Below are 57671 nucleotides of genomic sequence, written 5' to 3'. Positions count from 1 at the left end.
AGCAAACTATCCAGGTCGCTGGCATAGCGAGTTGCTTTGCCAGCTTGTTGCATACTTGCACCCGTTGGAGTTTGTTGAATCGTTGCAATCACCTGGCCTAGCGGTGACAGCAAAGTAATGTTGGTACTGGTCGCAGTCTGTTGCCATTCAAAGCTGCCGGGTAAGGTTTGCTCCTTGTCATTTTGCTGATACTGCACCGATATCCTGCCAGTGATTTGCAGGTTTTCTTGATATTGACGGTCTGGCGACGCGTTGGTCTGACGTGGTGTGCTAGCGCAGCCGGATAAAGTCAGGCTTAAAAAAAAGCTGAATAAGATCAATAAAAAATGGGAGTATCTGATTGATAGTGCTGATTGTCCAGACTTTATTTGGAGCATATAAGTAATTTATAGTGTACTCACTGGGAGTATATTGTTTGATGCGGTGAGCTGAACTATATTTAAAGTTCGCGCATTCATACATTTAAGCCTGCTTAAGTAAGGCTTTACTTTAAAGCTTTACTTCAGAGCTTCACAGACAGGCGTTGCAATGTTGATTTAAGAGCTTCGTTATCGGCATCTTTTGTTTTGGCTTCGTGCCAGAACTTGCGGGCTTCGTCTTTTAAGCCTTTTGCCCAGAGCACTTCGCCCAGATGTACGGCAATCTCAGCGTCAGGGCGCAATTTGTAGGCGCGACGTAAGGCTTCTTCTGCTTCATCTAATCTTGCCAGACGGAATTTTACCCAGCCCAGGCTATCCAGAATGAAGGCGTCATCAGGCGCAAGCTGTGCCGCTTTTTCGATGAGCGTCAAGGCTTCATCCAGGCGAATATTGCGGTCTGCCAACGAATAACCTAGTGCGTTGTAGGCATTTTGGTTGTTCGGCGCCAAAACCATCACACGTTTAAGGGCGACTTCCATTTCTTCCGTTTTTTGCTGGGATTCAGCCAACATGGCGTAGTCGTATAATAAATCTGTGTTGTCAGGAAAACGTTTTAGCGCGTCCTCTAACACAGTAGTCGCCTCTGCTGGCATGCGGGCATCCCGCAACAATTGCGCATCTACTTGCGCCAATTGTGCTTCCTCGACCTCATTGCCAGCTTTGTAATCGCGCAAAAACTGGCGTGCCTCGCTTAATTTGCCTTGCTTCGCCATCAATTGCGCGCGTCTTATCTGGGTGCCAAAATAGGCACTGTTTTTGCCGTCGTAAGAATCTACTTTGGCTAGCCATGTTTCTGCGGCTACGTAGTCTTCACGGTCTATTGCGATTTGTGCCAGATTGATTAAAGCGGGGGTTGGGTCCCGTTCCTCGCTTGGGTTGGCTTCCAGCTCGTTGAGGTAGCGTGTCAGATAACGTTCTGCCATTTGATTATGACCGGGTTTTTTGCTATCCATGGCGAGCACGCCTAAGGTGTATAGCACGGTCACATCATTCGGTTTATCTCTCAGCAATTCCTCAAATTCCAACGTGGCTTTGTCTAACTGGTGTAGGTCAATCAAGATGCTGGCATGCGCAAGACGCACATCTCTGGCTTGCGGATTTTTTTCTAGAAAGGCAGCCATCGCCTTAATTGCATCAGTTTGTTTAGACGCTTGCGCGATGGTCAGGATGGCGAGTTGTGAGTCTGGCTTTGCCTGCAAAACCAGCTCTGCCTCAGCCACTGCACGCTTGTTGTCGCCATGGGCATATGCACCTTGCGCCAGCGCCAAATGGGCTTCTGGTCGGTCTTTGTAAGGCGCGAGGATTTCTTCCAGTGTATCGAAAGCGGCATTTTTATCTCTTGCACGCAGGAGCAAACGCTGTGCTTGCAGCATTAATACGGCATATTGTTTAGGATCGGCAGCGCGCAGTTTTTCCGTGAAAACGTTCTGGATTTCAGCCAGATTATTATTCATCACCATAAAGCCGAGGTAATACTGAGTTGCCTCGCTAGAGTTCGGTGATAATTCCCGCCACAGCCGGATCGCGGTCAATGACTCGCCAGGTTGTTTTACGGTGAGCGCAATCTCAGTTGCGCGTCGTGCCAGACGTGGATCGCGGGTTTGCTGCGCGACGCTGAGTATGGTGACGTAAGCAGCTTGCCAGTTGCCCCGCTGGAAGGCGATTTCAGCGGTCAAAATTTTGTACAGCAATTCATCGGTTAAGGCGACTGTGGGCAAGTTCTCCTGAATTGCAGGCATAGAATTGCCATCGTCGGTATTTTCTGCCGCCAAGGCGGCTTGCGCCGCAGCACTTGCGCCAGCGGCCTGATGTGCGTCGTCCGTGGCACTATTTAAGGGAGAAAAACCAGAACATGCAGAAAGCAAACTCGCCGTCACAATGGCAGCAGTAACTATGCGCAGAGCCGTTACAATACGAGACTTAATTAAGTTCGCTGAATTAGCCAAATCAGTTAAATTCGTCGCAGTTGAAAAAACCGCTGGAGCAGTAAGTGAGGTAAGTGAGTCAGCAGATTTGACGTTGTCAGATTCAGCCACAGATGCAAAAATAGTTTTCAAAGCATTATCCAAGATTGACTGATGATGCTCGATTTTACGCTCAAGCCGTTATTGCGTGGTAAAGCTTCTCGTGTCAAATTGTAATGGCGCGGACTCTTGGGGGCAGGATTGCTTACTTAACCATCTCGATTCCATTGCGCACCATCGCACTGCATTGCAATGTAAAGTGCACTCCTAAATCATCAAAACACGCAAACAGTTATCTATGCCAGAACTCCCAGAAGTAGAAGTCACCCGACGCGGTGTCGCACCCCATTTAGAAGGGAAGCAAGTAACGCAAGTGCTAATGCGACGTGCGGGTTTGCGCTGGCCTTTTCCGGTAAATTTACCAGCGCTGCTGCAAGGCCAAACTATTCTGGCTGCTGGCCGTCGGGGTAAATATCTGCTGCTGCATTTTAAGCACGGCACTTTATTGATTCACTTAGGAATGTCAGGACATTTACGGGTTATCCCCACGCAAACACCACCGCAAAAGCATGATCACATCGATATTGTGGTTGGTGCGCAAGCCTTGCGCATGACGGATCCCCGACGTTTTGGAGCGGTGCTTTGGCATGATGCAGCCGATGGCGATGTTAACCAGCATTTGTTGTTGCGGGCTTTGGGCGTGGAGCCGCTGGAAGAGCAGTTCAGCGCAGAATTGCTTTACCGGCAGACGCGCCAGCGCCCCGCGGCGATTAAACAAGTGTTGCTGGCAGGCGATATTGTGGTCGGCGTAGGTAATATTTATGCATCTGAAAGCCTGTTTCGCGCCAGAATTAACCCTAAGACGGCAGCCAACCGCATTAGCCTTAAACGATATCAGTTACTAGCTGAGGAAATTCGGCTCACTTTGGCCGCTGCGATTGCGCAAGGTGGCAGTAGTTTGCGGGATTTCATTGGTGTTGATGGTCAAACAGGCTATTTTCAGCAGACATATTTCGTATATGATCGTGCTGAAGACGCTTGTCGTGTATGTAAGTCGCCAATACGACAGATTAAGCAAGGTCAACGCAGTACTTTTTACTGCACAAATTGTCAAAAATAGGTCAAAGTGCTAGATTCTAGGCAACCATAATAATTATTTGAGGGCAACATGAGCAATCTGGTTCAAAAATTCCAGGAATACAGTGACTGGCGCAAAGGTGTCGTGAGTGCGTTAGAGCAGTATCGCGCATGGATACATGGATCGGATATGGCCGATGCCGCCAGTGATCAGCGCATCTCGCGTTTGCTGGAAAGATTGGTCGATGACAAACTAACCATCGCTTTTGTTGCAGAATTTTCACGCGGCAAATCAGAATTAATTAACGCGATTTTTTTCGCGGATTACGGACAGCGCATTTTGCCATCGTCCGCCGGTCGTACCACGATGTGTCCGACTGAGCTGTTGTATGACGAGACTATTCCACCATGCATCCGCCTGTTGCCGATAGAAACCCGCAAAGAAGCACAATCCACTAGCGACTACAAAGGCCAGCACCATGTCTGGACCGTATTGCCGCTAAATATCAGCTCTGGGGATGGCATGCTAGAGGCTTTTAAACAAGTGAGCCTGACCAAACGGGTATCGATAGAAGAAGCCAAATCCTACGGTTTGTTTGATGAAGACGATCCTGATGCTGCTTTAGAAATTGATGAAAATGGCCTGGTCGAGATTTCTCAATGGCGTCATGCGATTGTGAATTTCCCGCATCCATTGCTCAAAGAAGGTTTGATCATTGTCGATACTCCAGGCCTAAACGCAATCGGTACCGAGCCTGAGCTGACACTGAATTTAATCCCCAACGCGCATGCCGTATTGTTTATTCTGGCTGCCGATACCGGCGTTACTAAAAGCGATATTGACGTCTGGCGCAATCATATTGGCGGCGGTCCTGGCCGTATGGTCGTGCTCAATAAGATTGATAGCATGTGGGATGAGCTGCGCACTGCAGACGAGATAGAAGCCCAAATCAAACATCAGATCAGTACTGTTGCACATAATTTATCGCTGGACGAAAAACAAATTTTCCCGGTGTCAGCGCAAAAAGGCCTGGTCGCTAAAATCAACAAAGATGCGCCATTATTAGCCAAGAGTCGCCTGCCGACCTTGGAATATGCACTCTCTAAAGAACTGATCCCCTCCAAGCAAGACATCATCCGCGCCCAGATGACGACGGACATCAATGAAATCACCGGTGCGCAGCAAGCGATTATTTCTGCCCGTACTCGCAGCGTGGTAGAGCAAATGATGGAGCTGAAAAGTTTGCGCGGCAAGAACATCAACGTGATTGAACACATGATGCGCCGGATCGATGCAGAGAAAAAAGAATTCGATGCCAGCCTGATCAAGATGCAAGGAACACGTGCCGTATTCACCCGCTTATCGACCGAGGTATACACCAGTTTGGGTATGGATATTTTGCGTGAAGAAATTCGTAAATCCAGAGAAGCCATGCAGAAGAGTAAATTTTCTACTGGCCTGAAAGATGCAGTCAGACAGTTCTTTAGTAATATCAAATTTAACCTGCAAGCATCGAATAAAAAGACGGATGAGATTTCTGAAATGATGACCATCATGTACAGAAAATTTTCGACCGAGCATGGCCTTGCCTTGTCCGCGCCGATGTCATTCTCTTTAGACAAATACATCCAGGAAGTCGCTTCAGTCGAGGCCGTATTCCAGAAGCAATTCAGTACTATGACCTTGCTGACGACGTCACAGGTTGCGCTGATGCAGAAATTTTTTGATTCTATTGCAGCGCGCGTGAAGCAAAGTTTTTTACAGGCGAACCGGGATGTAGAGGCGTGGCAAAAAGTCGTCATGGCACCGCTAGAAGCGCAAATCCGCGAGCACAAAGGTCAGCTCAAAAATCGTATGCAGTCGATACAGCGCATTCATGTGGCGACCGATAGTCTGGAAGAAAAAATTAGTTCTTTTGAAGCGATGCAAGCCGAGATGGACGCTAAAAAGAAAGCCTTGAGCGCCTTAGAATTGAATTTGAAAAATGCGCTTTTAGCAGAATTGAGCGCACTCAAGGTTGCTTAACTTAATATCGCTGATTGCCGCTGAGGGATTTAAGTTAAGCGCTTTAAAACATCTTAAAACGTTTTAAAGCGCAGTATATGTTTTAGCCCCTTCCTTCTTACTAACTTAACACGAGCTTTAATGATGTTTGGTACTCAAGATCTCGCGTTATTTATTGTCTCTGGCCTGTTGCTTAATCTTGTCCCAGGCCCCGATTCTTTGTTGATCATGACGCGCAGTGCCAGCCAGGGCTGGCGTGCTGGTTCTGCTGCGGCTTTAGGAATTGGCACCGGTACTTTTGTACATATTTTTGCCGCAGCAATGGGTTTGTCGGCAGTATTGGCAAGCTCTGCTGCGGCTTTTACGATCGTCAAGTTATTCGGCGCAGCGTATTTGTTGTACGTCGGAGTCGGGCTTCTGCTGGCAAAAAGCGCAACTGCCAGCGAGCTTGACACACCCGTAACAAAGTCGCCAGATCTGAGTTACAAGACCATATTCCAGCAAGGTTTTTTGACCAACGTACTGAACCCAAAAGTAGCGGTATTTTTTTTGGCTTTTGTACCGCAATTTATCGCAGCATCTGCATCGAATAAAGCGCTGGCGTTTATTGTGCTGGGCTGTATTTTTAATTTCAACGGCATGCTGTGGTGTCACTTTTTAGCAGTCTCGACTGCAGTAGCCAGCAAGCGTGTGCGCGTGAATAAGACGGTCTCAGCCTGGCTCAATCGCCTGATCGGCGCGATGTTTGTTTCTTTTGGAATCAAGCTTGCATTAAGTAGCAAATAAGCAGCAATCAATCATCAACTGCCAAATCCCGTGATATAGATCTGTTTTTGAATATACTCTTAGTGAGTATATTTAATCGTCCAGGGTTTAACTGGACGATAGGGCATATTTATGAAAAATGCGGGGGAGTATGCTCAATAAGTCCTTGTTTGACCTTGAGTTAGCCTAGTGATCTTGATTGCGGGAACTCAGGATTGCAGACCCTAAAGTGTAAGAAAAACTCAACCGCAATTTCAAGCTCTGTTTCAACATCAGTCGCAAGCCGATCAATGATTCTCCAGCAAACTCTTTAATTGATCCGAGCGGGAAGGGTGGCGTAATTTTTTCATCGCCTTGGCTTCGATCTGGCGGATGCGCTCACGCGTGACTTCAAATTGTTTGCCGACCTCTTCCAAAGTGTAATCCGTTGCCATCTCCAGACCAAAGCGCATCCGCAAGACCTTGGCTTCGCGCGGGCTGAGTGAGTCTAAGACTTCTTTGAGTTTTTCTTGTACCGAGGCTTGCATGGCGGCGGCCATGGGTGACAGCGTATTGTTATCCTGAATAAAGTCGCCTAATTGTGAGTCGCCATCGTCACCGATCGGTGTATCCATGGATACCGGTTCTTTGGCGATCTTCATGATCTCGCGTACTTTGCTTTCGGACATTTCCATCTTCTCGGCAATGATTGCCGGATCAGGTTCCAGGCCATTTTCTTGCATCAATTGACGTTTGATGCGATTCATTTTATTGATGGTTTCTATCATGTGAACCGGTACGCGGATAGTGCGCGCCTGATCCGCAATCGCTCTGGAAATCGCTTGCCGTATCCACCAGGTTGCATAGGTAGAGAACTTATAGCCGCGACGATATTCAAACTTATCGACCGCTTTGAGCAAACCGATATTGCCTTCCTGGATCAGATCAAGGAATTGCAAACCACGGTTAACATATTTCTTGGCGATAGAAATAACTAGACGCAAATTCGCCTCTGTCATCGCACGCTTGGCATCGGCTGCGCGCTTCTCACCTGCGATCATTTGCTTATTAATTTTGCGCAGATCGCTTAGAGGCAATGCGACTTTTTCTTCCAGCGTGATGAGTTTTTGTTGCAGCTCATTGGCGGCATGGATATGACGACGGATTAGCAGGCTATATGGCTGCTCTGCATCCATTTCATCCTCTAACCATTGGGTATTGGTCTCGTTGCCGAGGAAACTGGTGATAAAGTGCTGGCGCGGCATGCCACATTTGTTGACTAATAAATCCTGAATTTTTTTCTCGATCTGACGCAGTTCCAACATCTGTTTGCGTAAGGTGTCGCATAGTTTTTCTATCGTCTTGACTGAAAAGCGGATACCTAATAATTCTTGCGCGATGCTTTGTTGTGCTTTGACATAGACCGCGTCATTGGTATTCCTGGCGCTGCGCATTTTCTCAAACTGTGCGGCGATCACGGCAAGTTTTAACAAGACGGCATTTTTAAGTTGCAGTAATTGCTCTTCGCTCACCGCGTCATTGCTGACGGCATCATCTTCGTCTTCTTCATCCTGATCATCTTGCTCGTCACTGCTGACGTTGCTGACAATGGCGGACTGAATCAGATCTTCATTCGCGTTGGGGTCCATCAAGCCATCAACGATGTCGTCGATCTTAGTTTCATCCTTAGCGATTTTTTCTGCGATGGCTAGCAGTTCTGCAATCGTGCTTGGGCAGGCAGAAATGGCTTGCAGCATATCTTTCAAGCCATCTTCAATACGCTTGGCGATTTCTATTTCGCCGCTGCGCGTCAGCAATTCAACGCCACCCATTTCACGCATGTACATACGCACAGGGTCGGTGGTGCGACCAAAATCGGCATCGACGGTGGACAGGGCTGCGGCTGCGGTGGCTTCTGCTTCATCATCGCTGACGGCATTATTGACGCTGTCTGTCAGCAGCAATAAGGTCGCATCGGGTGCGCGGTCATACACTGCCACACCCATGTCGTTGAGTGTACTGATGATGCTCTGAACCATTTCTGGATCAGACACATCTTCTGGCAAATGGTCATTGATTTCGGCATGCGTGAGGTAGCCGCGATCTTTGCCGATATTGATGAGCTTGGTGAGTTTTTTACGATAATGCTCTAACTGTTCTGCTGATCTTGCCGCGTTGGCGCTACCAGAGTTGCCGGTGCCGGCTTTTCTGGCCTTGGCTCTGGCAACGGATTTCAGTTCAGCAGACTCAACCGCGTTTAAGGCGCGGATTTCTTCATTCTCGAATTGAAATTCGCTAGGCTTTCGACCACGTTTAGCGGCTTCTTTGACGCTTGGAAAGGTGTAGCTTGAGGTATCTATGCTCTCTAACGCGGACAGTTTGGATGTTGCTGAGGCTGCTGATACTGTCGATACTGCTGATACTGTTGGCGACACAGATGCCACCGGTGTTACTGATATTGCCGAGGTCGGCGAAATGATGGTGACTGGTGCGACGGCTAATTTTTCTCGTTTCGCATCGGGTCTTCCATCTGACATCGACTGCAATACCGGTTTTGGCGGCGTTGTTACTTTTGCTGGGCTAGCTTGGGTCCACACACGCGGCGCACGTTTTTCACTGATACTGACATTGCTCGCGCCCTGTTTTGTTGTCGATCCTGCTATCGCATTGGAGTTGGCAGCGTCTGGCTTAATTTCAGCGCTGGTTTGATCGCTAGGGTTTTCTATATTTTGCCCAGTCGTTACTGATGTATCTAGTGTCTTATCCAGCGTTTTTTTCAATAAACGTGAGGCCGATTTCTTGATCACGACGACAGGTGGTTTGTTGTCTGAAGTCGTGCTGGCTGCGTAGTAATCTGCAAACGGCTCGTCAATGACCGTTACTGCTTTAGCCATCGCTTCTGCTGGTTCTGCCAGCAATGGCGTGGCTGGCGTGGTCTGCGGCAAACTGCTCGCTACTGCAGGCTCAAACATGGCAAGCGCATCGCTAATCTGGGCGATGACTTCTGGTGCAGGGACGATGAGTTGAGCTGACATCTCCATGTTGGCTGGTAACGGCGCATCTTCCGCAGTCGTTGGCTCGATAACGATGATGATGTTTGCATCGGCGTCAGCATTAGCGGCTTTCTCAATCGCGGCACTACGTTCTGCTTCTGCCAATGCCACTTCTGATTCTGCAATTACTTCCGGTAATACTTGTGGCAAGGCCGGCGCTAATTTCGAGCGGCGTTTGGTAATCACAGTCACCGGTGCCGTGATAATGGTTGGTGTGGCATCGCTAAGAATTTGTTCGTGTACCGCAGTTTGTACCGCAATCATCTTGGTCTGCACTTGCGCCGAACCCGGATGTTGCATGGCTGACGCGTCCTTGGCAGGACGGCTTTTAATCCCTAGCGTGAGAGTGGATGCGCTTTTTTGAAGAGTGATACGAGTGGAGTCAGTTGAATTATTTTTCATTGAGCAAAATCTAGTACAGCAACAAATTCTTATTAATCTGCTAAGTCCACGATATTAAAGATGAAAAAAGCCCGCTGATGAAAGCGGGCTTTTTTATTCATCCGAGGACTTGGAGAATCGAAGCGCGGATTATCCTCGGCTTCATCTTTCTTTGCAAGCAGAGATGCTGATTTTTCGACTAAATTTGCCTTTATTTTCAGCATCTGCCATCGCAGGCAGTAATCGGCTGAAATTGACTCGACCATTGCCTCAACTTGATATTGTTTCTACACCAGTTTGATACGGGGAGGGTAGTTGCTCGAGTCTTCCAATTGCTGATTGGATTAGCCCAACTTGTCTGGCCAGTCTTATGCTGACGATTAGTTTTTTTTAATCATTTTATGTTGAGGGTTTTAATATACTCCCCTTAAAAATTAATATAAATACCGTATTGTCCAATTAATATATGGACGATTAATAAATACATATAGGGAGTATGTTTAATATGTCCGCACGAGCTATGTTTAAAAAGCCGCCGGGGAAGTAGCTTAACCGCGATAAGTAAATTGCCCTCAAAAGTGCATCCGCCATCAACTCAAACCCCAATAGAAATTCTCGGTTGAAAATCGTTTTTACATTTGACAGAAAGTTTCCGAAAAAAGCTTTTATACTCATCGCAGATTATTTTTAGAACCAGTTCAATGAAACCTCGCACCACTGCTAAGTCCATTCCGCCCACTTCGCCGGCCATGCTAGATCAGGCGGCATCCAAGTACCACGACCCCAGTTTTTCTCATGCCGTGATTGCTTGGCAAAAACAGCATGGCAGGCATCATTTGCCGTGGCAGCAAAGCCGGGACGCTTATCGCGTCTGGTTGTCTGAGATTATGTTGCAGCAGACCCAGGTGGCGGCGGTGATCCCTTACTATCAGCGATTTTTAGAGAGTTTTCCGACGGTGTTTGCTTTAGCCGCTGCGCCTGCTGAAGAGGTGATGGCGCACTGGAGTGGCTTGGGCTATTACACCCGGGCGCGCAATTTGCACCAATGTGCCAAGGATGTGGTGGCGAATTATGCCGGGCAGTTTCCGTCAGACCCTGCTTTATTGCAGCAATTACCCGGGATTGGTCGCTCCACTGCGGCAGCGGTGGCGGCGTTCTCTTACGGCACCCGTGCGGCGATTATGGATGGCAATGTCAAACGGGTTTTTGCCCGGGTATTCGGGATTACTGGTTATCCGGGGATTAAGACAATAGAAGACGATTTGTGGTTGCGTGCACAAGCCTTGTTGCCAGAAACGGATATCCAGGCCTACACACAAGGTTTGATGGATTTAGGCGCGACGCTGTGTACCCGCAGCAGACCTGATTGCCCTCGCTGTCCTTTGCAAGCATCTTGCGTCGCTTATGCGCAAGGCCGCACCGCTGAATTGCCAACCCGCAAACCGAAAAAAGAACCAAAAGAAAAGCATACTTTGATGCTGGTGCTACGGCATCAGGGACGAGTCTTGCTGGAGCAACGGCCTGACAGCGGCATCTGGGGCGGCTTGTTGTCGCTGCCCGAACTGGACGGCATGCAGGAATTAAATCCCGACAGTCCCATGGGTGATTTGCTGGACTTTAGCAGCACTTTGCCAGAGCAAAGTTTGGCGGCAAAACAAGTAGCAAATCAATTTGGGGAAGTGACAGATATCCGGCAATTGCCAGGATTTTTACATGGGTTTACCCACTTCAAATTACATGCGCAAGTGCTGCAATTTAATCTGGCGCAGCTCGCATCCCAAGTCGCCGAATCGCGTTATGTCTGGCTGGATTTAAGGCAGGTGGGACAAGCCGCTTTACCAGCGCCGGTGAAAAAATATTTAATGGAACTTTGATGCCGGTATTTTGATCCGAGTTTTATGATGTTTCATCGCATTAAAATTGATTTCATCGCAAGCTTGCCGAATTGAATAAGAGCGGCGCAAACTTAGGTCTGTACTACAAGAGTCCTCGATAAAAGTATAAATAAAGACATGAATAGAAGCGCTTCATGTTGTAGCCTTGCTTTTTACAAATGCCGCTACATTTACAGTATTATTTTTAGAAATTTAAAACAGATGAACTTGCTTAACTCCGTCGCTAATATCAGTTGTCGTGTGGGTTTTGGCCTTGCCTTCATGCTGGCGAATTCCGTTGCTGCATCAGCTCAATTGTCAGCGCAAGTGTCAGCTGAAGTATCAGCTGAAGTATCAGCGCAAACTCTTGCTGAAATGACCGCTAGAGTCAAGACCAGCTCTTGCCGTATTGCTGATTATCCGCAAGAGGTGCAATGTGGTCAGATTCAGCGTCCGCTTGACCCTGCTCAGCCCGCAGGTAAAAAAATTACTGTGCATTTCGTTGTGGTGCCCTCGCAAGATAAAAACAAATTAAGTGATGCGGTCTTTGTCCTCGCAGGCGGACCAGGGCAAAGTGCCATCAATGCTGCGGCTTGGGGGCAGACAGTATTAGGGCGTTTAAATCGTCGCCGTGATTTGGTCTTTGTCGATCAGCGCGGGACAGGGCAAAGCGCACCGCTGCAATGTCCAGAGCTAGAGAACGGTGGCGATCTGGCAGATACCAACGGTACCGTAAAGTTAGCACTTGCTTGCATGAAGAAATTGCAGGCCTTGCCCTATGGTGACTTGCGGTTTTTTAGTACCAGCATCGCAGTACAAGATTTGGAGGCAGTGCGGCTTAGCCAGGCTTACGGAAAAATCAATTTGGTTGGTGCATCCTACGGGACGCGAGTCGGCTTAGAATTTTTGCGCCAATATCCACAATCTGTCCGGCGTTTAGTGATTGATGGCGTCGTGCCGCCCGACATGCGCTTGCCTGCTGCAGACGCGCAAAAGGCCCTAGACGGCGTCTTCGCAGATTGTGCTAAAGATGCGCGTTGCAACAAGGCTTATCCTGATCTGGCCGCGTGCTGGAAAAAATTATTAGCGAGTCTGCCGCAATCCGTCACGGTAATACATCCACGTCTGGGCAATAAAATCCCGGTCACGATCAGTCGCGATACCTTGCTGAGTTTGGTGCATAAAACTTTGTATGCGCCTACCAGTGCAGCCGCTTTACCCTACGCGTTGACGCAGGCCGAGCAAACTAATTATGCGCCTCTGATTACCTTAAGCGGCGCACTGGGTTTGCCTTCTCCTTTGGGCATTGCTTATGGTATGCATTTTTCAGTCTGGTGTGGTGAAGCGTATGCTCATCCAATACTGAAACCCGCTAGCGATGATTTTGAAAAACTCATGGACGGCATGTATGGGGCGGTCTGCGCCAACTGGCCGCATGCCGTAATTCCGCCAGCTTTTTACACCATTCCAGTCAGTCCGGCACCGGTGTTGTTACTCAGTGGCGGCATCGATCCGGTAACCCCTACCCGCCATGGCGACAGCGTCGCTAAAGCGCTTGGTGCAAATGCTCGCCACATCACGATAGACAATGCAGGCCATGGTTTGTTATCGCAAGGATGTGTGCGTGATGTGGTGTATCGCTACTTCAATGCCAAAGAAGATCAGGACGCGATTAAGGTCGATGCGAAATGTGTACACCAGATCCCGCGACCGTTAGCGTGGCAAGCTCCGGCTATTACTTTGCCCACCACGCCGATGCCAGAAACAGTAGCGCCGCAAGGAGCCAAGCCATGATCATCGTCCATGATTTACACAAAGCCTTTGTACGTCAGGGTAAGCCAAAATTTGCCTTCAACCTCAATTTTGGTAAGCGTCAGCAAGAAATGGTGAAGGCAGTTGATGGTGTTAGTTTTACCGCAAGCGATGGTGCGATTACTGGCTTGTTAGGTGCTAACGGTGCCGGCAAAACGACAACTCTGCGTATGGTAGCGTCGCTGCTGGAATCTGATCGTGGCGAGATTTCAGTTGACGGTATTAAGGTCAGAGCCGGTCAGCAAGGCACACAATCCAATATGGGTATTTTGTCCGATGCGCGTGGACTGTATCCACGTTTAACCGCACGTGAAAATATTTATTACTACGGCACCTTGCATGGCATGTCGCGTAGTTTGATTGAGCAACGTACTGATCAGCTTGCTCATTGGCTGGAGATGACAGCATTACTGGACCGGCGTACCGATGGATTTAGTCAGGGCGAGAGAATGAAAACTGCTCTAGCGCGGGCTTTAATTCACAACCCTAAAAATATTATTCTGGACGAACCGACCAATGGTCTGGATGTGGTTGCCACCCGTGCACTGCGTGATTTTTTACGTTGGCTAAGATCGCCGGAAGGTGGCGGTAAGTGCATCATTTTTTCTACTCATATCATGCAAGAAGTTGAACGTTTGTGCGATCAGGTGGTAATCGTTGCACAAGGGCGCAATGTGGCGAAAGGCACGGTGGCGGAATTGTTACAGCAAGCGGAGGAACCGAATTTTGAAGACGCGTTTGTCAAGCTAGCTTTTTTAAATCGTGAGACTAATTCAGCAATTAGTTCAGCAACTAAGCCAGCGATTAGTTCAGAAATTAATTCAGCAATAGCGACGGAGAGGACATACTGATGAAAGCCATGCTCGCTATTTTTCGTAAAGAAATGATGGATGCTATGCGCGACCGCCGTGCCTTGCTCATCGTCATTTTTAGCTCGCTATTTTTAGTGCCAATGCTGCTGGTCATTATGTCCGAGGTCTTGTCACAAGTGGAGTCTCAAGAAGAGAAAAGATCGGTGCTGGTAGTTGGTATCAACAATGCGCCCAGCTTAGAAAATTTCATTTTGCGGCAAGGTTATAAAGTCAAGCCTGCGCCGGCAGATTATGTCGCCAAATCCCGTAGTAAAGAATTGGATCAGCCGGTGTTATTGGTCCCGGATGGTTTCGATGAAAAGCTGGCAGCGGGTCAAAAAGTGACTTTAGAAATCGCCTACGACACGTCTAACAAGCAAGCTGAGTTTGGTTTGCGGCCGCTGAAAAGAATTTTAGATGCTTATACCCAGGAAGGTGCGGTGATGAGCTTAATGATGCGGGGTGTATCGCCAGAAATCTTGCAATTGATTGAAGTGAAAGAGCGTTATTTAAGCCGCCCCGAAGAGCGTAAAGACAGCATTACCAGCATGTTGCCGATGGCGATGTTAATGGCAATTTTGATGGGCGGCATGTACGCCGCGATTGACGCCACCGCTGGCGAGCGCGAGCGTGGATCGCTGGAGCCCTTGATGATGAACCCGGTCTCTGGCTGGCAATTGGCGGTTGGCAAATGGGGCGCGGTGGCGACGGTCAGTATGTTAGTTGTGGTGCTGACGGTACTGAGTTTTTTTCCGTCGCAATGGCTGATACGTAATGAGACCTTGCGGGCTTTATTCCAGTTCGGGATCAAAGATGCACTGGGATTCTTATTGGTCTTGTTGCCCTTAGCCGCTAGTCTGGCAGCCGTACAGGTAGCGATTGCGCTAGATTGTAAAAGCTATAAAGAAGCCCAAGTCCGTAATCAAATGTTTATTCTTGTGGTGAACATGGTACCGATGATGATGTTATTTTCAACCGGACCAGAACCGACCTGGTTCCGCTGGGTTCCGGTACTGGCACAAAACCAGATGATGAATAAAGTCTTAAAAGGTGAGGCCTTGAGCATGGTCGTAACCATGATTGCACTTGGAGTTTGTGTTGCCTTGACGATCGCCAGCTTGTCGTATGTGGCGCAGAAAATGCGGCGTGTGGTGATGGCTTAGGGCTGTAGTTTAGATTAATCCAATATACTCCCCCATAAATTTCAATAAAACGGCTTATTGTCCAATGATTATATGGACGATAAATAATACATATGGGGAGTATTTATTATTGGCAGAAAGAATCTGCTGTCGCGTTGCGCTTACATTGCGACGGTATTATTCCTCAACACAACTATGTTATCTGCGTTTTAGGAGTGATCATGGACTAGCAGAAAAGCTGGATTTGATTAACCCAACCGGCGATGTCTTACCAGAACTTGCTCTGCGCTCTTAAAATAATCAGCTAATTTTTCCACCATAAATACCGAGCGATGCTGGCCCCCGGTGCAACCAATCGCTATCGTCAGATAGCTGCGGTTATCGTGTTTAAACGAGGGTAGCCATTTTTCTACAAACTGTCGTATGTCCTCATACAAATCATGCACGACTGCCTGGCCGTTTAAATAGTTGATGACCGGAAGATCGCGGCCGGTTAATGCACGCAGATCCAAGTCGTAATAGGGGTTAGGCAGCATCCGTACGTCAAACACAAAATCAGCATCTAGTGGGACGCCGACCTTGAATGCAAACGACTCAAACATCAGCACTAAGGGTGCATGTTCTATTTGGACGACATGTTTAACCCATTCGCGCAACTTATTGGCGCTGAGATTGGACGTATCAATAACATGCGACAGAAACTGAACTGTTGCCAGGATTTCGCGCTCTTCCTGAATACATTCCATCAGACTAAGGCGATCACCTAAAGCAGGATTTTTTTGCAGACGATGAGAAAGAGGATGGGTGCGGCGAGTTTCAGAAAATCTTGCTACCAGTGATTCGGTGCTGGCAGTTAAAAACAAGATTTTGACTATGTGACCTTCACTACGCAATTTTTGAACCGTATCCGGCAAACTGGTCAGCAGATGGGCACTGCGCGAATCAATCGCCATCGCTGCTGATTGTATGCCTTCGCTAATCAGGGTGCTGACTAACTCTGGTAACAAGCTGGGTGGTAGATTATCGACACAATAAAACCCCGCATCTTCTACAACATTGAGCGCAACTGATTTGCCAGAGCCAGAAATACCAGAGATAAGTATGATGTGCATGATGGTCAGATTGGTGGGGAATCAATGTCTGTATTTTGACACTGATTTCAAATGTTATCTGACATTTAACTACATCTTGTCCCGGGGATGTACTGTGTTCGCACTGAACTTTATGTCGAGCTGATGTCGAACATTGCGGTTTGTTAAGAATGATTCGAATCTTCATTCATGGCACGACGCTGTCGCTCCATAAAATCTTCTAATGTATTGATACCGCGTAATTGCAAGATAGTGTTACGCACCGCGGCTTCCAGCAGTACCGCAATGTTTCGTCCAGCGGCGACTGGGATAACGACTTTGCGTATGGGTAATCCTAAGACTTCCTGGCTAGGAGAATCAATCGGCAGACGTTCGTAATTTTCTTCCAGCGTACTGCGTTTGACCAGATGCACAATCAGCTTGAGGCGCATCTTGCGACGCACGGCGGTTTCACCAAAAATTGCTTTGATATCGAGCAGACCAAGGCCACGTACTTCCAGTAAATTTTGTAATAATTCCGGACAGCGACCTTCTATCATATTGGGAGCGATACGCGAAAATTCCACCGCATCATCTGCCACCAGTCCATGACTGCGGGAGATCAGCTCTAGCCCCAGTTCGCTTTTACCCAGGCCAGATTCGCCTGTGATTAATACGCCAACTCCAAGCACATCCATAAACACGCCATGCATAGTCGTGCGTTGTGCCAGCTTTTTGGACAGATAAACGCGTAAAAAATCGATTACCTGTGCAGAAGGTAAGGGGGTAGAAAACAGGGGAATATTATTGTCGTCGCAGGTGGCCAGAATCGCTTGCGGCGTTTCTAATCCTTGTGCCACGATCAGTGCCGGTGGCGCACCGGCAATCAATTCTTTAATCAAATTACCGCGTGAATGCGATGGTAATCGATGGAAGTAGGCCAGTTCTTGATGCCCTAGCACCTGAATACGGCCGGGATGGATAAAGTTAAGATGACCAACCTGATCCGCAGAAGAGGTGGCGTCGCCCGTAATTTGTTTATCACCGCCAGAGAATCCGGCAAACCAGCCTAACTGCATTGCATCCCGATTGTCATCAAAGATTTTTTGTATAGTCAGTTCGGTCAGTAGTGGCATGGTAGCTTGATTAAAATCAATGGGAGGGACGTGGACAACAACGACAACAAAGCGCAATTACCGCAGGTTGGCGCTTTGATTTGCCAAGCTAGACAAATTCAGACAAATTGTGGATTTGGCTGCCAGGCGATAATTTTTTCATAAATAGCACCGGCGCTGACTTCACTGTTGAGCGTATCCCGAAATGCCTCGTTGGATAACATTTCAGCAACTTCAGACAATATCTCCAGATGTTGCTGCGTCACATTGTCTGGCATCAGCAGAAAAATCAAAATGCTGACTGCTTGTCCATCTGGAGACTCGAAAGGAATTGGCTCTGCCAAGCGCACAAATGCCGCAATCGGCGCTTTTAATCCCTTGATACGACCATGCGGAATAGCAACACCATGACCAAGCCCGGTTGAGCCCAGACGTTCTCTGGCGAACAGGTTATCCGAGACGGTAGAGCGAGCAATACTGCAATTATTTTCAAATAACAGGCCAGCTTGTTCAAAGGCTCTTTTTTTGCTGGACACTTCTAAGTCCAGTAAGACGTTGGAGAGGGGGAGTATTTTCGCAATGTTTGTCATGACGCAAGATCTGTATTTCAGCAAAATGGTGCGATGCACAAGAGGCGCATCTGGCAAATTATAGGCTTCTTTTCTTTGTCTGCCTAATTGACAAAAATACTAACAAAAGCTTTAACAGAAACGCTAAGAGAAATTGTTGAAAAACGGATAAAACTTCTAAAGTAAGCTTAAGACCGCATGACGAAAAGCTTTGGTCGGTTTAGCGCGTATGACTGATCAACAATTGTTCAAACTCGTCTTTTGGCAGCGGCTTACTAAAATAATAGCCTTGCATTTCCTGGCAACCAGATTCTGTCAGGAAAAACATTTGCTCCGCTTTTTCTACACCTTCGGCCGTAACACTCATACCCAGCGCATTCGCCATCGCAATAATGGCGTGCGTCAAAATCACAGAATCCTGATTTTCTGGAATCTCGCGGATAAACGAACGATCAATTTTCAGATTATCAATCGGGAAGCGTTGCAGGTAAGACAGTGACGAGAATCCAGTGCCAAAGTCGTCCAGTGAAATGCTAACACCCAATTTTTTAATCGCTGCAAATACTGGCAACAACAGGTCAATTTCACCCATTAATAAGCCTTCGGTAATCTCTAGTTGCAACGCATTCGCAGGTAAGTTGGTTTCCTCTAACACCTGATGGATAAACTTCACCAGACTAGGATCTTGGAATTGACGTGGCGAAATATTGACGCTGACGACCAGATCTGGGATGAGAGTATCGCGCCATACTTTGGTTTGTTTGCAGGCTTGTTCTAAAACCCAGCGACCAATAGGCAGGATCAAACCAATTTCTTCTGAAATCGGGATAAAGTCCGTTGGCGGGATTAAGCCAGATTCTGGCATTTGCCAGCGTATCAGTGCCTCTGCACCCAGTATGCGTGAGGTGCTCAAGCAGACTTTTGGCTGGTAATATACCAAAAATTCTTCCTCGATCAGGGCGCGACGTAAGTTTTTCTCTAAGGTATAACGATGCTGGGCGCGGACATTCAATTCGGTGGTGAAGAACTGGTAGTTATTCCGTCCTAGTTCCTTGGCGTAATACATGGCGGAATCTGCGCTGCGCAGCAAGGTCGGTGCGTCGTCTGCGTCATGAGGGAAAATGCTAATGCCGATTGATGTACCAAGGTGGTATTCGTTACCATCGATCAAGAACGGCTCACGCATTTGCGCGAGTACGCGCTCAGCCAGCTCTTTTAAATGCAAAGCGGTATCAAAAGCTTCTGCCACAATCACAAATTCATCGCCACCCAAGCGGGTTAGCATGTCGGTAGTGCGGATACACGAGTTAAGTCTGGTCGCTACATCTTTCAATAGATTATCGCCAGCCGCATGTCCGGCAGTGTCATTCACATTTTTAAAGCGATCCAAGTCCAGAAATAATACAGCGACTTTATGCTGGTTATGCCTCGCGTTAAACAAAGCATGCTGCAAACGCTGATGGAGTTGATGCCGGTTCGGCAAGCCCGTCAGTGCATCGTGGGACGCAATATATTGCAACTGGCGCTGAGTTTCTCTGACCTCTGTGGTATCCGTAAATGAGATTAGGACGGCAGTCGTCGCTTTACTACTGATTTGACTGATCGGTAAAACATTCACGACTAACCAGGCAATAGAACGGTCACGCAGTTCCAGCCCTATAGATAAATTCAGGATGGGTATATTGGTACGAAACACCTTGGAGACTAAATCGTCTCCCATTTTTTGTTCTGTGCCATCTTCATTGATAATGCGCTTGAAGTAGCGATGACGACGACCGGCATTTTGCGCATCATTCGAATTGATTTTTAAAATTCGCATGGCGCTGGGATTGCAGGTCAGAATTTGTCCGCCAGGAGCAACCACCATAATACCTTCAGTCAGATTAGTGACGACAGAGCGGTAGCGCTGTTCGCTTTCTTCTAGACTTTGCTCCATGTTTTTTTTGTCGATTGCTAAAGCAATCAGATCGGTCGCATCTTTGATTAATGCTTGCTCATCCTCACTAGGGCTACGTTTGGTGTGGTGGTAAATATCTACCGTTCCAAGTACCACATTAAACGCAGTAGTAATTGGCACTGACCAGCAAGAGCGCAAGCCATGCTTAAGCGCTAGTTTCCGACCGTGCTCCCAAAGCTGATTATGTGCGATATCGTCCACCACAATAATTCTGTTGTGGTGGATTGCCGCCGGGCCCGATCCGTTACGCAAACCAATCGGAAGTGATTCTATGGAGACGCAAAATTCTGCGGGCAGTGATGGCGCTGCGCCCAGCTGCAAGCTTTGATTACGCTCATCAAACATCATGATGGCGCATAGTGCTTCATTATCCAGCAAGCGTTCCATGCGATCACAAACATCTTGCAAAATATGTGCAAGCGGTTTGTCCAGAGCAATCATTTCGAGGATTTCTTTCTCGTGATGTAAAGCTTCATGAACACGACTAGATTTGTGTCTGGTTACATACTTGAGGGTGTTTGAATCAGATGTTGCTAAATCCGATGTGGAGACGTTTTTATTTTCTCGCACCACCAGTTGTATTGCGGCTTTGGATTGATATGAAAAATACGCGCCACGTACATCTATCTGTCGATATTCGCCATCCATTTGTCTACACTGACATATTTGCGTAGCGCAATCTGCTTGTAGTACTAGCTGTTGATCTAGCAAGTGACTTAAAGACTGAGTTTCAGAGGAGGACGCAGACAGAGATGCACCGCTGAGTTCAACTGGTAGCAATAAAAACTCGCTTGCCTTTTTACCCAGAACTTGCGTAGCGGATTCTGCTTTCAATAAAGTGATACCAGCGATGTTGGTATAGACCAATATCTCATCAATAAACACGTAAATCGCGTCTGGATGATGTTCTAACAGCGCAGCTTGCCAATCATTACTATTAGCAATGTCATTTTTCGTACTGCTTAACTTGGCTATGGAACTCACAACAATATGGCTGAGGCTGAAATATTAATTATTGGCTAATGTAACCGATGCACGGCAGTGTCACAACTACTTAAGATCAAATCGGACGAATACCAACAGTACATCGCCATTTCCCTTATTTTTTGACAGGCGCGGCACATAAGCGGCCATGACTTTGCTGCTTCTTGTGCCGATTGATGCTACTGGCAATACGATAGGGAATGGAAAATGGTGAAAGTAGTCAGCACGACTGATCAACAGTGTTGTGTATCCAAGCCCCGCCTCAAGCGGCCCCAGAGGTTTCATCCATTGGTAAGCATAGCCTGCCATCAATTGTGGTTTGTAATGAGAGTCGGTAATGCCTAGCGCATACAAAGATTCTTCATTATCTTTAGCATCCCGGATTTGCTTGCTAAAACCCATACCCCAAGCATCTTCGTTTAATTCGGCAATTCGCTCACGTGTATAAGTGCCCCGACCATGATGTGCGTAGCCGGAAAGCATAATGGATAAATCTCCCTCGTCCATTATTTTATGTGCTTTGGCTTCCGAGTCAGATTTAAATCGTTGCCACCAGCTCATATCTTCTGCTGATTTCGGCGCTGGCATTGTTGCCGCAACGTCTGTTGGTAGCACGTCTGGCGTTTCTGACGCTATTGCTGGAGCACTTGCGCAGATGCCCGCAATACTGAAGTAAAGAAAAAGGCTAGTTTTTTTAAAAATAGAGTTCAACATAGTGAGAAAATTAAGGTTAAAAATTATTGATATGCCTTAAGAATAAGCATTATTGGAGTACCTTACTGGCATCAATTACTGACGTGCATTCCTTGCGTTGGGAGGCTTTTGACCTGTGCTGAAATTGCTACGCCATGGATTAATATCTAGTCCGCCGCGTCGGGTATAGCGCGCATAGACCGATAATTTTTGCGGTTTGCAATGCTGCATGATGTCGCAGAAGATGCGCTCTACACATTGTTCGTGGAATTCGTTATGGTCGCGAAATCCGATTAGATATTGCAGCAGACTCTCCTGCTCGATTTGTGGTCCTACATAGCGGATTTGTACGCTGCCCCAATCCGGTTGTCCGGTCACCAGACAATTTGATTTGAGCAGATGAGAGACTAAGGTTTCTTCCACGGGAACAGATTCTTGATTGGCTTTGAGCAAAGATGGATTCGGTGTGTAGCTGCTGACCTCAATATCTAACCTGTCCAGCAAACTACCTTCCAACTCCAGCATCTTTAATTGTCCAAACTGTTCTGCCAAGGTCAGTGTGACATGCACCGGCGCACCAAAACCGGCAGACAAATCGGCTTGTAGCAAACTGATTAAAGCGTCTGCACCTGCTAACTTGGTTTGATTGAATGAGTTGAGATAGAGCTTAAAGGATTTGGATTCAACAATATTGGGCGAGTCTGCCGGCACGCTGATGGTGGCAATTGCCACTTGGGGTTTGCCACGCAAATTGAGCCACGAGACTTCATAAGCATTCCAGATATCCAGACCAAAAAAGGGCAATGTGTTGTTATGAATGCCAATTTCTTCCCGCTTGCCAGCGCGCGCAATGGGGAAAAGCAAACTAGCGTCGTAATCCGACTGATATGTCGCAGGCTTGCCCAACAATGATTGCTCGGGGGAGTCCGGTGCTGGATTGATCGGTAAATTTTGCTTGGAGTCTGGTTTTGGTTCTGTCATAGCATCAAATTTTGTAACGTTGGCATCACGTTGGTATCAATATAGATCGTTAAATTAACCCAAAAACAACTGGTAGGCTGGGTTACTGCTTTCATCCCAATAGCGGTAGCCCAGCGAGTTGAGGAATTCTTTGAATGCCTTCATCTCCTTCTTTGGAACCTGCAAACCGACTAAAGTTCGTCCGTAATCCGCGCCATGGTTACGGTAGTGGAATAAGCTGATATTCCAGTTCGGTGCCATGCTATTTAAAAAGCGCATTAATGCACCCGGACGCTCTGGAAATTCAAAGCGGTACAGTAATTCATTCTCCGCCAGCGCACTTTTGCCGCCGACCAGATGACGAATATGCAGCTTCGCTAATTCATCATGTGTCAGATCGAGCGTAGGAAAACCATGTTTGACAAAATTCTTGGCGATTTTGCTGGAATCGTCCCGGTTACTGACTTGGATGCCGACAAAAATATGCGCGGCTTTTTGATCGCTGATACGGTAGTTGAATTCCGTCACATTGCGTGCGCCGACCAGTTCGCAAAAACGGCGGAAACTACCGCGTTCTTCCGGGATCGTCACTGCGAATACAGCTTCGCGCGCTTCACCGACTTCAGCGCGTTCTGCCACAAAACGCAGGCGGTCGAAGTTCATATTCGCGCCGCAAGCGATAGTGACTAAAGTTTCATTCTTCAGCGGTTTTTTGCTCGCTTTGGCGCGTTCAATATACGCTTTGCAGCCAGCAACGGCTAAGGCACCGGCGGGCTCTAAAATACTGCGTGTGTCTTGAAATACGTCCTTGATCGCCGCGCAGATTGCGTCAGTATCGACCAGGATGATGTCATCGACCAGCTCTTTGGTGATACGGAAAGTTTCTTCGCCGACTAATTTGACGGCTGTGCCGTCGGAGAACAGGCCAACGTCGTTTAAAGTAATGCGTCGACCGGCTTTGACGCTGCGTGCCATGGCGTCGGAATCAACCGATTGCACCCCGATGACTTTGATGTCCGGGCGCACGGCTTTGACATAGGCTGCAACGCCAGAAATCAAGCCGCCGCCGCCAATTGCGACAAAAATTGCATGGATAGGCTGTGCATGTTGGCGCAAAATTTCCATTCCTACCGTACCTTGGCCGGCGATGACATCAGGGTCATCAAATGGATGAACGAAGGTCAGTTTCTGCTTCTTTTCCAATAAAACCGCTTGCGCATAAGCATCGCTATAAGAATCGCCATGTAAGACGATGTCAACATTGCTGCCGCCAAATGTACGCACTGCATCTATCTTCACCGGTGGCGTGGTGGTTGGCATCACGATCACCGCTTTGCAATTGAGCTTGGCGGCAGACATCGCAACACCCTGCGCATGATTGCCAGCAGACGCACAAATCACCCCACGTTTTAATTGTGCTGCGGTCAAATGTGCCATTTTGTTGTACGCACCGCGTATCTTAAAGCTGAAGACACTTTGCATATCTTCGCGTTTAAACAAAATTCGGTTTTCCATGCGAGCTGACAAGCTAGGGGCAAATTCCAGCGGTGTTTCAAATGCCACGTCATAGACGCGGGCTGTCAGGATTTTTTTAAGATAATCGGTCGTCATGGAGGTGGTGTTGGAGGTGATTTGACTTAGTCGGGGTAGTAAAAAAGCATAGAAATCATGCAAATAGCGTACAAAAACGATAGCAAATAGCATGTCATTATAATGGATGCCATATTTAAGACACTATAAGAACGCGACAAGAGCGCTGTTTAAGCAGCATGACGCACCATCACCCAACTACAGCAGCATCACAACAGCATCGGATTAGTATGATAGAGGCAGCGATTCATGGTTTATTAAATTTATTGGCACTGCCAGAAGTCGGGTTGACTTCGGTATTTTTGATTAGCTTTATCTCCGCTACTTTATTACCTCTGGGATCAGAGCCGGCTGTTTTTGCCGTGATTAAGGCGAATCCCAATTTATATTGGGCGGTAATGTTTGTCGCCACCGTCGGCAATACCTTGGGTGGCGTGGTCGATTATTGGATGGGCTATTACGCTAAAAAAGCGTTTGCCGCGGAACGCGATACCACTTGGTTTCGCTGGCTCCGGCGCTTCGGTGCTAAGACGATGTTACTTGCCTGGTTGCCAGGGATTGGCGATCCGATCTGCACCTTGGCCGGGTGGCTCAAACTCCCTTTTTGGCCCAGCGTGATGTACATGGCCATCGGTAAATTTTTGCGTTACCTACTAATGACCTGGCTATTGCTCAATGTTCCGGATGGTTTCTGGCGTGGACTGGCAGATTTGTTGGCATAAAAATCCTCCTGTCTCACAATAATTTGGTTCGATACCAATTTCAATACCAGTTCAATCCCATTGTCTAAGGCGAAATAATATACTGCTATGTGTATATTATTATGTCCATATGTTTGTTGGACATTAGGTGGTATTTTCCAACATACTCCCTTTATTTTTAAAAATCTTTCAATAACTCTTCGCCAAATAATCTTAGGAAAAATCAAAATATTCCTCAGTTTGTATGGCTGGTAAGGCGTATTAAGCGTAAGGCTGTTACCGCGTGGTGCGCCGCAATAGGCTAGAATGGTTTGTAATTTCCTAGCATATTTAAATCTGGCGGCCGGGCTTGCACATAATTTTTATGTGATGCCCATGTGATACGCAATTGATACGCATGTAATGCAAATCGATGTTTCACTTTGCCGCCCTTGATCAGTCCAAAAGATCCCACTGATGAACGCTCCAGCACAAATTCAAGCTCTACTTTCTGACCTCGCTCCGGGCGCTACGCCTACCCGCGTGCGCGAAATTCCTTATAACTACACGTCCTTTTCAGATCGCGAAATTGTGATCCGCCTGTTGGGCGAAGATGCCTGGGATTTGCTGGACAAGCTGCGTGGTAAGCGCCAAACAGGACGTTCTGCCCGTATGCTCTATGAAGTGCTGGGCGATATCTGGGTGGTGCGCCGCAATCCGTATTTGCAAGACGACATGCTGGACAATCCTAAGCGTCGCCAAGCCCTGATCGATGCGCTAAATCACCGTCTGGCGGAAGTGGAAAAGCGTCGCCTCAGCACGATTAATGATGACGACGGCGAGCGCAGCAACAGCGTAGAAATTTTGGTGCAGGCAGCGCGCAAAGCTGTCGCCCAATTCGCCAAAGAATTCCGCGATACCTACGACTTGCGCAAGCGTTCCAATAAGCTGTTGGCAAAATACACCGCAAAAGACAATATCAAATTTGATGGTTTGTCGCGTGTCTCGCACGTCACCGACGCCACCGACTGGCGCGTGGAATACCCGTTTGTTGTGCTCACGCCAGATACCGAAGATGAGATGGCGGGGCTGGTCAAATGCTGTATCACGCTGGGTCTGACCATCATTCCGCGTGGCGGTGGCACCGGCTATACAGGCGGTGCGATTCCGCTCACGCCATTGTCAGCGGTGATCAATACCGAAAAATTAGAGCAATTAGGCGCGGTCGAAATGACGATGTTGCCTGGTGTTGATCGTGAATACGCCACTATTTATTCCGGTGCCGGCGTCGTGACCAAGCGGGTCTCGGATGCCGCTGACAAAGCTGGTTTTGTATTCGCAGTTGATCCGACCTCGGCAGAAGCCTCCTGCGTAGGCGGCAATGTCGCCATGAATGCAGGCGGTAAAAAAGCGGTTTTATGGGGCACAGCGCTGGATAATCTGGCCTCTTGGAAAATGGTCGACCCCAACGGCGATTGGTTGGAAGTCACGCGACTAGAACACAATCTTGGCAAGATTCACGATGTTGCAGTAGCTAAGTTCAAACTGGAATGGTCGCATCCCGGCGAAAAGACGCCGTTTAAAACCGAGCAATTAGATATCCCTGGTCGCACCTTCCGCAAAGAGGGTTTAGGCAAAGATGTGACCGATAAATTTCTGGCGGGTTTGCCTGGTGTACAAAAAGAAGGCTGCGACGGTCTGATCACGTCGGCGCGCTGGATTTTGCATAAGATGCCTAAATTTACCCGCACCGTTTGTCTGGAGTTTTTCGGTCAGGCACGGGACGCGATTCCGAGTATTGTCGAGATCAAAGATTATCTGGATGGCTTGCCAAAAAAGGGAGGCGAGAATTTCTCGACTCTGCGTCTGGCTGGCTTAGAACATCTGGACGAGCGCTACTTGCGCGCCGTTGGTTACACCACCAAATCCAAACGTGGCGTGTTGCCCAAGATGGCCTTGTTTGGCGATATCGTCGGCGATGATGAAAACGCTGTAGCACAGGCTGCATCCGAAGTAGTACGTATGGCGAACACCCGTGTGGGTGAAGGTTTCGTCGCAGTGAGTCCGGAAGCGCGCAAAAAATTCTGGCTTGATCGCGCCAAAACGGCGGCGATTTCTAAGCATACCAACGCCTTTAAAATCAACGAAGACGTGGTTATTCCACTGGATCGTATGGGCGAATATACCGATGGTATTGAACGCATCAATATTGAATTATCGATCCAGAATAAGTTGGCGATGCTGGAGCAATTGCAGGCGTTTTTCGTCAAAGGTAATCTACCGTTGGGTAAAAGCGAAGATGCCGATGGTGACGATATTTCTGCCAACGAATTACTGGAAGATCGCGTATTACAAGCCAAGAGTTTGCTCGCTGCCACGCACGCACGTTGGACGTATTTATTAACCCAGCTCGACAAACCCTTGCGTGATGCACGGGATGAACTGGTTGCACTGGAACTAGACAAACTCGCCTTCGTCTTTGATGAGCGCCTGCAAGTACAAACTGATGCGACGGTATTTAGTATTGTGCAAGACCGGACGATTCGCGTCTCTTGGAAGCAAGAAATCCGAGCGCATCTGCGTCAGATTTTTAATGGTAGCGCGTTTAAATTGATCTTGGATGAGTGCACCGCGATTCATAAAAAAATCTTGCGCAGCCGTGTCTTCGTTGCTTTGCACATGCATGCGGGCGACGGCAATGTGCATACCAATTTACCTGTTAATTCCGACGATTACGAGATGCTGCAAGTGGCGCATCATGCTGTTGCCCGCATCATGGTGCTGGCGCGTTCGTTGAATGGCGTGATCTCCGGCGAACACGGTATCGGCATCACCAAGCTAGAGTTCTTGACGGAAGATGAGATCAAGGATTTCCGCTCGTACAAATTACGGATCGATCCGGAAGGGCGCTTTAATAAAGGAAAATTGCTGAACCTGCCGGAGTTCGCCGCCGACCTGCGCAATGCGTACACGCCGTCCTTCGGATTGATGGGACACGAGTCGCTGATTATGCAGCAGAGCGATATCGGTGCCATTGCCAATAGCGTAAAAGATTGTCTGCGTTGCGGTAAGTGCAAACCGGTGTGCGCTACCCACGTGCCGCGGGCGAATTTGCTGTACTCACCACGTAACAAAATTCTGGCAACATCCCTGCTGGTCGAAGCCTTTTTGTATGAAGAGCAGACCCGTCGCGGTATCTCGATTAAGCACTGGGAAGAATTTGAAGATGTAGCCGACCATTGCACGGTCTGCCATAAATGTCTGACGCCGTGTCCGGTCGATATCGACTTTGGCGATGTCTCGATGAATATGCGCAATTTACTGCGGAAGATGGACAAAAAATCCTTCAATCCGGGCACAGCATCAGCAATGTTTTTCCTCAACGCGAAAGATCCTGCGACGATTAAAGCTGCCCGTCAGGTGATTTTTGGCTGGGGTGTTGCGGCGCAACGCTTGGGTAATACCGTGCTCAAGCAATTAGCGAAAAAACAGACTAAAGCACCGCCGGCATCCTTGGGCAAGCCTGCGATGAAAGAGCAGGTGATTCACTTTATTAATAAGAAAATGCCAGGCAATTTGCCGAAGAAAACGGCGCGGGCTTTATTGGATATTGAGGACGATAAAATCATCCCGATTATTCGCGACCCCAAAACTACGACGGCAGATACTGAGGCGGTATTTTATTTCCCCGGCTGCGGATCGGAGCGCCTGTTCTCGCAGGTAGGTCTGGCGACCCAGGCGATGTTGTGGAATGTCGGTGTCCAAACTGTATTGCCACCGGGTTATTTGTGTTGCGGTTATCCGCAACGCAGTGCCGGGCAATTCGACAAAGCCGAAAAGATGATCACAGACAACCGCGTCCTTTTCCACCGGATGGCAAACACGCTGAATTACCTCGATATTAAAACTGTGGTGGTTTCTTGTGGCACTTGCTATGACCAACTGGCGACCTACCAGTTTGAAAAAATTTTCCCGGGCTGCCGCATTATCGACATTCATGAATTTTTGTTGGAAAAAGGGATGAAGCTAGAAGGTGTCAATGGCACGCGCTACATGTACCACGACCCTTGCCATACGCCGATGAAGCTACAAGATCCGCTTAAAACCGTGAACGCGCTGATTACGACAATCGATAATGTAAAGATTGAAAAGAACGACCGTTGCTGTGGCGAGGCTGGTACGCTGGCAGTATCGCGGCCGGATATTTCGACGCAAATCCGTTTCCGTAAAGAAGAAGAAATGCTCAAAGGTGCGGATAAATTGCGCGCCGATGGTTTTGCTGGTGATGTGAAAATCCTGACCTCTTGCCCAGCCTGTTTGCAAGGCTTAACCCGCTACGATGAAGACTCGGGCACGACCGCAGACTACATCGTGGTCGAAATGGCCAAACATGTTTTGGGCGAAAACTGGTTGCCAGATTATGTGGCACGCGCCAACAACGGCGGTATAGAACGGGTGTTGGTCTGATGGTGAATTTGACCAGCGAGCTGAAGAATAATTTGATGAGTAAGTTGACCGAAGCGCCAGCATGCGAGTTGTGCGATCCTCAAACTGGGGAGGTGATTTTTGCCAGTCAGCGGTGGCGAGTATTGCTGGTAGATGATGCCAATTACCCGGGTTTTTGTCGCGTGGTGTGGAATGACCATATCAAAGAAATGACGGATTTGCCGGCAGCAGAACGCAATGAAGTGATGGAAGCCGTCTGGCATGTCGAGCGGGCTATCCGTGAGGTAATGCAGCCACATAAAATCAACTTAGCCAGCTTTGGCAATATGGTGCCGCATTTGCATTGGCATATTATTCCGCGTTATACCGACGATTTGCATTTTCCGAATCCGGTATGGGCGCAGGCAAAAGTGACCGCCGATGCGCAGGACGAATCAGCTCTGCTGATCATTAGCGCCAGACAGGCTTTATTGCCCGGATTGAAGGCCGCGATTATTAATCGTTTATCCCAAAACAGCGAAAATTAATCAAGGGTGTAATTAAGAGAGTAATTCAGAATTTCCACCGGAACAACACCAGACAGTTCGCCAAAGGTACAATTGCCGGTATTGCGCGTGGACTTACAGCGATTTAACATATACCCCCCTCATTTTTATAAATATTGCCGTATTGTCCAATGATTATACGGACAATTAAATATACATAGTGGGAGTATTACTTAAAGTGTTGTGCGCCTGGGAATATGGTGTTTGTCTTAAGTGCTCGTTAAGCTGACCGGCAAGTGACTGTCAAATAAGCAAGCAGCACTAATGCCGCGCAATACTTTAATTGCTCAATATCAACCATCAACATAGCAGCCAGCACAGCAGGAACATCATGACAGGCTCCAAACAAAGTATCCCGACACCAATCCCTACGGCATTAAATGTACGTACTCAATCACGCGTGTTGGAGGTTCATTTTGACGATGGCAAAGAATTTACCTTGCCATTTGAATTGCTAAGGGTGTATTCGCCTTCCGCTGAAGTACGCGGCCATGGCGTCGGGCAAGAGACCCTACAAACCGGCAAGCGCGACGTGACGTTGACGGCGCTTGAGCCCGTTGGCAATTACGCGGTACAGCCACATTTCTCCGACACCCACAATAGCGGGATTTTTAGCTGGGATTATCTGTATTGGCTGGGCGAAAACCAGGCATCACTTTGGCTGGACTACATGACCCGATTGCATGTAGCAGGTTATCCAGATGACACTGGCCGCGATGCTCCTATGCAAGACAAGCAAGCAAGTGCCTGCGGTCATCAACATTGAGCTAAAACCGGCAGAGCCCTATAATCCAGATACTTATGCGCACAATCTCTTATCAGCCAATATCATGACCAATACCACTCATTTCGGATACACCACCGTAGAAGAAGATCAAAAAGTACACAAAGTGGCGGAGGTTTTTCACTCAGTTGCCGCTAAGTACGATGTGATGAATGACCTGATGTCGGCGGGCTTGCACCGCGCATGGAAAATTTTTACGATTGCCCAGGCTGGCGTGCGGCCGGGCTTCAAAGTGCTGGACATTGCTGGCGGCACAGGTGATCTCGCCAAAGAGTTTGTCAAGCAAGCGGGCAAGACAGGCGAGGTCTGGCATACCGACATCAATGAGTCCATGTTACGAGTCGGTCGTGATCGCCTCTTGAATAAAGGCTTGATTACCCCAACATCACTTTGTGACGCAGAAAAATTGCCTTTTCCTGATAATTACTTTGATCGCGTGAGTGTGGCATTCGGTTTGCGGAATATGACGCACAAAGATCAGGCATTGGCAGAAATGCAGCGGGTGCTGAAGCCGGGCGGCAAATTGCTGGTGCTGGAATTTTCTAAAGTGCCAGAAGTAATGCAAAAGCCTTACGATCTGTACTCTTTCAAGGTGCTGCCTTGGTTGGGACAAAAGATTGCGAATGATGCTGACAGTTATCGTTATCTGGCCGAATCGATCCGTATGCATCCAGATCAGGAGACTTTGAAGGGCATGATGCAAGACGCTGGTCTGGATCGCGTGCAGTATTTTAATTTAACGGCAGGTGTGGCCGCTCTCCACACTGGTATCAAACTCTAGGAGTTGCAGGTATGAACAAGATTTTTAATAAAGCAGTCGTTTCCATCATGCTGGTTGCAGGTGCACTGGCAATGACCGTATCTGACGCAGATGCTAAGCGTTTGGGCGGCGGCGGATCGATTGGACGTCAGTCCAGTAATGTGTCGCGCCAGGCTGCGCCACCAGCTAATAATCCAGGCAGTAATTTGAATCAAACTAAACCGGCTGCACCAGCCGCAGCGCCAGCGCCGGGCGCAGTTCCGCCAAAGCCAGCTAGTCCTTGGAAAGGGATTGTAGGCGGCTTGATTGGTGGCGCCTTGTTGGGTGCGATGTTCTCGCATTTTGGTCTGGGCGGTGCTTTAGGTGGCGCATTAGGTTCCATCCTGACAATCGCTTTATTGGCTTTTGCAGTGATATTTATTATCAGAATGTTCCGCCGCAACAGTGGAAATAGTGGCAATGTTAGTAACAACAGCGCAGTGCCATCGGCGTTTTCGCAGCCATCTTATGCAGGAGTCCCTTCTAACACACCAGAAATCGGCTCCCGTATTGAACCTGCTACGCAAACAAGTTCCTTTAACAGTTCCGCGGCAGCACCTGCGACCGCTGCACCTTGGGGCGTTCCGGCAGATTTTGATGTGCCAGCATTTTTGCGTAACTCAAAAACCTACTTTATCCGTCTGCAAGCGGCATGGGATAAAGCCGATATCAGCGATATCCGCGAATTCACCTCTACTGAGATGTATGCAGAAATCAAACTGCAAATCCAGGAACGTGGCGCTAGCCCGAATGTGACCGATGTGGTGTCGATCGATGCCGAGTTAATGGGTCTGGAAACGGTGGGCAATGATTACCTCGCCAGCGTCAAGTTTAGCGGCATGATCAAAGAGGCAGCTAATGCGCCGGCAGAAGCGTTTAATGAAGTCTGGAACTTGTCTAAACCTATAAACGGTCAAGGCGGTTGGGTATTGGCCGGTATTCAGCAGCTTTGATTCAACAACTTTGATTCAGCAACTTTGATATCGCTTTAAGTAGATCAATCTCAAACCTCCCGGCAGGGATAAACTGTTAAACTGGAAACCGCCCATCAACCATGGGCGGTTTTTTTATTTGATCATGACATATACGCTTCCTATCGTTCTCTTCATCAATCATTTGCTGGCACAGGAAAACTGGGCTAAGAGCAAGCTATTACCTCACGCGGGAAAAATTGCCTGCGTCGATTTGCAGGCATTTACAATCCGCCTAAAAATAACTTCTGATGGCATGGTGGAGTCCCTCGCACCTGATCCGGTCGAGCTTAAAGCTGACGCTGATGTTGCTAGTCAGGCTGAGCGCAACAACGTCACCATCCGTCTTCAGCTCAGCGATCTGCCTTTGATCGCCCAAAATCGTGAGCGCGCTTTTTCTTATGTCAAGATAGAAGGCGATGCCGACTTTGCTAATACGATTTCTCATCTAAGTCAGCATTTGCGCTGGGAGGCAGAAGATGATCTGAGCAAATTGTTTGGAGATATCGCCGCGGTCCGCATGGTATCTGGCGCACGCAGTCTGATGCAGACTGCTAAAGAGACGCATCAAAAAATCCAGGAAAATCTTGCCGAGTATTTTCTCGAAGAAAACCCGATGTTAGTCCGTCCAGCGGCAGTTACCGCGATGGGGACAGAAATCAATAAGTTACGTGATGATGCAGAACGTCTCATCAAGCGCTTAGAAAAATTAGAAAGGTTGCGTTGATGCTGTTTAAGTTTTTGCGTCTCTTCAAAATCATCCGTATCGCAATTCGCTATGGGATTGATGAAATTGCGATTTCAGGTTTGTCCGTGCCGCGCACTGCCAGAGCGATTAATGCCTTACTTTTTTGGCGTGATTTGTCTGCACCGCGCGGCGAACGCTTGCGTAAAGCACTAGAAGACTTAGGGCCGATTTTCGTCAAATTTGGTCAGGTGTTATCGACCCGCCGTGATCTGATGCCACCAGATATTGCAGACGAACTCGCCAAATTGCAAGATCGCGTACCGTCGTTTGACCCTGATCTGGCAATTGCGCAAATCGTCAAGTCTCTGGGTGCGCATCCTGATCAATTGTTTGCCAGTTTTGACCGGATTCCTGTGGCTTCTGCCTCCATCGCTCAGGTGCATTTCGCGACACTCAAAGACGGGCGAGAAGCTGCCGTCAAAGTGCTGCGCCCTGGCATGAAGGACACTATCGATAAAGACGTCGCGCTGATGCAAATTGCTGCAGGCTGGCTAGAAAAACTCTGGGCCGACGGCAAGCGCCTCAAGCCACGCGAGGTCGTAGCTGAGTTTGATAAATACTTGCATGATGAATTGGATTTGATGCGGGAAGCCGCAAACGGTAGTCAGCTACGGCGCAATTTTGCTGACTCCGATTTACTGCTGGTGCCTGAAATGTACTGGGATTATTGTTCTTCCTCCGTGATCGTGATGGAGCGCATGAAGGGTATTCCGATTTCTCAATTAGATAAGCTAATTGAGGCCGGCGTCGATATGTCCAAGCTGTCGCGAGATGGTGTCACCATCTTCTTCACTCAGATTTTCCGGGATGGTTTTTTCCATGCCGATATGCATCCGGGCAATATTTTAGTCTCCACCGAGCCAGCGACTTTTGGGCGTTATATTGCACTCGATTTTGGTATCGTCGGCACGCTCAATGATTTTGATAAAGATTATTTGTCGCAGAATTTTTTGGCTTTCTTCCGTCGAGATTACAAACGGGTTGCAGAGGCACATATCGAATCTGGTTGGGCACCTAAAGAAACCCGTGTCGATGAATTGGAAGCAGCGGTACGTGCTTGTTGCGAGCCGATTTTTGATCGGCCATTGAAAGATATTTCGTTTGGTCAGGTCTTGTTGCGCTTGTTCCAAACTTCTCGCCGCTTTAATGTAGAAGTACAGCCGCAATTAGTTTTGCTGCAAAAAACTTTGCTGAATATTGAAGGTCTGGGCAGGCAGCTTGATCCCCATCTGGATCTGTGGAAAACCGCCAAACCCTATTTGGAACGCTGGATGAGTGATCAGATCGGCTGGCGCGGTTTGTTAGAAAAGTTTAAAGCAGAGGCACCACGTTACAGCCATATTTTCCCGCAATTGCCACGACTTGCACATCAGGCGCTGACGCGAGCAGGTACACAAGGTGAGAATAGCGAACTACTTGCCGCACTGCTGCTAGAGCAACGGAGTACTAATAAATTATTGCGTACTATTATTTACTTTGGTGGTGGTGCCATTGCAGGTGCATTATTAGCGCAATTAGTTTTACATTTGCTATACCTCTAAGCTTATTACAATGCAAAACTTCTCCAGTAAAGATTCTGCCGAGACGCATTTTTGGGATGAGCGTTTTGAAACCGCATTCACTCCTTGGGATAAAGGCGGCGTCCCTCAAGCCTTGCAAGATTTTGTCCGGGCTGCAGAGGCGCCATTGGTTACCTTGATCCCGGGTTGTGGTAATGGCTATGAAGCCGCTTTTTTTGCGCAAGCCAATTGGGATGTCACCGCGATTGATTTCTCTCCCGTCGCTGTGCGAAGTGCGCAGGCAGCTATCGGGGTCTGGAGCAAACATGTGCTTGAGGCTGACTTTTTCCAATTTAATCCAGCATGTCCGTTGCAGCTGATTTATGAGCGCGCGTTCTTTTGTGCTTTACCTCCGCGGTTACGCAAAGATATTGTGCAACGTTGGGCTAGTTTATTGGCAGAGGGCGGCTTACTGGCAGGCTACTTCTTTTTTGAAGATGTGCCGAACGTAACATCAGCAACGTCAGTAACATCAGCCGCTAAAGCCGCAACACCGAGCGCATTACAGGATACAAAACCTAAAGGCCCACCGTTTAGTATCCAGCGCCAGGCTTGGCAAGAGCTGATATCGCCCTATTTTTCGTTGGTGGAAGATTGTGATGTCAGCGATTCTATTGATGTATTTAAAGGGAAAGAGCGCTGGCAAATCTGGCGGCGGCTACCCGTTTCTGTCACTTGATAATCCGTCTGCAAAGTCTTGCCAGCGACGCGTCAGTATTAACCTGCGTGCTGTAAATACAATTACCTGAATTATCATGAATTTTTTTAAACCTCGCTCTCCTTTAGCGCATTTATCCGGCATTCCATTGAACGCTAATGCAGTCACTACTTTGCATAGCGCGCTGGAGTTTCGCTTGGAGTTGCTTAAACAAATTGCCTCCGCAAAACAGCGCATTTATCTCTGCAGTTTATATCTGCAAAATGACGAGGCTGGTAGCGAGCTTGTAGAAGCATTACATAAAGCAAAAGCAGCTCGCCCTGCACTTGATATTGCGGTGCTGGTTGATTGGCATAGAGCGCAGCGCGGGCTGATCGGTGAGGCTAAAAAAATAGGTGAGCAGGCGGGTAACGCTGGTTGGTATCAAAAAATTGCATCAGCACATACGACACATGTCCCCATTTATGGTGTCCCGATTCAGACCAGAGAATTATTCGGTGTCTTACATCTAAAGGGTTTCGTCATTGACGATAGCGTCATCTACAGCGGCGCTAGTTTGAATAATGTTTACCTGCATAAATTTGATAAATATCGACATGATCGCTATCTGATTTTGCAAAGTACCGCGCTGGCGAATTGTATGCAGTTGTTTATTCGAGAACATCTATTATCTGCTTCTGCGGTACATCGGCTGGATATCGCAGAGATTCCGACAACGCAAAGCATTCGTAGTGATATTCGTAGTTTTCGTGAAAAACTCAAACAAGCGCGTTACAGCATTAGTTCGCAGGACCATAGCCAGACAGAGGGAAGTGAATCAACAAGCTTGAGCGTGACGCCTTTAGTTGGCGTTGGTAAAAATAATCCACTCAATAAAGTGATCTGCCAGTTGCTCGCTGCAAGCAAGCATCAGATTACAATTTGTACTCCTTATTTCAATTTTCCTTTAGCGGTCACCAGAGAAATCAATCGTGCCTTAAAACGAGGCGTTAAGATTGATATTATCGTTGGCGATAAAACTGCGAATGATTTTTTTATTCCGCCAGATCAGGCGTTTAAAATCATTGCTGCTTTACCTTATCTGTACGAGACTAATTTGCGTCGTTTTGCAAAGTCACATCAGACGGCCCTGAATAACCGGCAACTTAATTTGCATTTATGGAAAGACGGCGACAATACCTATCATCTGAAAGGTGTCTGGATTGATCAGAATTACACCCTGATGACAGGCAACAACCTCAACCCCAGAGCGTTTCGCCTGGATCTGGAAAATGCTTTACTGATCCATGATCCGCAACATGAATTAGCCAAACAAAGAGAAGCTGAGCTGCAGAGTATTTTTTTGCACACTATGTCAATCGACCATTACCGCTCACTAGAAAAAACCAGCATGTACCCGGTTGAAGTGCGTAAATTATTAAGCCGGTTGAGCAGAACCAGGCTAGACCGTCTGGCTTATCGGGTGCTTTAATCTGTGTTTCCAATCTAGATTTTCTATTAAATCTCCTATCACCTCGTAGCAACGCAGACGGCATTTGTTGTTTAAATGGAAAATCTGCTTTAAGCAAAATTTGCTTTTTGATCGAGGCTTGTTAAAGCCTTGCCTGTAAGGCAAAAGACAAACTCAGCTTTTTATAGAGAAGTTGATATGACGTTTATTTGACACACTTTGTCTTATGTAGCCAAGTCTTGCGCCTCTCTTAGACTTCAAAAGTTCACAATCTTTATCTCTGTGTATGAGTTGGGGGAGAGATTTCAAGCAAAAACACGTCACTTGTCGTGTTACCATGTTTTGAACTATTTAAAGTATCTAACTCATTCTATTCATGTTATTCGGACGCAAAAAAAATCCATTTTCTAATACAGATAATTTTCCATTAATGGATTCTGTTATAGATTTTGACGAAACCTTGCCTTCGATCGAATCTACAGGACGTCGTCAAAACGATACGTCAAAGACGCCAGTCAAACGTACTACCCGTCAAAAATGGCTGATCGCCAGTCTTATGATTGCCTTTTACTTTGCAGGAGTCTTGGTGTTTTATAGCCTGGGCATGGTACAAAAGTCTACTGTAGTTGTCCTGACGGGCCTGATTGCGATTTTCCTCGCTAGCTTTTACTTTATTTTCCGCTCGGGAATTCATCTTAATTTTCGTGAGAAACGATTAAAGCTTCCGATCGTGACGACCGCTTTGGCATCAATGTTAGTGATCTGTTACCTTGATCCAGCAACCCATATTCTTTTTACCCCGTTCACTTTTATTGCGATTGCTTACGGCATGTATCGCATCTCTAACAAAGAAGTGATGATCTTGGCGACAGCAGTCTTGCTCGGTTTTGCTTTGGTAATGTTTTTGCATTATCACAATTGGCATAATCTTGCTCTTCTAAAGCTGGAATTCATGCACTTGGTTACCTTGGTAGTTTCTTTGCCAGCGTATGTTTTTTTAACCGGGAAAGTGCAGTTGCTGCATCGGGTATTGCACCGTGCTAGCCGTAAAATAAAAAATATTGAGGAGGATGCTCAAAGGGATAATCTTGTCGGTTGTTTTAATCGGCGTTATACCGTTGCGGCACTAGAAGAGCAAAAGCAATTATCGGATGAAAACAATACGCCATTTTGCTTGGCGGTCATCGATCTAGATCACTTTAAACGGATTAACGACGAGCTCGGTCATCTTGGCGGTGATGAGGTACTACGTACTTTTTCACAGATAGCGCAAGAGAATATCCGCACCGGAGACATCTTTGGTCGTTACGGTGGCGAGGAATTTTTGCTGATTTTTCCAACTACGCCATTGTTACCTGCATTGAATACGTCTGAGCGGATTCGCTCCCAAGTAGAAGTGTATTCCTGGGATGAGGCTCTGCAGCGTCGTGTTTCCGTCTCTATCGGCGTGACACAATATATTCCGGGAGAATCGGTACTGGAATTGTTCTCCAGAGCAGACACAGCGATGTATATGGCAAAACAGGGCGGTCGCAATCAGGTTGTTGTCGAAGAGCCTGTGGCTCGCTAGAGCAGCTTATTTTTCAGTTGCCACGCAGATACACTCAATCGTCCTCAGTTATTTAAAGGGCGCTCTAAAAATCATGATCTGGTAAAAAAGGTCGTGATCATTTCAAACCTTACCGCTCCAAAATACCGATAAGTTGCTGCATCGATGTCAGCAAACTCTGCCTGGCGCCAGAGTTTATTTACCTCACGGTAAAAGTTTTTGGAAATCTCCCAAATTTAACCTCCAATGTTTATAAGCCTTTCCGGGGTATATTGGCCCGGGAGGCGCAGATTGTATGGACAAAGAAATTTGGGTTTTCAGTCAAGTCTATGATTATCTTGATCTGCAAAGCAAGCTTAGTAAGCTAGCCCAGAGCACATATTGCTCTGGATAGATAAAAAATTACCAGCAACAATTAAGTTACAAACTCCCTTTGTTTTTATGCACATCTGGGTTAAACCTCTTGTAACTTGCCGTTATAATTCTCCCAGTAAATTTTCAAGCCATTTTTATTGACACTTTTTCGTGTCTTTTGACATCTTATTCGCTCGCACATTCATGAATACTCTTATCTGGTTTGTCATTCTGTACTGGATTATCTCAATCGGTATCGGTTTATACGCCGCCCGCTACGTGAATAACTCCAAAGACTATGCAGTGGCTGGCCGTGCACTGCCTATGTACATCGTCACCGCGACTGTATTTGCGACCTGGTTTGGGTCAGAAACGGTGCTGGGGATTTCTTCCACTTTTGTGAAAGATGGTCTGAGGGGAGTCGTCGCCGATCCTTTTGGCTCATCGCTGTGTTTGATTTTTGTCGGGCTGTTTTTTGCTCGTCCGTTATACCGTATGAACTTACTGACGATCGGCGACTACTACCGCAATAAGTTTGGCCGCACGGTAGAAGTCCTGGTCACCTTATGTATCGTGGTGTCGTATCTCGGTTGGGTTGCCGCGCAAATTAAGGCATTGGGTCTGGTATTTAACGTGGTGTCGGGTGGTGCAATTTCTATGGATCTGGGCATGATGATCGGCGCTGCCAGTGTGCTGATTTATACCTTGATGGGCGGTATGTGGTCGGTAGCAATTACTGATTTTTTACAGATGATTATTATCGTGATTGGCATGTTGTACATAGGCTGGGAAGTCTCTGGCATGGTCGGTGGCGCAGGTAATGTGATTGCGCATGCCGCGAATGCCGGCAAGCTGGAATTTTGGCCTGCACCCAATGCCAAAGATGCCCTTTGGTTCTTTGCTGCATGGATCACGATGATGTTGGGATCTATTCCACAGCAGGACGTGTTTCAACGGGTAGCCTCGTCTAAAAATGAAAAAATCGCTGGTAACGCCTCTGTTCTGGGCGGCGTATTGTATTTTTGCTTTGCCTTCATTCCTATGTTCTTAGCCTATTCTGCCACCATGATCGATCCAAAAATGGTCGAAAGCTTGATCGACAAGGATTCACAACTGATTTTACCGACGCTGATCATGACCAAAGTGCCAATGCTGGCGCAAGTGATGTTCTTCGGCGCTTTGCTATCTGCAATTAAGAGCTGTGCCAGCGCTACCTTGCTGGCACCTTCAGTCACTTTCTCTGAAAATATTTTGAAGGCATTTTTCCCCAAGCAAACGGATAAGCAATTCCTTTTTATGATGCGCTCCGTCGTGTTGGTGTTCACGCTGATAGTGACGCTGTTTGCAATGAACACAGGTTCTAGCATCTATAAAATGGTTGAAAATGCTTATAAAGTGACTTTGGTCGCTGCCTTTGTGCCGCTTGCTTTTGGTTTGTATTGGAAGCGTGCTACCACCCAAGGTGCTTTAGCATCGATAGTGCTGGGTTTGACTTCATGGATATTTTTGGAAATTCAAAGTCCTGAGGGTTTATGGCCTCCGCAACTGGTCGGTGTTGTGGTCAGCATGGTCAGTATGATTGTTGGTTCTTTGTTACCGCAATTCACTCCAAGGCAAGCTGCAGTCTGAGGTTGGTCTGACCTCGGCCTGGATTCTTGGTGAATAACTTGTATGACTTACGCAAAACCTCCCCAAAGCGTTGTAGCTCCGGGGCTTAGTAACTTAGGTATGTAGTACAGTCTTCGTCGCTACGCCTTGCTGAGACAATTTTGTGCAAGTCCTAAATTGCTCAATTAGATCGGCATTGAGGCCGGGAAAACCTTTATAATTCAGGGTTTTACAAGTTTTCTGGATGAACGAAGATGCCTATCTATGCTTATCGCTGTGAAGAGTGTGGTTTTGCCAAGGATGTATTGCAGAAAATGTCTGACGATCCTCTGAGCAATTGCCCCTCTTGTGGCAAATCAAGTTTTAAAAAGCAGGTAACGGCTGCTGGTTTTCAGCTTAAGGGTTCTGGCTGGTATGTGACGGATTTTCGTGGCGGTTCTGGTGGAGCAACTGCGCCAGTGGCAAATTCCGAGTCGGATGCGCCTTCTTCCGCTAGTGCGGAGTCTGGCAAGGGCAGCGGAACCGATGCAACTAGTGTTACGGCGAGTACTACTAGTGCAAATAGTCCAACCAGTGCCAGCAATCTGACTTCTGCTACGCCTACTAGCACATCCTGATTGCGATAAACCTCCGTGCTGGACGAAACTACTGGACGAAAACATCTGATTCAGTCACGACCTTAAATTGACCTTAATTCCATTGGCTGTTAGACAAATAAATGCGTAAATACTTTATTACAGGCTTACTGATATTGGTGCCTTTAGCCATTACCTTATGGGTATTGCATGCCATTATCAGCACAATGGATCAGTCATTGCTCCTGTTACCTGAGCAGTGGCGGCCAGAAGCACTGTTTGGTTTTAAAATTCCGGGCCTAGGTACTATCCTGACGTTGCTAATTATTTTCGTCACGGGTTTGCTGACACAAAATTTTATTGGCAATTATGTGGTCAAGATTTGGGAGGGCTTGCTAAACCGCATTCCTATCGTCAATTCGATTTACTCCAGTGTTAAGCAGGTTTCGGATACTTTATTTTCGTCTTCCGGTAACGCTTTTCGTAAGGCCGTGTTGGTACAGTACCCACGTCAAGGATCGTGGACTATCGGTTTTCTCACTGGAGTTCCAGGCGGGGATGTCGTTCAGTATCTGGATGGCGATTACGTTAGTATTTACGTGCCGACTACGCCAAATCCAACATCAGGATTTTTTCTGATGGTACCAAAAGCAGATGCAATCGAATTAGATATGAGTGTTGATGCCGCCCTAAAATATATTGTATCAATGGGCGTAGTCGCTCCCGATCAACTGCCAGTTGAAAAAAAATAAAGGCAATATTGCTGGGTTTTTAGCGCTTGATTTCATATCAAGATAAAAATCATAGAGTCATTGGGTATCAAAAATTAACGTAATTTTGTATAAATTTAAAACAGACAGGTAAGAAAATATGTCCATGCGTACTCACTATTGCGGCCTCACCACTGAGGAATTACTCGGCCAAACCGTTAGCCTGTGCGGCTGGGTGCATCGTCGCCGTGATCACGGCGGTGTTATTTTTATCGATTTACGTGACCGCGAAGGTCTGGTGCAAGTTGTCTGCGATCCTGATCGCGCCGACGTATTTAAAGCCGCAGAATCAGTCCGTAACGAGTTCTGTCTGCGCATCACTGGCGTAGTCCGTAGCCGTCCCGACGGTACCGTTAATGCTAATTTGAAATCCGGCAAAATCGAAGTGCTGGCACACAATGTTGAAGTGCTCAATCCTTCGGTTACACCACCGTTCCAGCTCGACGACGACAATTTATCTGAAACAACTCGCCTGACACATCGCGTCTTGGATCTGCGTCGCCCGCAAATGCAAAACAATTTGCGTCTGCGTTATAAAGTGACGATGGAAGTGCGTAAGTTCCTAGATGCGAATGGTTTCATCGATATCGAAACGCCGATGTTGACCAAATCTACGCCAGAGGGCGCACGCGATTATTTGGTGCCATCTCGTGTCAACGCCGGTAGTTTCTTTGCGTTGCCGCAGTCACCGCAATTGTTCAAGCAGTTGCTGATGGTCGCCAACTTTGATCGCTATTACCAAATTACCAAATGCTTCCGCGATGAAGATTTGCGTGCTGATCGTCAACCAGAATTTACCCAGATCGATTGCGAAACCTCGTTCATGAATGAACAAGAAATCCGCGATATGTTTGAGGGCATGATACGTCTGGTATTCAAAAACACGCTAGATATCGATTTACCAAATCCTTTCCCGGTAATGGATTTTGCTGAAGCGATGGGGCTATACGGTTCTGACAAACCAGATATGCGCGTTAAGCTGCAATTCACCGATTTGACGGCAGTAATGAAGGACGTTGATTTTAAAGTCTTCTCTGGCGCAGCAAATATGGATGGCGGTCGCGTAGTCGGCTTGCGCGTACCGGGCGGCTCTAACATGCCACGTTCCGAGATCGATGCTTACACGCAGTTCGTCGCGATCTATGGTGCTAAAGGTCTGGCTTACATCAAAGTGAATGAAAAAGCCAAAGGCCGTGATGGTTTGCAGTCTCCAATCGTTAAAAATATCCATGATGCAGCGATCGCACAGATTTTAGAATTGACTGGCGCTCAAGATGGCGATCTGATTTTCTTCGGAGCGGACAAAGCTAAAGTGGTGAATGATGCGATCGGTGCTTTGCGCGTCAAAATCGGTCATAGTGAATTTGGTAAAGCTAACGGCTTGTTTGAAAACGTCTGGAAGCCATTGTGGGTCATCGACTTCCCTATGTTTGAGCATGATGAAGAAAATGATCGTTGGACTGCGACGCACCATCCTTTCACTGCACCAAAAGACGGTCATGAAGATTTTATGGAAACTGATCCGGGCAAGTGCATCGCCAAAGCCTACGATATGGTCTTGAATGGCTGGGAATTGGGCGGCGGTTCTGTCCGCATCCATCGCGCTGATGTACAAAGCAAAGTATTCCGTGCATTGAAGATTGACGACGCAGAAGCGCAACTCAAGTTTGGTTTCTTGCTAGATGCCTTGCAATACGGCGCGCCTCCGCATGGTGGCCTGGCGTTTGGTCTGGATCGTATTGTGACGATGATGACGGGTGCAGAATCTATCCGTGACGTGATCGCTTTCCCTAAGACACAACGTGCGCAATGTTTGTTGACGCAAGCACCGTCTGCTGTAGATGAAAAGCAATTAAAAGAATTGCATATCCGTTTGCGTACCGCTGAACCGGTAATCAAGGCATAAGTAGCGATCATCAACGGTGGTAATCAACAGTGTTGATCAGCAAACAAGCCATCCATAAGGCATAATTAGGGCGCGGTATTCCGCGCCTTTTTTTATTGGATAACATGGTTAAAATTCCTGAATCTGTACTGGTCATTATTTACACCAAAGACTTAGATGTTTTGCTAATCGAACGTGCCGACCAGCCCGATTTTTGGCAGTCGGTTACTGGTTCTAAAGATAGTCTGGATGAACCCTTATTACTCACTGCACAGCGAGAAGTGATGGAGGAAACCGGGATCGACTCCAGTGCGGCTGGTATCGTACTGAGTGACTGGAGGATTTCTAATATTTATGAAATTTACCCGATTTGGCGACATCGTTATGCTCCCGGTGTGACGCAAAACACCGAGCATGTATTTGGTCTGTGTGTGCCACGAAATATCCCAATTCAGCTAGCACCGCGCGAGCATGTGCAATACTGTTGGTTGCCATACCGTGAGGCCGCGGATCGTTGCTTTTCTTCCTCCAATGCGGAAGCGATTTTGCAGTTACCTGCAATGCACGCGCTCGTATGATTGTCCTTTACTACTTTGTTCATCATTGATTGATTTTCCCATGAAATTACGGATTGCGACCTACAATATTCACAAGGGCGTCAGTGCATTTGGACGACGCACACGTATCCATGACATCAAAGCTGCGATTGATTTGCTGGATGCTGATCTGGTATTTTTGCAAGAGGTGCAAGGTCAGCATGATCTGCATGCAGCGAAACATGCGCATTGGCCAGAGCAATCTCAACATGATTTTTTGGCTGGCGAATCGCATCATTCCGCTTACGGAATGAACGCAATATATGAACACGGGCACCACGGAAACGCGTTGCTAAGCCGTTTTGCGATTTCTGATTTTACTAATCATGATGTCTCCGATCATGCTTATGAGCAGCGCGGGATTTTGCACGCAGTGATAGGCACACCTGGTGCCGATATCCATTGTTTTGTGATTCATCTGGGTTTGTTTGCAGCGAGTCGCCGTCGTCAGGTACAGGCACTGATTAATCAGATTAAACATAGTTTGCCGGCTGACGCACCGCTGATCATTGCGGGTGATTTTAATGATTGGCAAAATCATTTGAGCGCCAGTTTGTACCAGGGCTTAGGTGTGACAGAAGTATTTGATAATGTGATTCCAACGACAGGCAATAGTATTTTTTTTTCGCGTAAAAGTAGTATTCAGCATGGACGAACTTTTCCAGCAGGCTTGCCTTTTTTACGTCTGGATCGCGTTTATGTCCGTGGTTTTAAAATAGAAAAAGCGCAAGTCATGACTGGTGCGCCGTGGACTAAATTATCTGATCACGTACCGATTGTGGCAACGCTAGAGCTGATCTCTGTAATAGCTCCAGAGTCAACAAAAAATTCAAGTCTCCTGCTCGACCTGACGTCTGATAAGACCCATGCGTAAGCTCCAGTTTGTTTCTGGTAATGAGGTGCGCTTGCTATGTTGTGGTGCCGAGTATTTTTCTTCCCTGGTCGAAGAAATAGACGCGGCGCAAAAAGAAATTTATCTACAAACCTACATCTTCTCAAACGATGTAAATGATCCCACTGCCATGCGTGTGCAGCAAGCTTTGGTGCGCGCTGCACAACGTGGCGTGATGGTACGAGTCATCATTGACTGGTTAGGCAGCGGTGGCCGGCAATCAGATGCTTTAGTTCATCATTTTATTCAATCAGGGGTCGAGTGTCGCAGTTTTAATCCCTGGTTCAGACGTGGTCTGGCGCGTACCCACAGAAAAATTTGTGTGATTGATCAGCGTTGCGCTTTTGTCGGTGGCCTGAATATTATTGATGACTTAATTGCTGACCACGGTTCTGGAGAAATTTTGACATCGCCGCGTTGGGACTTTGCGGTGCATGTGGTTGGTGCTTTGGTAGAACATATCCGTTTAGAAGTGGCAACCCAATGGATGAGGTTGGGACGTTTAAATCTAAAATCGCGCTTTCAACTATTAAGACGATTACATGACGAGGATCAGGAAAACTCGCATCAGCCAATGTTGGCTACTTTTGTGGTACGGGATAATTTGCGTAATCGCGCCACCATACAGAGCGCCTATTTACATGCATTAGGATTCGCCAGAAAGCGCGCGATACTTGCTAATCCTTACTTTGCTCCCGGCAGGAAATTCCGTAGTGCCTTAATCTCTGCCGCCAGTCGCGGTGTTGATGTGACCTTGCTGGTAGGCGTGGGTCAGTTCCATTTGCAAGATGCAGTGACACATTCTTTTTATCCAAAGTTACTGAAGCACGGTGTCAAAATTGTCGAGTGCCGTAAAACGGCTTTGCATGCCAAAGTCGCGGTGATTGACCATAACTGGGCCACCGTCGGGTCGAGTAATTTTGATGGTCTGAGTTTATTCGTCAATCAAGAAGCCAATGTCGTGATCCGCGATGTTGGTTTTACAGAAAATCTGACGGCGCATCTGGAGCAGGGTATTGCCGATGGCGTCGCCATCATCGCGGCGGACTATGCCAATCAGCCTTGGTATAAGCGTGCTTGGTACGGTTTTGCGTATATGGTTTATCGTAGCCTGATGCGGATTGTGACGCTAGGCGGCTATACCTCATGAAGCTGTACGGCGTTGACTTTACCTCTGCACCGAGCAAGCGCAAAGGAATTACGATTGCCGCCGCAGAACTACAGCCTGCAAGGGGAGATGAGCAGCCGACCTTGGTGCTGCAATCGCTAGCGTCTTTGTCTGACTTTGATCAATTTGATGTCTGGCTACAAAGCCCCGGGCCTTGGTTGGCTGGCTTTGATTTGCCTTTTTCTTTACCGCGAGAACTAATAGAGCATCTGGCTTGGCCTGATAACTGGGTGGATTTGATGCGACATTTAGAAGGCATTACTCGTGCTGAAATGCGCGCGCTATTCAAAGCTTTTTGCGATGCACGACCAGCCGGTAATAAATTTGCCCACCGCGCCACCGATATTCCTGCCAATTCATCACCGTCGATGAAATGGGTTAATCCGCCCGTTGCCTACATGTTGCATGCCGGTGCACCACGTTTGTTGCGTGCAGGACTGCACTTGCCCGGCATCTATTCTGGTGACGCTACAAACCCTGCACACAACGACTATGCAGAGGCCAGAATCGCGCTAGAGGCTTATCCTGGCATGGTGGCACGCAGTATCACCCGTGCATCTTATAAAAGCGACGATAAGCGCAAACAGACTTCAGAGCGGCGCGACGCCAGAGCGCAAATAATTGATGCTTTGGAAGCCGGCAATACGCCCTGGCAGATTCGCCTGGGTTGCGGCGAATTCCGTCAGCAATTATTGGAGGATGGTAGCGGTGACTATCTGGATGCTGCCTTGTGTGCAGTACTGGCAGCTTGGGGCTGGCAGCGACGTGATGCTGATTTCGGCTTACCTCGGTTTGATGCGCTGGAGGGGTGGATTGTTGGTGCTTAGCTGGATAAACCCAGATTTTCCATTAGATCGCTACCACTTCGCAGAAACCCAGACGGCGTGCGGTCTTCAGAGGGATAGCACCACCGCGATTTGAGTGGGAACGCTAGAGCGACAAGTGTGCCTTTGGCGAAACTGCCTGGCGTTGTTGCTCCTCCTAGCAAGATGCAGCTTGCGTCGTCGTCGCGTCTAGCCAGTCAGTTCGCCAAAGGCACACTTGTCGCTGTTCCAATGGAAAATCTGGGTTAAATAGTCTTCCTGATTTATCGTAAATGTATCAAGGATTAAATATACTCCTATATAGTATATTTAAGACGTCCAATTAATCATTGGACATTTGGCATTATTTATTAAAAAATTGGGGGAGTATATTGATTGCCGGCTTAGACGACCTGTTCACTATGGCGCCGTAGTCGCACCGCAACCATTCTTTTAACCTAAGTGTTCTATCCCTTGTTTATCCCGCTGCTGCCTGTATCCCGGCAGTAATAAATCGCAATAAATAGGGCGCAGCAACAGCGGCATTACGTGCCGGACATAATCCTTCTGATAAACGCTCAATCCGCGTATCCACCACGTGATGCAATAACGCCCCAAGTGCAAATTGATAGCACCAGAAAACAGTGGCTTTGGATGCCGTAGGCAAAGCGCCGCTTAAGGCGGCGATAAATTCTCTTGCCATGGGATCATAAAACTCACGGGTAATCCGGTCGCTCGCCTCATGCCTATCTACCACGCCGCGCATCACAATGCGCGAGAAATTAACGCCATGATCCTGCTCATTCAGTTTTAACACCGGAGTAATAAAGGCGGCAATAATGGCGTTTAAGGCGACTTCGGGATTGGTATGTAATTTCGCCAGCCGCAGCTCTGACAGGCGCTCTGCCATATAGCTGCTATGGTGCTCGTAGATGGCGTGATACAACTCATTTTTTGCGCCAAAATAATATCCCACCAGTGCGACTGGCACGCCAGCTTCATGAGCAATATCGCGTATCGATACACCCTGGTAGCTTTGCTCTGCAAAACACTTCTCCGCAGCAATCAAAATCGCGCGTTTTCTTCCGCTTAGATCATCTAATGAGCTCATGGGAATCTTTATTAGAAAGCAATTGCTTGGTCTGCGGATTGTACGACCGTACAAGCATTTGTCTATGCGCGGCGCAGCATTTGCACTTTCTTTGTGCAACCTGTTCACAGTGCCCAACAAATCTCTTGTAATTGAGTGGGGGGTGAAATACATTCAATAAAACAAAAATGCACAATGTTTCTGATCTAAACCCAAGACTTTGTAAACAGTCAGAGCTTGGTCAGGAGAGAAAAAATGAGACTCTACCCGGACTGGTCAGACAGCCAAATTGCATATTAACGACAAATTGACGACAGTTTGACGACACACTAGGCACATATAAACGGGACAATCGTGGGACAAGTTTTAGGGCAAATGAACAGTATCAGAATCGACAAATGGCTATGGGCTGCCAGATTTTTTAAGACTCGTACCCTCGCCACCAATGCGGTCGAATTAGGACGTGTGCTGCAAAACGAAGAACGTATTAAGCCTGCCCATAACGTCAAGCCTGGTGATCTGCTAGAAATTCATCACGCTGACCAAATTTGGGTTATTCAAGTGCTGCGGATATCTGATACGCGTGGCTCCGCTGTAGTTGCACAGAGCATGTATCAAGAAACCGATGCCAGCATCGCTCAGCGAGCCAAGCTTGCACAAGACAGAAAATATTTCCGCGAACCGAGTGCTACACTCACCGGACGTCCTACCAAGCGAGACCGGCGTTTACTCGATTTCAGCAGAAATTAAAAAGGGCGGGAGACTTTAGTTTGATATTTGATTTATATATAGCCTCAATACTGGCCTCAGAAAAAATCCTTATTCAGTAATATCAAGCAATTCTCGTAAGTCCAAAAACTTAGGAGCCAGGTGAGTATCAATGATTTACCTTAGGTGTTTAGTCCCAAATTGTCGTCCTCTAAATAGATACTCTCCTCTAAAGCCGTTTTCTAGTTTGACTTTTAGTGCGCTGTGCTTAATAGTACGAGCGTTCGATTAATTCACATGTTTGCATCATAGTTGTGCGTCTGTGCATCATTTCAATACGAAAAATGTAATATGAATATGACATCGAAATTTATGCGTAAAGGCGAACTTACCCGCGCCGCCATTTTGGATGTGGCCTTAGACGCCGCTAGCCGCGATGGTATCGAAGGTTTAACCATAGGTTTGCTGGCCGACAAAATGAACATGAGCAAGTCTGGCGTGTTTGCTCATTTCGGCTCGCGTGAAGATTTGCAGATCGAAGTGCTGAAGTTGTATCACCATCATTTTGAGCAAGAAGTGTTTTATCCCAGCATGAAAGAAGAACGTGGTCTGCCGCGTTTGCAATCCATGTTTGCCTTATGGGTCAAACGCGTCACGGTTGAAATCGCCTCCGGTTGCATCTATATCAGCGGCGCAGCCGAATACGATGATCGCCAAGGTCCCATCCGCGATGAATTGGTCGGTATGGTGCATGCATGGCAAGGCGCATTGCGTCGTGCCGCGACTTTGGCAATACAGTTGGGGCACTTGGATCAAGACGTAGACCCGGAGCAGATCGTGTATGAAATGTATGGGCTGATTTTGGCGCTACACCACGACGCACGGTTTTTACGCAAACCAGGCAGTGTAGAAAGAGCCGCAGCAGGGTTTGAAAGATTAATTGAATGTTATGCGCCGCAACTGGAAAAAGCTGTCACGGCTTAATTCGATTTAACAAGCCATCAATAAGTGGCTTGTAAGTGATCAACAAGCGATCACTTAAATCGTCGCCAGGTAAGTAGTCATAAAGAATGTAATAACGCCGTCTTAATTTTGTTTTACTTTTTAGTCTTCAGGAGAAAATCATGGGTCAATACGTCGCTCCCTTGCGTGATATGCAGTTCGTTCTGCATGAGCTGTTAGCCGTAGAAGGCGAACTAAAGCATTTGCCAAAATACGAAGAAATTGATGCCGATATCATCAATCAAGTGTTAGAAGAAGGTGGCAAATTCACTTCGCAAGTCTTGTTCCCATTAAACCATTCTGGCGATCGTGAAGGCTGCCATCACGACAAAGTAACGCACGCTGTTACCACACCAAAAGGCTTTAAAGAAGCCTACAAACAATACGTAGAAGCTGGCTGGCCAGCATTGTCTTGCGACCCGGAATACGGCGGCCAAGGCTTGCCACTGGTGCTGAATAATTCATTTTACGAAATGATGAATTCTGCCAATCAAGCCTGGACTATGTACCCAGGTTTATCACACGGCGCATACGAATGTATCCACGAACACGGTACACAAGAACAGAAAGATTTGTACTTGCCAAAACTGATCAGCGGCGAGTGGACTGGAACAATGTGCCTGACTGAGCCACATTGCGGCACTGATCTTGGTATGTTGCGTTCTAAAGCCGAGCCACAAGCTGATGGCTCCTACATGATCTCCGGCGCGAAGATTTTTATCTCCGCTGGTGAGCACGACATGGTTGATAACATCGTGCATCTGGTGCTGGCACGTTTGCCTGGCGCACCAGAAGGCTCCAAAGGTATTTCTCTGTTCATCGTGCCTAAATTTTTACCTAATGCGGATGGCAGCGTTGGTGCGCGTAATCCTATTTTCTGCGGCGCGATCGAAGAAAAAATGGGCATCCATGGCAACTCAACTTGCCAGATGAATATGGACGGCGCAAAAGGTTGGTTGATCGGTCAGCCGAACAAAGGCCTCAACGCGATGTTCGTCATGATGAATGCAGCACGTCTGGGTGTGGGTATGCAATCCCTGGGCTTGACTGAAATCGCTTACCAAAATGCGCTGATTTACGCAAAAGATCGTCTGCAAATGCGCAGCTTGTCTGGCGTAAAAGCACCAGACAAACCAGCCGATCCTATCATCGTGCATGCTGATGTGCGTCGTATGTTATTCACCGCCAAAGCCTACGCAGAGGGTGGACGTGCATTTTGTGCCTATGTCGCTTTGCAGCTGGATAAAGAATTAAATCATCCTGATGAAGAAGTCCGCAAAGAATGCGCTGATGAAGTCGCATTACTGACACCAATCATCAAAGCCTTCATCACCGATAACGCATGGACAGCCACCTCTGAATGTATGCAGGTATACGGCGGCCACGGTTTTATCGCTGAGTGGGGCATGGAGCAATATGTACGTGATTCACGTATCAACATGATTTACGAAGGCACTAATACGATCCAGTCTTTGGATTTGTTAGGTCGTAAAGTCTTGGGTGATAACGGTGCTAAGTTGCGTAAGTTCGGTGCAAAAGTACAAGCATTTGTTGAAGCCAATGGTACCAATGAAGCAATGAGCGAATTCGTTACTCCGTTGGCTGAGCTGGGCGATAAGGTCACTAAGTTGACAATGGAAATCGGTATGAAGGCGTTCCAGAATCCAGATGAAGTCGGTGCTGCTGCTGTACCGTATCTGCGTGTTGTCGGTCATATGGTATACAGCTATTTCTTCGCGCAAATGGCAAAAATCGCTCTGGAAAAACAAGATTCCGGCGACACCTTCTACAAAGCAAAATTAGCGACAATTCGTTTCTACTTTGCACGTCTGTATCCAGAAACAGCGATGCTGATCCGTCAGGCACGTTCTGGTTCTGCAAATCTGTTATCGCTCGAAGCTGATTTGTTCTGATGAAATACTGAGCAGGCGTGGGGTGCAACATACACACCTTTACGCCTCTCTTTCATTTCAAATGGTGCGCATGGCGCACCCTGTGAGATCTAAGCCTCTCTCGTCATTGAGAGAGGGCACAAAGAAATTGCTTTTCGTTGTTCTACGAATTCCACATGAGGTTAAAAATGACCAATTTCATCGTTAAAAAAGTCGCCGTTCTTGGTGCCGGTGTGATGGGCGCGCAAATTGCTGCGCACTGCATCAACGCAAAAGTACCTGTCGTATTGTTTGATCTGCCAGCCAAAGAAGGCCCGAAAAACGGTATCGTTTTGCGCGCGATCGAGAACCTGAAAAAATTGAGTCCTGCTCCGTTCGGCAACAAAGATGACGCAGCCCTGATTGAAGTCGCTAATTACGAAGACAATCTGGAATTACTCAAAGGTTGCGACCTGATCATTGAAGCGATTGCTGAGCGCATGGACTGGAAGCATGATCTGTATAAGAAAGTGTCCCCTTACATCGCACCAAACGCGATCTTCGCATCGAATACATCTGGTCTGTCCATTACGGCCTTGTCTGAAGGTTTTGAGGCTGAATTAAAAGCCCGTTTCTGCGGCGTGCATTTCTTCAACCCACCGCGCTACATGCACCTGGTTGAATTAATACCGACGGTAGCAACCCGTCCAGAAATCATCGACCAGCTCGAAGGTTTCCTGACTACCTCATTGGGCAAAGGCGTTGTACGCGCCAAAGATACACCGAACTTCATCGCCAACCGTGTTGGTATTTTCGGTATGCTCGCCACGATTCATGAAGCAGAAAAATTCGGCTTGTCCGTCGATGTCGTCGATGATCTGACCGGTAAAAAACTCGGCCGCGCTTCGTCCGGTACTTTCCGTACTGCCGACGTCGTAGGTCTGGACACGATGGGTCATGTCATCAAAACGATGCAAGATAATTTGTCCGACGATCCATTTTTTGCTGTCTACAAAACACCAGAAGTATTAGCGAAACTGGTTGCCGCCGGTGCACTGGGTTCCAAAACTGGCGCAGGTTTCTATAAAAAAGTAGGCAAAGATATTCAGCGCCTCGATTTCGCCACAGCACAATATGTGACTGGTGGCGCGAAAGCGGATGACGTTGTTGCCCGTATGCTGAAAGAAAAAGATCCCGTCAAGAAAATGAAGACCTTGCGTGAATCGACCAATGTACAGGCACAGTTCCTGTGGGCGATTTTCCGCGATGCTTTTCACTACATCGCTGTACATAGCGCAACGATTGCCGACAATGCACGCGACATCGATTTCGCAATGCGTTGGGGCTTCGGCTGGAATGTCGGTCCGTTCGAGACATGGCAAGCATCCGGCTGGCAAGAAGTTGCTGGTTGGGTGAAAGAGGATATTGATGCGGGTAAAGCATTGTGTAACGCACCCTTGCCAGCTTGGGTATTTGACGGACGCACAGGCGTACATACAGCAGAAGGCTCCTGGTCAGCGGCTAGCAGCACTTATGTACCACGTTCTACATTAGCGGTATATGACCGTCAGGCTTTCCGCGCTCCGGTATTGGGCGCTGGTGCACCGACTGGTGCAACCGCAGGCACGACTTTCTTCGAAGATGACTCCGTGCGTATCTGGCACCAGGGTACTGATCAGAAGCCTGATGACGTACTGATCTTGTCCATGAAGACTAAGATGCACGTGATTGGTCCTGGCGTAATCGAAGGCATGGAAAAAGCGATTGCCGAAGCCGAGAAGAATTACAAAGGTCTGGTAATCTGGAATGCTGATGCAGCCGAAGGCGGTGCCTTCTCAGCAGGTGCTGATTTGCAAGCGATGTTGCCATTGTTTATGTCTGGTGGCGTCAAAGCCATCGAGCCAGCGATCTCGCGTCTGCAACAAGCACATCAAGGTTTGAAATACGCTAATGTACCTGTCGTCGCTGCAGTTGCCGGTCTGGCACTCGGCGGTGGTTGCGAACTGATGATGCACGCAGCGAAACGCGTGGCTTCTATCGAAGCCTATATTGGTCTGGTCGAAGTTGGTGTAGGTCTGGTACCAGGCGGTGGTGGTTTGAAAGAAGCCGCAGTCCGTGCTGCAGCCGATGCCAAAGGTACTGACTTGCTGCAATTCCTGAAGAACTATTTCACCAATGCAGCGACAGCCGCGGTATCTAAGTCTGCATTAGAAGCGCAAAAAATGGGTTACCTGTCGCAAGACGACGTGATCGTATTCAATGCTTACGAGTTGTTGCATATAGCAAAAGTCGAAGCACGCGCTATGTTTGATGCAGGCTATCGCGCACCAATGCGCAAGCTGGTGCCAGTCACTGGTCGTCACGGTATCGCCTGGATCGCTGCGCAATTGATCAATATGCGTGATGGCGGTTTCATCTCTGCACATGATTACAAGCTTGGTAAGATGATTGCCGAAGTGGTCAGCGGCGGCGACATCGACAATGGCAGTCTGGTCAGCGAACAATGGTTGCTCGACCTGGAGCGCAAAGCGTTTATGGAATTGTTGAATCATCCAAAAACGCAAGAGCGGATCATGGACATGATGCAAACTGGCAAGCCAGTCCGTAACTGATACGCAAATAATAATCGGAGTACACAACATGACTAAACAACTTCAAGACGCTTACATCGTCTCAGCAACACGGACCCCGATCGGCAAATCTGGTCGCGGCATGTTCCGTAATACACGTCCTGACGATTTGCTGGTGCGCGTATTGCAATCTGCATTTGCCCAAGTACCTAATCTTGATCCAAAACTGGCAGAAGACGCCATCATCGGCTGCTCTTTCCCAGAAGGTCCGCAAGGTCTGAACCTGGCTCGTATGGGTATCTTGCTGGCAGGTTTGCCAAACACCATCGGTGGCGTCACCATCAATCGTTATTGCGCATCCGGTATCACAGCAGTGGCGATGGCGGCAGATCGTATCCGCGTCGGTCAGGCAGATGTCATGATCGCAGGCGGTGTTGAATCGATGTCCATGGTACCAATGATGGGTAACAATCCATCCATGAACATGGCGATTTTGAAAGATGAAAACGTCGGCATGGCCTACGGTATGGGTCTGACTGCAGAGAAGGTCGCGCAACAATGGAAAGTCTCGCGTGAAGCGCAAGATGCGTTTGCCCTGCAATCCCATCAACGTGCCATCGCTGCGCAAAACGCAGGTTACTTTGATGCAGAAACTACCTCGGTTGACATCATTGACCGCGTACCAAATCTGTTGACTGGCGAGATCGAATTAAAAACCCGCACCGTCAGCCGTGACGAAGGCGCACGTCCAGATACATCCTTAGAAGGCTTGGCAAAACTGCGCCCAGTGTTCGCAAACAAAGGTAGTGTGACTGCGGGTAACAGCTCCCAAACGTCTGACGGTGCTGGCGCACTGATCTTAGTTAGTGAAAAGATTTTGAAGCAATTCAACCTGACTCCGCTGGCACGTTTCGCGTCCTTCGCAGTACGCGGCGTACCACCAGAAATCATGGGTATCGGTCCTAAAGAAGCGATTCCTGCAGCATGTCGTGCCGCTGGTATTACGCAAGATCAGATCGACTGGTTTGAACTGAACGAAGCCTTTGCAGCGCAGTCTCTGGCAGTGGTACAAGACCTCGGTCTCGATCCAGCCAAAGTCAATCCTATGGGCGGCGCGATTGCTCTCGGCCATCCGTTGGGCGCGACTGGCGCGATCCGTTCTGCGACCACGATCCATGCTTTGCATCGTAATAATCTGAAGTACGGCATGGTGACGATGTGCGTTGGTACCGGCATGGGGGCAGCAGGCATTTTCGAACGCATGTAAATGGAAGACTTTGATTAAGCTACCGCGCTACTCGATCTTTAACCTGCGATGCTCAACGTACTAAAGTACGCCTGCGCTTCTCGATTAAACCTTGAGCCGCTCGCTACACTTACTCAAAGTTTCCGCTAATTGATAAAACAAAAAACCGCATATGAAATTTTCTGTGCGGTTTTTTATTGATCGATCAAGCTAAAAATGGATAGTCAGCTTGATTCAGCAAATTCCAGCATAATCTGTACACCATAAATTTAATCAAAACTCAGGAGATCACATGGATATTTTGACCCAAATAGAGAATGGCGTTTTGTCGATTGCATTCAATCGCCCAGAAAAGAAAAACGCTATTACTGCCGCGATGTACCAAGCAATGGCAGACGCAATTACCGCAGCAGAAGATAACACTGCCGTGCGCGCTATTTTGATCAGCGGCAGGCCAGAGATTTTTACTGCAGGCAATGATCTGGAAGACTTCATGAAGAACGCCACCGCCGAGCACGCGGGCGTGCCACCGGTCTATCAGTTCATGCATGCCTTAAGTCACACTAGCAAACCAGTTGTTGCTGCGGTATCTGGCGCTGCGGTCGGCATCGGTACTACCTTGCTGATGCATTGCGACATGGTGTATCTGGCCGACAACGCCAAACTGTCTATGCCGTTCACGCAATTGGGCTTGTGTCCAGAATTCGCTTCCAGCTTGATTTTCCAACAAATCGTTGGCTACCAGCGCGCAGCAGAAAAACTGATGTTAGGCGAAGCATTTAGCGCACAAGAAGCTTACGAAATTGGCTTCGTCAATAAAGTCTTGCCGCTAGAAGAGTTAATGCCCTACGCCCAAAAGCAAGCTGCTAAATTGGTCGCCTTGCCAGCGGCGTCCATTCGCGCCACCAAGCGCCTGATGAAGAGCAATCAACAAGAAGCCATCATCGCCAAGATGGGCGAAGAAAACGTCCACTTCCGCACCATGCTGACCGCACCAGAAGCCAAAGAAGCTTTCATGGCATTTTTCCAAAAACGTAAACCAGACTTCTCGCAGTTCTCATAATTTTATAAATTCAATACGAAAACAAAAGGAAGCATAGGAAAATATTTACCTATGCTTCCTTTTTATTTAAACCCAGATTTTCCATTGGAACAGCGACAAGTGTGCCTTTGGCGAACTGACTGGTTAGACGCGACGACGACGCAAGCTGCATCTTGCTAGGAGGAGCAACAACGCCAGGCAGTTCGCCAAAGGTGCAATTGTCGCTGTAGCGTTCCCACTCAAATCGCGGTGGTGCTATCCCTCTGAAGACCGCACGCCGTCTGGGTTTCTGCGAAGTGGTAGCGGTCTAATGGAAAATCTGGGTTATATATACCCGTAACTAGTATATTTAAGTTGTCCATAGGATCATTGGAGGATAGAGAAGTTTTATTAAACATAAAGGGGAGTATGTGAATATTTCATTCTCTGAGTTTGATTGCCAGCATATCTATAAGCCCAAATATCGACGCGATCATGCAAATAAACTTGATCGACTAATCCTTGACGAACGTAGAACGTATTACAGAATCTTGCTCTCTAAATTGTGTCATCCACACTTTCATTGTGTCGGGATCGCACACCGTAAAGCCAGCTACTTCGACACAATTTTCATGTTCTAGTTTTTTTATAGATCGTTTTAAAATTGATGGATGCGCAAAATGACCAGGTTGAGTGATTAGATAAATAGTGCTTTCCTTTTCTAGCTCTACGATCTTTAGACTTGGATTGTGACTTACCGAACTAGCTTGGTTCTCTACTATTTCTTGAATCATCAAAGTCAGTGCTTCTTTCGATAGAGTTTTAAACGGAATCTCAATTGACGACAGGCCAGAACCAAAGAGTAAAGTCAGCAAGGCTGTTGATTTCACGATTCAATTTCCTCCAGAACGATCTTCGATTTAGCCGGCTAAATTTAATTTTTGCCAGTATCAAATAATCTAACTCTTGAGGTTCTTGCAAAACGAAACACCGGAGAGTAATTTTATTGCGAGAAGCGCAAAATAGATGAGAAAGGAGCGGCCATTTCTGGCAAGATGAAAGT

46 protein-coding genes (1 of these 46 running past the window's edge) are annotated in these 57671 nt (G+C 47.6%); 33 read left to right on the top strand and 13 right to left on the bottom strand.

Annotated elements, in window-relative coordinates; genetic code table 11:
- Together lolB and AAKU61_RS03350 are read right to left on the bottom strand one after the other, a co-directional pair.
- Positions 1-320: the 5' portion of a lipoprotein insertase outer membrane protein LolB gene (lolB, locus tag AAKU61_RS03355; protein ID WP_354329654.1), read on the bottom strand. The gene continues 265 nt to the left of window position 1, outside the view; the window shows 320 of its 585 coding nt (coding positions 1-320); its start codon is at positions 318-320; the stop codon falls past the left edge of the window.
- Positions 321-502: 182 nt separating this feature from the next.
- Positions 503-2476, bottom strand: coding sequence for a tetratricopeptide repeat protein (locus AAKU61_RS03350; protein WP_354329652.1), 1974 nt, complete (start codon positions 2474-2476; stop codon positions 503-505).
- A gap of 205 nt (positions 2477-2681) precedes the next feature.
- On the opposite strand from AAKU61_RS03350, the gene mutM reads away from it, so the two are divergent.
- The 3 genes from mutM (at position 2682) to AAKU61_RS03335 (ending at position 6251) form a co-directional block, all read left to right on the top strand.
- Entirely contained in the window at positions 2682-3503 is an 822-nt protein-coding gene (gene mutM / locus AAKU61_RS03345) for a bifunctional DNA-formamidopyrimidine glycosylase/DNA-(apurinic or apyrimidinic site) lyase (protein WP_354329650.1), read from the top strand.
- Between the two features lie 48 nt (positions 3504-3551).
- On the top strand, positions 3552-5486 hold the full coding sequence (locus tag AAKU61_RS03340; protein ID WP_354329648.1) for a dynamin family protein: 1935 nt from the start codon (positions 3552-3554) through the stop codon (positions 5484-5486).
- Positions 5487-5609: 123 nt separating this feature from the next.
- The gene (locus tag AAKU61_RS03335) at positions 5610-6251 is read left to right on the top strand and encodes a LysE family translocator (RefSeq protein ID WP_354329646.1); all 642 of its coding nucleotides are present in this window, start codon (positions 5610-5612) and stop codon (positions 6249-6251) included.
- 266 nt (positions 6252-6517) lie between these two features.
- On the opposite strand, the gene rpoD is transcribed toward AAKU61_RS03335, so the two are convergent.
- A complete protein-coding gene (rpoD, locus tag AAKU61_RS03330) occupies positions 6518-8746 on the bottom strand; it encodes an RNA polymerase sigma factor RpoD (RefSeq protein WP_354329750.1) in 2229 nt (742 codons plus the stop codon).
- Positions 8747-9696: 950 nt separating this feature from the next.
- Positions 9697-9909 carry a 2-amino-4-hydroxy-6-hydroxymethyldihydropteridine diphosphokinase gene (locus tag AAKU61_RS03325; RefSeq protein ID WP_354329644.1) on the bottom strand — a complete coding sequence of 71 codons (213 nt, stop codon included), beginning with the start codon at positions 9907-9909 and terminating at the stop codon, positions 9697-9699.
- 483 nt (positions 9910-10392) lie between these two features.
- Between AAKU61_RS03325 and mutY the strand changes: the two genes are divergently transcribed.
- The 4 genes from mutY (at position 10393) to AAKU61_RS03305 (ending at position 15343) form a co-directional block, all read left to right on the top strand.
- Positions 10393-11517, top strand: coding sequence for an A/G-specific adenine glycosylase (gene mutY / locus AAKU61_RS03320; protein ID WP_354329748.1), 1125 nt, complete (start codon positions 10393-10395; stop codon positions 11515-11517).
- 222 nt (positions 11518-11739) lie between these two features.
- Positions 11740-13311: an alpha/beta hydrolase gene (locus AAKU61_RS03315; protein ID WP_354329642.1), complete on the top strand. Its 1572-nt coding sequence runs from the start codon at positions 11740-11742 to the stop codon at positions 13309-13311.
- Positions 13308-14180, top strand: a complete 873-nt coding sequence (locus tag AAKU61_RS03310; RefSeq protein WP_354329640.1) for an ABC transporter ATP-binding protein — start codon at positions 13308-13310, stop codon at positions 14178-14180. Before AAKU61_RS03315 ends, AAKU61_RS03310 begins: the two co-directional genes overlap by 4 nt.
- On the top strand, positions 14180-15343 hold the full coding sequence (locus AAKU61_RS03305) for an ABC transporter permease (RefSeq protein ID WP_354329638.1): 1164 nt from the start codon (positions 14180-14182) through the stop codon (positions 15341-15343). The genes AAKU61_RS03310 and AAKU61_RS03305 overlap by 1 nt, the downstream gene beginning before the upstream one ends.
- Before the next feature lie 227 nt (positions 15344-15570).
- On the opposite strand, the gene rapZ is transcribed toward AAKU61_RS03305, so the two are convergent.
- From rapZ to ilvA, 7 genes are all read right to left on the bottom strand, one after another.
- Positions 15571-16434, bottom strand: coding sequence for an RNase adapter RapZ (gene rapZ, locus AAKU61_RS03300; protein ID WP_354329637.1), 864 nt, complete (start codon positions 16432-16434; stop codon positions 15571-15573).
- Positions 16435-16577: 143 nt separating this feature from the next.
- The gene (gene hprK, locus AAKU61_RS03295; protein ID WP_354329636.1) at positions 16578-17528 is read right to left on the bottom strand and encodes an HPr(Ser) kinase/phosphatase; all 951 of its coding nucleotides are present in this window, start codon (positions 17526-17528) and stop codon (positions 16578-16580) included.
- Positions 17529-17626: 98 nt separating this feature from the next.
- Positions 17627-18097, bottom strand: a complete 471-nt coding sequence (locus tag AAKU61_RS03290; RefSeq protein WP_354329635.1) for a PTS sugar transporter subunit IIA — start codon at positions 18095-18097, stop codon at positions 17627-17629.
- 199 nt (positions 18098-18296) lie between these two features.
- Positions 18297-21017, bottom strand: coding sequence for a bifunctional diguanylate cyclase/phosphodiesterase (locus tag AAKU61_RS03285; protein ID WP_354329634.1), 2721 nt, complete (start codon positions 21015-21017; stop codon positions 18297-18299).
- 66 nt (positions 21018-21083) lie between these two features.
- A complete protein-coding gene (locus AAKU61_RS03280) occupies positions 21084-21731 on the bottom strand; it encodes a hypothetical protein (RefSeq protein ID WP_354329633.1) in 648 nt (215 codons plus the stop codon).
- Positions 21732-21806: 75 nt separating this feature from the next.
- On the bottom strand, positions 21807-22691 hold the full coding sequence (gene queF / locus AAKU61_RS03275; RefSeq protein WP_354329632.1) for an NADPH-dependent 7-cyano-7-deazaguanine reductase QueF: 885 nt from the start codon (positions 22689-22691) through the stop codon (positions 21807-21809).
- A gap of 54 nt (positions 22692-22745) precedes the next feature.
- Positions 22746-24374, bottom strand: coding sequence for a threonine ammonia-lyase, biosynthetic (ilvA, locus tag AAKU61_RS03270; protein WP_354329631.1), 1629 nt, complete (start codon positions 24372-24374; stop codon positions 22746-22748).
- A 116-nt stretch (positions 24375-24490) separates the two neighbouring features.
- Here ilvA and AAKU61_RS03265 point away from each other — a divergent pair, with 116 nt between their 5' ends.
- The 20 genes from AAKU61_RS03265 to AAKU61_RS03170 all read left to right on the top strand — a co-directional run bounded on the left by AAKU61_RS03265 (position 24491) and on the right by AAKU61_RS03170 (position 47370).
- On the top strand, positions 24491-24982 hold the full coding sequence (locus AAKU61_RS03265) for a YqaA family protein (protein ID WP_322121195.1): 492 nt from the start codon (positions 24491-24493) through the stop codon (positions 24980-24982).
- A 435-nt stretch (positions 24983-25417) separates the two neighbouring features.
- Complete coding sequence (locus tag AAKU61_RS03260) at positions 25418-29407, top strand: DUF3683 domain-containing protein (RefSeq protein WP_354329630.1); 3990 nt, start codon at positions 25418-25420, stop codon at positions 29405-29407.
- 35 nt (positions 29408-29442) lie between these two features.
- Complete coding sequence (locus tag AAKU61_RS03255) at positions 29443-29913, top strand: HIT family protein (protein ID WP_354329628.1); 471 nt, start codon at positions 29443-29445, stop codon at positions 29911-29913.
- A 349-nt stretch (positions 29914-30262) separates the two neighbouring features.
- Complete coding sequence (locus AAKU61_RS03250) at positions 30263-30697, top strand: gamma-butyrobetaine hydroxylase family protein (protein WP_322121197.1); 435 nt, start codon at positions 30263-30265, stop codon at positions 30695-30697.
- Positions 30698-30761: 64 nt separating this feature from the next.
- Complete coding sequence (gene ubiE / locus AAKU61_RS03245; RefSeq protein ID WP_354329626.1) at positions 30762-31496, top strand: bifunctional demethylmenaquinone methyltransferase/2-methoxy-6-polyprenyl-1,4-benzoquinol methylase UbiE; 735 nt, start codon at positions 30762-30764, stop codon at positions 31494-31496.
- 11 nt (positions 31497-31507) lie between these two features.
- The gene (locus AAKU61_RS03240; RefSeq protein WP_354329624.1) at positions 31508-32467 is read left to right on the top strand and encodes a Tim44 domain-containing protein; all 960 of its coding nucleotides are present in this window, start codon (positions 31508-31510) and stop codon (positions 32465-32467) included.
- Positions 32468-32591: 124 nt separating this feature from the next.
- Positions 32592-33212 carry a ubiquinone biosynthesis accessory factor UbiJ gene (locus AAKU61_RS03235; RefSeq protein ID WP_354329622.1) on the top strand — a complete coding sequence of 207 codons (621 nt, stop codon included), beginning with the start codon at positions 32592-32594 and terminating at the stop codon, positions 33210-33212.
- Positions 33212-34774 (top strand): ubiquinone biosynthesis regulatory protein kinase UbiB, encoded by a 1563-nt coding sequence (gene ubiB, locus AAKU61_RS03230; RefSeq protein WP_354329620.1) that lies wholly within the window; start codon positions 33212-33214, stop codon positions 34772-34774. Before AAKU61_RS03235 ends, ubiB begins: the two co-directional genes overlap by 1 nt.
- A gap of 10 nt (positions 34775-34784) precedes the next feature.
- Positions 34785-35471, top strand: coding sequence for a methyltransferase domain-containing protein (locus tag AAKU61_RS03225; protein ID WP_354329618.1), 687 nt, complete (start codon positions 34785-34787; stop codon positions 35469-35471).
- A gap of 76 nt (positions 35472-35547) precedes the next feature.
- Positions 35548-36921: a CDP-diacylglycerol--serine O-phosphatidyltransferase gene (gene pssA, locus AAKU61_RS03220; protein WP_354329616.1), complete on the top strand. Its 1374-nt coding sequence runs from the start codon at positions 35548-35550 to the stop codon at positions 36919-36921.
- Positions 36922-37330: 409 nt separating this feature from the next.
- The gene (locus AAKU61_RS03215; protein ID WP_354329614.1) at positions 37331-38470 is read left to right on the top strand and encodes a GGDEF domain-containing protein; all 1140 of its coding nucleotides are present in this window, start codon (positions 37331-37333) and stop codon (positions 38468-38470) included.
- Between the two features lie 537 nt (positions 38471-39007).
- A complete protein-coding gene (locus AAKU61_RS03210) occupies positions 39008-40432 on the top strand; it encodes a high affinity choline transporter 1 (RefSeq protein WP_354329612.1) in 1425 nt (474 codons plus the stop codon).
- 233 nt (positions 40433-40665) lie between these two features.
- On the top strand, positions 40666-41028 hold the full coding sequence (locus tag AAKU61_RS03205; RefSeq protein WP_354329610.1) for an FmdB family zinc ribbon protein: 363 nt from the start codon (positions 40666-40668) through the stop codon (positions 41026-41028).
- Between the two features lie 101 nt (positions 41029-41129).
- A complete protein-coding gene (locus AAKU61_RS03200) occupies positions 41130-41738 on the top strand; it encodes a DUF502 domain-containing protein (protein ID WP_322121207.1) in 609 nt (202 codons plus the stop codon).
- A gap of 118 nt (positions 41739-41856) precedes the next feature.
- The gene (gene aspS / locus AAKU61_RS03195; protein ID WP_354329608.1) at positions 41857-43662 is read left to right on the top strand and encodes an aspartate--tRNA ligase; all 1806 of its coding nucleotides are present in this window, start codon (positions 41857-41859) and stop codon (positions 43660-43662) included.
- 104 nt (positions 43663-43766) lie between these two features.
- Positions 43767-44219, top strand: a complete 453-nt coding sequence (gene nudB, locus AAKU61_RS03190; RefSeq protein ID WP_354329606.1) for a dihydroneopterin triphosphate diphosphatase — start codon at positions 43767-43769, stop codon at positions 44217-44219.
- A gap of 40 nt (positions 44220-44259) precedes the next feature.
- A complete protein-coding gene (locus tag AAKU61_RS03185; RefSeq protein ID WP_354329604.1) occupies positions 44260-45111 on the top strand; it encodes an endonuclease/exonuclease/phosphatase family protein in 852 nt (283 codons plus the stop codon).
- Positions 45104-46279, top strand: a complete 1176-nt coding sequence (locus AAKU61_RS03180) for a phospholipase D-like domain-containing protein (protein WP_354329602.1) — start codon at positions 45104-45106, stop codon at positions 46277-46279. Before AAKU61_RS03185 ends, AAKU61_RS03180 begins: the two co-directional genes overlap by 8 nt.
- Positions 46276-47124, top strand: a complete 849-nt coding sequence (locus tag AAKU61_RS03175; protein WP_354329600.1) for a DUF429 domain-containing protein — start codon at positions 46276-46278, stop codon at positions 47122-47124. The genes AAKU61_RS03180 and AAKU61_RS03175 overlap by 4 nt, the downstream gene beginning before the upstream one ends.
- 117 nt (positions 47125-47241) lie before the next feature.
- A complete protein-coding gene (locus tag AAKU61_RS03170; RefSeq protein ID WP_354329598.1) occupies positions 47242-47370 on the top strand; it encodes a hypothetical protein in 129 nt (42 codons plus the stop codon).
- A gap of 208 nt (positions 47371-47578) precedes the next feature.
- Here AAKU61_RS03170 and AAKU61_RS03165 read toward each other — a convergent pair whose 3' ends face one another.
- Positions 47579-48211, bottom strand: coding sequence for a TetR/AcrR family transcriptional regulator (locus AAKU61_RS03165; protein ID WP_322121213.1), 633 nt, complete (start codon positions 48209-48211; stop codon positions 47579-47581).
- A 354-nt stretch (positions 48212-48565) separates the two neighbouring features.
- Here AAKU61_RS03165 and AAKU61_RS03160 point away from each other — a divergent pair, with 354 nt between their 5' ends.
- The 6 genes from AAKU61_RS03160 to AAKU61_RS03135 all read left to right on the top strand — a co-directional run bounded on the left by AAKU61_RS03160 (position 48566) and on the right by AAKU61_RS03135 (position 56650).
- On the top strand, positions 48566-48940 hold the full coding sequence (locus AAKU61_RS03160; protein WP_354329746.1) for an RNA-binding S4 domain-containing protein: 375 nt from the start codon (positions 48566-48568) through the stop codon (positions 48938-48940).
- Between the two features lie 330 nt (positions 48941-49270).
- Entirely contained in the window at positions 49271-49882 is a 612-nt protein-coding gene (locus AAKU61_RS03155; RefSeq protein WP_354329744.1) for a TetR/AcrR family transcriptional regulator, read from the top strand.
- A 140-nt stretch (positions 49883-50022) separates the two neighbouring features.
- Positions 50023-51813: an acyl-CoA dehydrogenase C-terminal domain-containing protein gene (locus AAKU61_RS03150; RefSeq protein ID WP_354329596.1), complete on the top strand. Its 1791-nt coding sequence runs from the start codon at positions 50023-50025 to the stop codon at positions 51811-51813.
- Positions 51814-51980: 167 nt separating this feature from the next.
- Positions 51981-54383 (top strand): 3-hydroxyacyl-CoA dehydrogenase NAD-binding domain-containing protein, encoded by a 2403-nt coding sequence (locus AAKU61_RS03145; protein ID WP_354329594.1) that lies wholly within the window; start codon positions 51981-51983, stop codon positions 54381-54383.
- 28 nt (positions 54384-54411) lie between these two features.
- Positions 54412-55608 (top strand): acetyl-CoA C-acyltransferase, encoded by a 1197-nt coding sequence (locus tag AAKU61_RS03140; protein ID WP_322121216.1) that lies wholly within the window; start codon positions 54412-54414, stop codon positions 55606-55608.
- A 271-nt stretch (positions 55609-55879) separates the two neighbouring features.
- A complete protein-coding gene (locus AAKU61_RS03135) occupies positions 55880-56650 on the top strand; it encodes an enoyl-CoA hydratase (RefSeq protein WP_354329592.1) in 771 nt (256 codons plus the stop codon).
- Positions 56651-57123: 473 nt separating this feature from the next.
- Here the strand turns inward: AAKU61_RS03135 and AAKU61_RS03130 are convergent, their stop codons facing one another.
- A complete protein-coding gene (locus AAKU61_RS03130) occupies positions 57124-57498 on the bottom strand; it encodes a hypothetical protein (protein WP_354329590.1) in 375 nt (124 codons plus the stop codon).
- Positions 57499-57671: the final 173 nt, after the last annotated feature.

The sequence above is a fragment of the Undibacterium sp. GrIS 1.2 genome (genome assembly GCF_040544435.1).
GTDB lineage: Bacteria > Pseudomonadota > Gammaproteobacteria > Burkholderiales > Burkholderiaceae_D > Undibacterium.
The sequence above is the reverse complement of the archived record's forward strand: the minus strand, read 5'-3'. Positions and strand labels throughout refer to the sequence as shown.

What these genes read in the sequence shown, in the direction of transcription:
- AAKU61_RS03335 (WP_354329646.1), top strand. Translation starts at nt 5,610, where the DNA reads ATGTTTGGTACTCAAGATCTCGCGTTATTTATTGTCTCTGGCCTGTTG.
- AAKU61_RS03155 (WP_354329744.1), top strand. Translation starts at nt 49,271, where the DNA reads ATGCGTAAAGGCGAACTTACCCGCGCCGCCATTTTGGATGTGGCCTTA.
- AAKU61_RS03325 (WP_354329644.1), bottom strand. Translation starts at nt 9,909, where the DNA reads ATGGTCGAGTCAATTTCAGCCGATTACTGCCTGCGATGGCAGATGCTG.
- AAKU61_RS03280 (WP_354329633.1), bottom strand. Translation starts at nt 21,731, where the DNA reads ATGTTGAACTCTATTTTTAAAAAAACTAGCCTTTTTCTTTACTTCAGT.
- AAKU61_RS03255 (WP_354329628.1), top strand. Translation starts at nt 29,443, where the DNA reads ATGAGTAAGTTGACCGAAGCGCCAGCATGCGAGTTGTGCGATCCTCAA.
- aspS (WP_354329608.1), top strand. Translation starts at nt 41,857, where the DNA reads ATGTCCATGCGTACTCACTATTGCGGCCTCACCACTGAGGAATTACTC.
- AAKU61_RS03310 (WP_354329640.1), top strand. Translation starts at nt 13,308, where the DNA reads ATGATCATCGTCCATGATTTACACAAAGCCTTTGTACGTCAGGGTAAG.
- AAKU61_RS03315 (WP_354329642.1), top strand. Translation starts at nt 11,740, where the DNA reads ATGAACTTGCTTAACTCCGTCGCTAATATCAGTTGTCGTGTGGGTTTT.
- AAKU61_RS03145 (WP_354329594.1), top strand. Translation starts at nt 51,981, where the DNA reads ATGACCAATTTCATCGTTAAAAAAGTCGCCGTTCTTGGTGCCGGTGTG.
- AAKU61_RS03150 (WP_354329596.1), top strand. Translation starts at nt 50,023, where the DNA reads ATGGGTCAATACGTCGCTCCCTTGCGTGATATGCAGTTCGTTCTGCAT.
- AAKU61_RS03140 (WP_322121216.1), top strand. Translation starts at nt 54,412, where the DNA reads ATGACTAAACAACTTCAAGACGCTTACATCGTCTCAGCAACACGGACC.
- queF (WP_354329632.1), bottom strand. Translation starts at nt 22,691, where the DNA reads ATGACAGAACCAAAACCAGACTCCAAGCAAAATTTACCGATCAATCCA.
- ilvA (WP_354329631.1), bottom strand. Translation starts at nt 24,374, where the DNA reads ATGCTATTTGCTATCGTTTTTGTACGCTATTTGCATGATTTCTATGCT.
- AAKU61_RS03290 (WP_354329635.1), bottom strand. Translation starts at nt 18,097, where the DNA reads ATGACAAACATTGCGAAAATACTCCCCCTCTCCAACGTCTTACTGGAC.
- mutY (WP_354329748.1), top strand. Translation starts at nt 10,393, where the DNA reads ATGCTAGATCAGGCGGCATCCAAGTACCACGACCCCAGTTTTTCTCAT.
- AAKU61_RS03265 (WP_322121195.1), top strand. Translation starts at nt 24,491, where the DNA reads ATGATAGAGGCAGCGATTCATGGTTTATTAAATTTATTGGCACTGCCA.
- AAKU61_RS03305 (WP_354329638.1), top strand. Translation starts at nt 14,180, where the DNA reads ATGAAAGCCATGCTCGCTATTTTTCGTAAAGAAATGATGGATGCTATG.
- AAKU61_RS03260 (WP_354329630.1), top strand. Translation starts at nt 25,418, where the DNA reads ATGAACGCTCCAGCACAAATTCAAGCTCTACTTTCTGACCTCGCTCCG.
- mutM (WP_354329650.1), top strand. Translation starts at nt 2,682, where the DNA reads ATGCCAGAACTCCCAGAAGTAGAAGTCACCCGACGCGGTGTCGCACCC.
- AAKU61_RS03180 (WP_354329602.1), top strand. Translation starts at nt 45,104, where the DNA reads ATGCGTAAGCTCCAGTTTGTTTCTGGTAATGAGGTGCGCTTGCTATGT.
- AAKU61_RS03200 (WP_322121207.1), top strand. Translation starts at nt 41,130, where the DNA reads ATGCGTAAATACTTTATTACAGGCTTACTGATATTGGTGCCTTTAGCC.
- AAKU61_RS03235 (WP_354329622.1), top strand. Translation starts at nt 32,592, where the DNA reads ATGACATATACGCTTCCTATCGTTCTCTTCATCAATCATTTGCTGGCA.
- AAKU61_RS03160 (WP_354329746.1), top strand. Translation starts at nt 48,566, where the DNA reads ATGAACAGTATCAGAATCGACAAATGGCTATGGGCTGCCAGATTTTTT.
- AAKU61_RS03250 (WP_322121197.1), top strand. Translation starts at nt 30,263, where the DNA reads ATGACAGGCTCCAAACAAAGTATCCCGACACCAATCCCTACGGCATTA.
- AAKU61_RS03205 (WP_354329610.1), top strand. Translation starts at nt 40,666, where the DNA reads ATGCCTATCTATGCTTATCGCTGTGAAGAGTGTGGTTTTGCCAAGGAT.
- AAKU61_RS03175 (WP_354329600.1), top strand. Translation starts at nt 46,276, where the DNA reads ATGAAGCTGTACGGCGTTGACTTTACCTCTGCACCGAGCAAGCGCAAA.
- AAKU61_RS03210 (WP_354329612.1), top strand. Translation starts at nt 39,008, where the DNA reads ATGAATACTCTTATCTGGTTTGTCATTCTGTACTGGATTATCTCAATC.
- AAKU61_RS03340 (WP_354329648.1), top strand. Translation starts at nt 3,552, where the DNA reads ATGAGCAATCTGGTTCAAAAATTCCAGGAATACAGTGACTGGCGCAAA.
- hprK (WP_354329636.1), bottom strand. Translation starts at nt 17,528, where the DNA reads ATGCCACTACTGACCGAACTGACTATACAAAAAATCTTTGATGACAAT.
- nudB (WP_354329606.1), top strand. Translation starts at nt 43,767, where the DNA reads ATGGTTAAAATTCCTGAATCTGTACTGGTCATTATTTACACCAAAGAC.
- AAKU61_RS03165 (WP_322121213.1), bottom strand. Translation starts at nt 48,211, where the DNA reads ATGAGCTCATTAGATGATCTAAGCGGAAGAAAACGCGCGATTTTGATT.
- AAKU61_RS03135 (WP_354329592.1), top strand. Translation starts at nt 55,880, where the DNA reads ATGGATATTTTGACCCAAATAGAGAATGGCGTTTTGTCGATTGCATTC.
- AAKU61_RS03225 (WP_354329618.1), top strand. Translation starts at nt 34,785, where the DNA reads ATGCAAAACTTCTCCAGTAAAGATTCTGCCGAGACGCATTTTTGGGAT.
- AAKU61_RS03185 (WP_354329604.1), top strand. Translation starts at nt 44,260, where the DNA reads ATGAAATTACGGATTGCGACCTACAATATTCACAAGGGCGTCAGTGCA.
- ubiE (WP_354329626.1), top strand. Translation starts at nt 30,762, where the DNA reads ATGACCAATACCACTCATTTCGGATACACCACCGTAGAAGAAGATCAA.
- rpoD (WP_354329750.1), bottom strand. Translation starts at nt 8,746, where the DNA reads ATGTCAGATGGAAGACCCGATGCGAAACGAGAAAAATTAGCCGTCGCA.
- AAKU61_RS03215 (WP_354329614.1), top strand. Translation starts at nt 37,331, where the DNA reads ATGGATTCTGTTATAGATTTTGACGAAACCTTGCCTTCGATCGAATCT.
- AAKU61_RS03240 (WP_354329624.1), top strand. Translation starts at nt 31,508, where the DNA reads ATGAACAAGATTTTTAATAAAGCAGTCGTTTCCATCATGCTGGTTGCA.
- ubiB (WP_354329620.1), top strand. Translation starts at nt 33,212, where the DNA reads ATGCTGTTTAAGTTTTTGCGTCTCTTCAAAATCATCCGTATCGCAATT.
- pssA (WP_354329616.1), top strand. Translation starts at nt 35,548, where the DNA reads ATGAATTTTTTTAAACCTCGCTCTCCTTTAGCGCATTTATCCGGCATT.
- rapZ (WP_354329637.1), bottom strand. Translation starts at nt 16,434, where the DNA reads ATGCACATCATACTTATCTCTGGTATTTCTGGCTCTGGCAAATCAGTT.